Annotated in this window: 56 protein-coding genes, 1 tRNA gene and 1 pseudogene (1 of these 58 only partly in view); 21 read left to right on the top strand and 37 right to left on the bottom strand. The window is 71.1% G+C overall.

Translation table 11 applies throughout. From position 1 onward, the window contains the following. Positions 1–1906, bottom strand: partial view of a DNA polymerase domain-containing protein gene (locus SD626R_RS08555; protein WP_092565690.1) — the start only. 2126 nt of this gene lie to the left of the window's left edge; only the first 1906 of its 4032 coding nucleotides appear in the window; its start codon is at positions 1904–1906; its stop codon lies off the left edge, out of view. 102 nt (positions 1907–2008) lie between these two features. On the opposite strand from SD626R_RS08555, the gene SD626R_RS16815 reads away from it, so the two are divergent. The 3 genes from SD626R_RS16815 (at position 2009) to SD626R_RS08545 (ending at position 3232) form a co-directional block, all read left to right on the top strand. After that, the gene (locus tag SD626R_RS16815; RefSeq protein WP_176697300.1) at positions 2009–2182 is read left to right on the top strand and encodes a DUF7331 family protein; all 174 of its coding nucleotides are present in this window, start codon (positions 2009–2011) and stop codon (positions 2180–2182) included. Between the two features lie 118 nt (positions 2183–2300). After that, entirely contained in the window at positions 2301–2732 is a 432-nt protein-coding gene (locus SD626R_RS08550; protein ID WP_092565688.1) for a DUF7322 domain-containing protein, read from the top strand. Positions 2733–2758: 26 nt separating this feature from the next. Further along, the gene (locus tag SD626R_RS08545) at positions 2759–3232 is read left to right on the top strand and encodes a DUF7346 family protein (protein WP_092565686.1); all 474 of its coding nucleotides are present in this window, start codon (positions 2759–2761) and stop codon (positions 3230–3232) included. Positions 3233–3236: 4 nt separating this feature from the next. On the opposite strand, the gene rad50 is transcribed toward SD626R_RS08545, so the two are convergent. The 4 genes and pseudogenes from rad50 to SD626R_RS08525 form a co-directional block, all read right to left on the bottom strand. Further along, a complete protein-coding gene (rad50, locus tag SD626R_RS08540; RefSeq protein WP_092565684.1) occupies positions 3237–5924 on the bottom strand; it encodes a DNA double-strand break repair ATPase Rad50 in 2688 nt (895 codons plus the stop codon). Next, complete coding sequence (gene mre11, locus SD626R_RS08535; RefSeq protein WP_092565682.1) at positions 5921–7183, bottom strand: DNA double-strand break repair protein Mre11; 1263 nt, start codon at positions 7181–7183, stop codon at positions 5921–5923. Before mre11 ends, rad50 begins: the two co-directional genes overlap by 4 nt. Before the next feature lie 11 nt (positions 7184–7194). Beyond that, positions 7195–7533, bottom strand: a pseudogene (locus SD626R_RS08530) (hypothetical protein). Positions 7534–7618: 85 nt separating this feature from the next. Continuing rightward, the gene (locus tag SD626R_RS08525) at positions 7619–7882 is read right to left on the bottom strand and encodes a MarR family transcriptional regulator (protein ID WP_092565678.1); all 264 of its coding nucleotides are present in this window, start codon (positions 7880–7882) and stop codon (positions 7619–7621) included. 140 nt (positions 7883–8022) lie between these two features. Here SD626R_RS08525 and SD626R_RS08520 point away from each other — a divergent pair, with 140 nt between their 5' ends. Beyond that, positions 8023–9240, top strand: coding sequence for a proteasome-activating nucleotidase Pan1 (locus tag SD626R_RS08520; protein ID WP_092565676.1), 1218 nt, complete (start codon positions 8023–8025; stop codon positions 9238–9240). A gap of 31 nt (positions 9241–9271) precedes the next feature. On the opposite strand, the gene SD626R_RS17225 is transcribed toward SD626R_RS08520, so the two are convergent. The 12 genes from SD626R_RS17225 to SD626R_RS08465 all read right to left on the bottom strand — a co-directional run bounded on the left by SD626R_RS17225 (position 9272) and on the right by SD626R_RS08465 (position 22128). After that, positions 9272–9400, bottom strand: coding sequence for a hypothetical protein (locus SD626R_RS17225; RefSeq protein ID WP_255310120.1), 129 nt, complete (start codon positions 9398–9400; stop codon positions 9272–9274). Positions 9401–9490: 90 nt separating this feature from the next. After that, positions 9491–10666, bottom strand: a complete 1176-nt coding sequence (locus tag SD626R_RS08515; RefSeq protein ID WP_092565674.1) for a DHH family phosphoesterase — start codon at positions 10664–10666, stop codon at positions 9491–9493. An 81-nt stretch (positions 10667–10747) separates the two neighbouring features. Beyond that, positions 10748–11668, bottom strand: coding sequence for an NAD-dependent epimerase/dehydratase family protein (locus SD626R_RS08510; RefSeq protein ID WP_092565672.1), 921 nt, complete (start codon positions 11666–11668; stop codon positions 10748–10750). After that, entirely contained in the window at positions 11665–12132 is a 468-nt protein-coding gene (locus SD626R_RS08505; protein WP_092565670.1) for a DUF5791 family protein, read from the bottom strand. Before SD626R_RS08505 ends, SD626R_RS08510 begins: the two co-directional genes overlap by 4 nt. A gap of 42 nt (positions 12133–12174) precedes the next feature. After that, entirely contained in the window at positions 12175–15435 is a 3261-nt protein-coding gene (locus SD626R_RS08500) for a DUF7286 family protein (protein ID WP_394324700.1), read from the bottom strand. Then, positions 15429–16118, bottom strand: a complete 690-nt coding sequence (locus tag SD626R_RS08495; RefSeq protein ID WP_092565668.1) for a DUF7284 family protein — start codon at positions 16116–16118, stop codon at positions 15429–15431. Before SD626R_RS08495 ends, SD626R_RS08500 begins: the two co-directional genes overlap by 7 nt. Continuing rightward, positions 16115–16555, bottom strand: a complete 441-nt coding sequence (locus SD626R_RS08490; RefSeq protein ID WP_092565666.1) for a DUF7285 family protein — start codon at positions 16553–16555, stop codon at positions 16115–16117. The genes SD626R_RS08495 and SD626R_RS08490 overlap by 4 nt, the downstream gene beginning before the upstream one ends. Continuing rightward, on the bottom strand, positions 16536–17024 hold the full coding sequence (locus SD626R_RS08485) for a DUF7283 family protein (RefSeq protein WP_092565664.1): 489 nt from the start codon (positions 17022–17024) through the stop codon (positions 16536–16538). The genes SD626R_RS08490 and SD626R_RS08485 overlap by 20 nt, the downstream gene beginning before the upstream one ends. Before the next feature lie 95 nt (positions 17025–17119). Beyond that, entirely contained in the window at positions 17120–18937 is a 1818-nt protein-coding gene (locus SD626R_RS08480; RefSeq protein WP_092565662.1) for a type II secretion system protein, read from the bottom strand. Then, positions 18934–20859 carry an ATPase, T2SS/T4P/T4SS family gene (locus SD626R_RS08475; RefSeq protein ID WP_092565660.1) on the bottom strand — a complete coding sequence of 642 codons (1926 nt, stop codon included), beginning with the start codon at positions 20857–20859 and terminating at the stop codon, positions 18934–18936. The genes SD626R_RS08480 and SD626R_RS08475 overlap by 4 nt, the downstream gene beginning before the upstream one ends. Positions 20860–20892: 33 nt before the next feature. After that, positions 20893–21465 carry a DUF7311 family protein gene (locus SD626R_RS08470; protein WP_092565658.1) on the bottom strand — a complete coding sequence of 191 codons (573 nt, stop codon included), beginning with the start codon at positions 21463–21465 and terminating at the stop codon, positions 20893–20895. 69 nt (positions 21466–21534) lie between these two features. Next, positions 21535–22128 (bottom strand): DUF7310 family coiled-coil domain-containing protein, encoded by a 594-nt coding sequence (locus SD626R_RS08465; RefSeq protein ID WP_092565656.1) that lies wholly within the window; start codon positions 22126–22128, stop codon positions 21535–21537. A 74-nt stretch (positions 22129–22202) separates the two neighbouring features. On the opposite strand from SD626R_RS08465, the gene SD626R_RS08460 reads away from it, so the two are divergent. Then, positions 22203–23282 (top strand): tubulin/FtsZ family protein, encoded by a 1080-nt coding sequence (locus tag SD626R_RS08460; RefSeq protein WP_092565654.1) that lies wholly within the window; start codon positions 22203–22205, stop codon positions 23280–23282. A gap of 90 nt (positions 23283–23372) precedes the next feature. Then, the gene (locus SD626R_RS08455; RefSeq protein WP_092565652.1) at positions 23373–24071 is read left to right on the top strand and encodes a phosphoglycerol geranylgeranyltransferase; all 699 of its coding nucleotides are present in this window, start codon (positions 23373–23375) and stop codon (positions 24069–24071) included. A 129-nt stretch (positions 24072–24200) separates the two neighbouring features. On the opposite strand, the gene SD626R_RS08450 is transcribed toward SD626R_RS08455, so the two are convergent. Next, positions 24201–24626 (bottom strand): hypothetical protein, encoded by a 426-nt coding sequence (locus SD626R_RS08450; protein ID WP_092565651.1) that lies wholly within the window; start codon positions 24624–24626, stop codon positions 24201–24203. 132 nt (positions 24627–24758) lie between these two features. After that, positions 24759–25415, bottom strand: coding sequence for a riboflavin synthase (locus SD626R_RS08445; protein ID WP_092565649.1), 657 nt, complete (start codon positions 25413–25415; stop codon positions 24759–24761). Between the two features lie 115 nt (positions 25416–25530). Here SD626R_RS08445 and SD626R_RS08440 point away from each other — a divergent pair, with 115 nt between their 5' ends. Next, positions 25531–25806 carry a DUF7533 family protein gene (locus SD626R_RS08440; protein ID WP_092565648.1) on the top strand — a complete coding sequence of 92 codons (276 nt, stop codon included), beginning with the start codon at positions 25531–25533 and terminating at the stop codon, positions 25804–25806. A 19-nt stretch (positions 25807–25825) separates the two neighbouring features. On the opposite strand, the gene SD626R_RS08435 is transcribed toward SD626R_RS08440, so the two are convergent. The 5 genes from SD626R_RS08435 to SD626R_RS08420 all read right to left on the bottom strand — a co-directional run bounded on the left by SD626R_RS08435 (position 25826) and on the right by SD626R_RS08420 (position 30350). Further along, positions 25826–27259, bottom strand: coding sequence for a M24 family metallopeptidase (locus tag SD626R_RS08435; RefSeq protein WP_092565646.1), 1434 nt, complete (start codon positions 27257–27259; stop codon positions 25826–25828). Further along, complete coding sequence (locus SD626R_RS08430; RefSeq protein WP_092565641.1) at positions 27256–29100, bottom strand: UvrD-helicase domain-containing protein; 1845 nt, start codon at positions 29098–29100, stop codon at positions 27256–27258. The genes SD626R_RS08435 and SD626R_RS08430 overlap by 4 nt, the downstream gene beginning before the upstream one ends. Positions 29101–29185: 85 nt before the next feature. Next, entirely contained in the window at positions 29186–29344 is a 159-nt protein-coding gene (locus SD626R_RS16810; protein WP_008002314.1) for a DUF7563 family protein, read from the bottom strand. A gap of 88 nt (positions 29345–29432) precedes the next feature. Further along, the gene (locus tag SD626R_RS08425; RefSeq protein ID WP_092565639.1) at positions 29433–29615 is read right to left on the bottom strand and encodes an HVO_0416 family zinc finger protein; all 183 of its coding nucleotides are present in this window, start codon (positions 29613–29615) and stop codon (positions 29433–29435) included. Between the two features lie 192 nt (positions 29616–29807). Continuing rightward, complete coding sequence (locus tag SD626R_RS08420; RefSeq protein WP_092565637.1) at positions 29808–30350, bottom strand: CDP-2,3-bis-(O-geranylgeranyl)-sn-glycerol synthase; 543 nt, start codon at positions 30348–30350, stop codon at positions 29808–29810. 105 nt (positions 30351–30455) lie between these two features. Here SD626R_RS08420 and SD626R_RS08415 point away from each other — a divergent pair, with 105 nt between their 5' ends. Further along, positions 30456–31295 carry a proline dehydrogenase family protein gene (locus SD626R_RS08415; RefSeq protein WP_092565635.1) on the top strand — a complete coding sequence of 280 codons (840 nt, stop codon included), beginning with the start codon at positions 30456–30458 and terminating at the stop codon, positions 31293–31295. 114 nt (positions 31296–31409) lie between these two features. Beyond that, a complete protein-coding gene (locus SD626R_RS08410; protein ID WP_092565633.1) occupies positions 31410–32114 on the top strand; it encodes a DUF502 domain-containing protein in 705 nt (234 codons plus the stop codon). A 63-nt stretch (positions 32115–32177) separates the two neighbouring features. Here SD626R_RS08410 and SD626R_RS08405 read toward each other — a convergent pair whose 3' ends face one another. The 3 genes from SD626R_RS08405 to SD626R_RS08395 form a co-directional block, all read right to left on the bottom strand. After that, entirely contained in the window at positions 32178–33107 is a 930-nt protein-coding gene (locus SD626R_RS08405; RefSeq protein WP_092565631.1) for a branched-chain amino acid transaminase, read from the bottom strand. Positions 33108–33529: 422 nt separating this feature from the next. Beyond that, the gene (ribB, locus tag SD626R_RS08400) at positions 33530–34300 is read right to left on the bottom strand and encodes a 3,4-dihydroxy-2-butanone-4-phosphate synthase (protein WP_092565629.1); all 771 of its coding nucleotides are present in this window, start codon (positions 34298–34300) and stop codon (positions 33530–33532) included. After that, positions 34300–35067: a DUF120 domain-containing protein gene (locus SD626R_RS08395; protein WP_092565627.1), complete on the bottom strand. Its 768-nt coding sequence runs from the start codon at positions 35065–35067 to the stop codon at positions 34300–34302. The genes ribB and SD626R_RS08395 overlap by 1 nt, the downstream gene beginning before the upstream one ends. Before the next feature lie 257 nt (positions 35068–35324). Between SD626R_RS08395 and SD626R_RS08390 the strand changes: the two genes are divergently transcribed. After that, positions 35325–35396 (top strand) — tRNA-Ala (locus SD626R_RS08390). 342 nt (positions 35397–35738) lie between these two features. On the opposite strand, the gene SD626R_RS08385 is transcribed toward SD626R_RS08390, so the two are convergent. Next, entirely contained in the window at positions 35739–36155 is a 417-nt protein-coding gene (locus SD626R_RS08385; RefSeq protein ID WP_092565625.1) for a type IV pilin domain-containing protein, read from the bottom strand. A gap of 298 nt (positions 36156–36453) precedes the next feature. Here SD626R_RS08385 and SD626R_RS17220 point away from each other — a divergent pair, with 298 nt between their 5' ends. Further along, positions 36454–36588 (top strand): hypothetical protein, encoded by a 135-nt coding sequence (locus tag SD626R_RS17220; RefSeq protein WP_255310119.1) that lies wholly within the window; start codon positions 36454–36456, stop codon positions 36586–36588. Between the two features lie 66 nt (positions 36589–36654). Next, a complete protein-coding gene (locus tag SD626R_RS08380) occupies positions 36655–37977 on the top strand; it encodes an MFS transporter (RefSeq protein WP_092565623.1) in 1323 nt (440 codons plus the stop codon). 314 nt (positions 37978–38291) lie between these two features. On the opposite strand, the gene SD626R_RS08375 is transcribed toward SD626R_RS08380, so the two are convergent. The 4 genes from SD626R_RS08375 to SD626R_RS08360 all read right to left on the bottom strand — a co-directional run bounded on the left by SD626R_RS08375 (position 38292) and on the right by SD626R_RS08360 (position 41739). Next, positions 38292–39377 carry a sensor histidine kinase gene (locus tag SD626R_RS08375; RefSeq protein WP_092565621.1) on the bottom strand — a complete coding sequence of 362 codons (1086 nt, stop codon included), beginning with the start codon at positions 39375–39377 and terminating at the stop codon, positions 38292–38294. Between the two features lie 187 nt (positions 39378–39564). Continuing rightward, positions 39565–39981: a hypothetical protein gene (locus SD626R_RS08370; protein WP_092565619.1), complete on the bottom strand. Its 417-nt coding sequence runs from the start codon at positions 39979–39981 to the stop codon at positions 39565–39567. A 77-nt stretch (positions 39982–40058) separates the two neighbouring features. Continuing rightward, positions 40059–41360 carry a ribonuclease catalytic domain-containing protein gene (locus tag SD626R_RS08365; protein WP_092565617.1) on the bottom strand — a complete coding sequence of 434 codons (1302 nt, stop codon included), beginning with the start codon at positions 41358–41360 and terminating at the stop codon, positions 40059–40061. A gap of 70 nt (positions 41361–41430) precedes the next feature. Next, the gene (locus SD626R_RS08360) at positions 41431–41739 is read right to left on the bottom strand and encodes a DUF7562 family protein (RefSeq protein WP_092565615.1); all 309 of its coding nucleotides are present in this window, start codon (positions 41737–41739) and stop codon (positions 41431–41433) included. A gap of 119 nt (positions 41740–41858) precedes the next feature. Here SD626R_RS08360 and SD626R_RS08355 point away from each other — a divergent pair, with 119 nt between their 5' ends. Further along, positions 41859–42338 carry a cation:proton antiporter regulatory subunit gene (locus SD626R_RS08355; protein WP_092565613.1) on the top strand — a complete coding sequence of 160 codons (480 nt, stop codon included), beginning with the start codon at positions 41859–41861 and terminating at the stop codon, positions 42336–42338. A gap of 58 nt (positions 42339–42396) precedes the next feature. Then, positions 42397–43632, top strand: coding sequence for a cation:proton antiporter (locus tag SD626R_RS08350; RefSeq protein ID WP_092565611.1), 1236 nt, complete (start codon positions 42397–42399; stop codon positions 43630–43632). A 409-nt stretch (positions 43633–44041) separates the two neighbouring features. Here SD626R_RS08350 and SD626R_RS08345 read toward each other — a convergent pair whose 3' ends face one another. The 3 genes from SD626R_RS08345 to SD626R_RS08335 form a co-directional block, all read right to left on the bottom strand. Then, entirely contained in the window at positions 44042–44497 is a 456-nt protein-coding gene (locus tag SD626R_RS08345; protein WP_092565609.1) for a DUF302 domain-containing protein, read from the bottom strand. A gap of 89 nt (positions 44498–44586) precedes the next feature. Continuing rightward, positions 44587–44874 (bottom strand): DUF5789 family protein, encoded by a 288-nt coding sequence (locus SD626R_RS08340; RefSeq protein ID WP_092565607.1) that lies wholly within the window; start codon positions 44872–44874, stop codon positions 44587–44589. Between the two features lie 326 nt (positions 44875–45200). Beyond that, positions 45201–46325 carry an aminopeptidase P family protein gene (locus SD626R_RS08335; RefSeq protein WP_092565605.1) on the bottom strand — a complete coding sequence of 375 codons (1125 nt, stop codon included), beginning with the start codon at positions 46323–46325 and terminating at the stop codon, positions 45201–45203. A 95-nt stretch (positions 46326–46420) separates the two neighbouring features. Between SD626R_RS08335 and SD626R_RS16805 the strand changes: the two genes are divergently transcribed. Beyond that, on the top strand, positions 46421–46561 hold the full coding sequence (locus SD626R_RS16805) for a hypothetical protein (RefSeq protein ID WP_176697299.1): 141 nt from the start codon (positions 46421–46423) through the stop codon (positions 46559–46561). A gap of 47 nt (positions 46562–46608) precedes the next feature. Continuing rightward, positions 46609–46839 carry a DUF7543 family protein gene (locus SD626R_RS08330; protein WP_092565603.1) on the top strand — a complete coding sequence of 77 codons (231 nt, stop codon included), beginning with the start codon at positions 46609–46611 and terminating at the stop codon, positions 46837–46839. A gap of 6 nt (positions 46840–46845) precedes the next feature. On the opposite strand, the gene SD626R_RS08325 is transcribed toward SD626R_RS08330, so the two are convergent. Continuing rightward, entirely contained in the window at positions 46846–48285 is a 1440-nt protein-coding gene (locus tag SD626R_RS08325) for a tRNA(Ile)(2)-agmatinylcytidine synthase (RefSeq protein ID WP_092565601.1), read from the bottom strand. A gap of 198 nt (positions 48286–48483) precedes the next feature. On the opposite strand from SD626R_RS08325, the gene SD626R_RS08320 reads away from it, so the two are divergent. Continuing rightward, positions 48484–49455, top strand: a complete 972-nt coding sequence (locus tag SD626R_RS08320; RefSeq protein ID WP_092565599.1) for a transcriptional regulator — start codon at positions 48484–48486, stop codon at positions 49453–49455. Between the two features lie 36 nt (positions 49456–49491). Here SD626R_RS08320 and SD626R_RS08315 read toward each other — a convergent pair whose 3' ends face one another. After that, on the bottom strand, positions 49492–51024 hold the full coding sequence (locus SD626R_RS08315; RefSeq protein ID WP_092565597.1) for a nucleotide-binding protein: 1533 nt from the start codon (positions 51022–51024) through the stop codon (positions 49492–49494). A gap of 168 nt (positions 51025–51192) precedes the next feature. Between SD626R_RS08315 and ahaH the strand changes: the two genes are divergently transcribed. The 4 genes from ahaH to SD626R_RS08295 all read left to right on the top strand — a co-directional run bounded on the left by ahaH (position 51193) and on the right by SD626R_RS08295 (position 54843). After that, on the top strand, positions 51193–51549 hold the full coding sequence (gene ahaH / locus SD626R_RS08310; protein WP_092565595.1) for an ATP synthase archaeal subunit H: 357 nt from the start codon (positions 51193–51195) through the stop codon (positions 51547–51549). A 4-nt stretch (positions 51550–51553) separates the two neighbouring features. Continuing rightward, the gene (locus SD626R_RS08305) at positions 51554–53764 is read left to right on the top strand and encodes a V-type ATP synthase subunit I (RefSeq protein ID WP_092565593.1); all 2211 of its coding nucleotides are present in this window, start codon (positions 51554–51556) and stop codon (positions 53762–53764) included. A 225-nt stretch (positions 53765–53989) separates the two neighbouring features. Next, positions 53990–54244 carry a hypothetical protein gene (locus tag SD626R_RS08300; RefSeq protein ID WP_092565591.1) on the top strand — a complete coding sequence of 85 codons (255 nt, stop codon included), beginning with the start codon at positions 53990–53992 and terminating at the stop codon, positions 54242–54244. Between the two features lie 20 nt (positions 54245–54264). Further along, a complete protein-coding gene (locus tag SD626R_RS08295) occupies positions 54265–54843 on the top strand; it encodes a V-type ATP synthase subunit E (protein ID WP_092565589.1) in 579 nt (192 codons plus the stop codon). Positions 54844–54909 lie beyond the last annotated feature (66 nt).

Genomic DNA, 54909 nt, shown 5'->3' with positions numbered 1-54909 from the left:
AGTACACGGCGTCGCCGACCTCCAAGTCGGTGATCGACCGAACGCCGTCGGGAGTTACGACCTCGGTATCCGGCGTGAAGCAGTTCATAATAACTTTGACAGAAGCCTGCTGTCGGTCGTACTGCTCGTACGGTTCGGTCCCGGGGTCGTGGTCGTTCCGGAGCGCCTTCTTCTCCTCGCGCTCGGAGAGGAGCTCGTCGACCATCTCGCGCATGATCCCGTCAGGCTCCTTCCGGAAGTGGGTCCCGTTGGGCGCGACGTACGTCTCGTCGTCGTACTCGTCGGGATCGACCTTCGTCTCCGGGCCGGCGTTGATCGTCACCATACACATCGGGTAGAGGCTTTTCAAGTCTTGAACAGTTACCATCTCCTTGACGCCCGTGATCGGGTCGAAGACGGCGCCGCCCTCGAAATCCTCCGACTCCTGTTGGCCCTTCGTCGGGAGCGCGAACTTCCCGAACGCCTTGTGGAGGACGTACATGTCGACGGTGTCACCGGGGGTCGGCGCGTCCTCGATCTTACAGCCGACGAAGGTCCGCACCTCGTCCCAGAAGGCGATCACGTCCTGCTTCCGGTCGATCTCGACGCACAGCTCCACGTCGCGGATGCTGTACTCCAGGAGGCGCTCGGGGTCCTGCTCCCAGAGGTCGCCGATGTCGCCCGTGTAGCGCTCCTTGCCGACGCCGAGCTCGCGCTCGCCGACGGCGTCGAGCCGGTACGACTCCAGCTCGGTGAACATCGTCCGCTTGTACGCGTACAGCAGGTCGAAGACGACCCGACCCTTGATGTCTGGACCCCCCCAGCCCGAGCGCCACACCTCGCCGATCCGCGAGAGGCGGTCGACGGAGAGGTCGTACTGACTGCCGTCGTCGAGCACCTCCAACCGGTCGAGGACGTACGGCGCGTCGAAGTCCTCGAAGTTCCACCCCGTCAGCAGGTCGGGGTCCGTCTCGTCGATGTACTCGACGAACGCGTCGAGCATCGCGGCCTCCGCCTCGAACGTGCGGACCTCGAAGTCGAGCGCCTCGCCGTCGCCGACGATCCCCTCGTACTCGGGGAGGTCCTCGGGCGGGGGGATATCGGCCTCCGGGGCGTCGTACAGCCAGACGACGTACTCGTCGTCGTACGAGTCGTGGCTCGTGAGACAGATGATCGGCTCCTCGCCGTCCTCGGGGAACCCTCGGCGGTCGTCAACCTCGATGTCGAAGGTGTTCACGCGCAGGTCGGCGTCGACGTCGGCGGGCTCTAACTGCCCTTCGTGGACCTGTATCGTCCCCGAGCCGTCGTCGAGCCGGCGCTCCTCGACCCGGAGCCCGCCGTTGAGTCCGTTATCGATGAGGAACCGGTTCGGGAAGAGGATGTCAGCCTCGAAGCTAGTCTCGAAGTCGTCGCGGATGTTCCCGACGTCGCGCGGGGTCCGGGTGACGATCCGGGTGAGCGGCTCGCCGCGGATGCTCTCGTACGGCTCGCCGTCCGGGCCCTCCTCCCGGGTGCCGATCACCACGTCGTACGCCTCGACCGGGTCGCGGTCGAGGTCGGCGGTCGGGACGTAGAAGTACGGCTCGACGCCCAGCACGCGGACGTGCTCGCGGACGTCGTGCTCGACGTCGCCGTCGACGTCCTCGGCCGGCCGCCGACCGAAGACGTGGACGACGGGGTACTCGTCGCTCCCGTATCCCTCGACGGCGTAGTCGATCTGGGTGATCATCAGCTCGACGGTCCCGGTTGACGCCGGGAACTTCGCCTCGTCGACGTCGACCACGTCGCTGACGCGGCCGCGGCCGCCGCCGGCGACGACCGCCGCCTCCTGCGCGGCGAGGTCCTCCCGTTCGGTTTCCGTGCTGTCGCTCCCCTCGCCGTCCGCGTCCGCGCCCGACGAGAAGTCCGACAGCCCCGACTGAGTCATATCCGCTATTCGACGGCACCGGGCTAAAAAACTCGGCTTTCGGGTGCGGCGAGGAGTCCCGCCACGGAAAGGCATTTAATGTGTGATGACTTACCACGGTTCATGTCATCCGACCCACGTTCGGAACCCAGGGTGTCTCGCCCGGCCGGTCGCGACGCGGTCGACGCCGAGGTGGAGGCGTACGAGGACGACGGGAACGTGGTGTTGTTCGACGCCGCGAACCCCCTCGCGTGGGTCGAGGCGAGCCGAACGGTCCGGCTCGCCGACGCTGTCTGACGGGGCGGCCCAGCTTCGCGTCCGTCTCCGGTTCGGCGCCGCGACGCCGACTCTCCTCGCGACGCCTCGACGCCGACCGGACGGAACCCCTTTGACCCGCCCCCGCCTACGAGCGGTCGTGTTCAGTCTCGACGAGGACGACGAGGGCGAGGTCTCCTTCGGCGAGAGCTCCGACGCCGAGCGGGAGATGACCCCGGACATCCCGAAAGCGCCCTCCGTGAAGACGTTCGACGACGGCGGCGACTTCGAGGGCGCGAGCGACGTCGATCCCGACACCCTCCGCGCGTTCGTCGCCGCCGTCATCTACGCCAACGCCGCGGTGCTCCTCGTCTCGCTCGGCCCGATGCTGTGGTTCTTCCAGGGACGGGCGCGGATCGGCGCGGGCCTGTTCGCTATCGGGCTCCTCGCCGGCGTTCGGACGTACCAGACGTACCGCGCCTGGCGGCGCTCGCGGGACGAGTCGGCAGCGAACGACGACAACGATGGTTCGGTTCCCGCGGGCGACGATTCCGCTCCCGCGGGCGACGACCCCGCGCCCCCGAAAACGTGATACCCGGTGACCCCGCTCCTTCGACCATGCAGACGGTCCGCGACGCCGACGGTGACACGTACCTCCTCGTGAAGCGCTCCGCGGAGTCGAGCCGGGTCCGCGACCCGGCCACGGGCGCGGAGCGCCACGTCGCCAACGACGAGCTCAGTGTCGTCGACGGCGAGCCGCCGCTCGCGACCGCGGCCTCCGGGATCCCCGAGCCGGTCCGACGGACGATGCGCGCGGTCCACGACGACCGGTCGCTCGGCCTGCTCGCGGTGGTCGTCGACGAGGGGCCGCTCGCCGTGATCGACCTGCTCGACGCGGCCGACATGTGCGAGTCCGACCTCCACGGGACGGTCACCGAACTCCGCGCCGCCGGACTGATCGACGAGGTGGAAGTCGCCGGCCGGCGGGGGTACGCGGCCGCGGACGCGGCGAGCGAGGCGCTCGATCTCCTGCGGGACGGGTCCGTGGGCGTCGCCGGGGAAGGCGACGACGACGACCGCGACGAGGAGTAACGCGTCAGTCGTCCGCGAGCGACGCGACGTCGAGCTCGGCGGCGTCGGCGCGGCGGACCGTCGAGCGGTTCGACCGCGGCTCCTTCTCGACGGTGACCAGCTCGTCGGCCGCGCCCACCAGCTCGTCGTCGTGGCTGACGATGAGGATCTGCTCCACGCCGAAGCCCCGCATCTCCTCGACGAGCCGGACGAGCCGCGAGACGTGGCCCGAGTCGAGGAAGACGGTCGGCTCGTCGAGGATGAGCGGCGGGGTCGGCGCCGCGCCCTCGATCCCCTCGGAGAGCAGCCGGTAGATCGCACAGCGCAGCGAGAGGTTGAACAGGGCGCGTTCGCCCCCAGAGAGCTGCTCGGGGTCGAGCGCCTCGCCGTCCTTCTGGTAGACGGTGAGCGCGTACTCGCCGTCGAGCTCGATGTGCGAGTAGGCGTCGTTGCCGTACACCAGCTCGAACGTCTCGTTGAGGGTGCGTTCCAGCTCAGCGACGTTGCGCTGGCGGAGCTCCGCGCGGAGGTCGCCGTACATCGCCTCCAGCTCGCTCGTCTCCCCGTGGAGCCCCTCGATCGCCTCGACGGTGTCGGCCAGCTCCGCGCGCTCTCCACGGAGGGCCTCCAGCTCCCGGATCTCGCCGTTGACGCTGCCGATCGCGTTCTGGAGTTCCGTTCGTCGCTCGTCGAGTCGGTCGAGTTCGTCCTCGACCTCCTCGAGGTACTCCTCGGCCCGCTCCTTCTTCTCCCTCGCCGCCTCGACCGCGTCCTCGTCGACCGCGTCGGCGAGCTCGTCGCGGCGCTCGCGCTTGTCGGCGAGCCGGTCGCGCCGCTCGTCGTTCACCTCTCTCAGGCTCTCCCGCTTCTCGCGGCGGCGTTCGATCTCCGCCTCGGCGTCGGCGATGGCCTCCGTCCGCTCCTCGACCGCGTCGACCACCTCCCGCGCGTCGTCGACCTCGGCGAGCGCCTCTTCGAGCTCAGACACCCTGCCCCCGGTCGACTCGGCCTGTTCGCGCTTCTCGGCGGCGACCTCGCGGGTCTCTTCCGCCTCCGCGCGCTTCGCCTCGGCCTGCTCGCGCTTCTCGGTCGCGGCCTCTCGCTTCGCTTCGGCCGTCTCGCGCTTCTCTTCCACCCGCTCTTCGAGCGTCTCGACCCGCTCCTCGATCTCGTCGATCCGGTCCGCGGCCGCCGCGAGGCCGTCTAGGTCCTCGATCCGCTCGTCGAGTTCCGCCTCGCGTTCGCGGGCCGCCGCCAGCTCGCCTTCGAGCTCGTCGACGCGCTCGCGGTCGTCCTCGATCCCGGTCGCGTGCGGCGAGTCCTCGACCGGCTGGCCGCACTCGGGACATTTCCCCGCCGCGAGCAGCGCCTCCGCCTCCTCCACGCGCTCCCGGGCGTTCTTCAGCTCCGCCGACAGCTCCGCGACCCGCTCGCGGACCTCGCCCCGCCGTTCCCGGAGCGCCTCGCGCTCGTCGGCGACGCCGTCGCGGTCGACGTCGGCGGTCGCGAACCGCTCGCGGAGCCCCTCGGCCTCCTCGCGGAGCTCCCGGACCGAGGACTCACGCTCGTCGGCCGCCTCGGCGGCCGCCTCGGCCTCGTCGGCGAGGTCGTCGGCCGCCGACTCCAGCTCCGCGGCGCGGTCGGCGAGGTCGTCGGCCTTTCCGGCGAGGTTCGTCGCCTGGTTCCGGAACGCCTCGGCGCTCACCCGCTCGTCGTCGAGCTCCTCGCGGAGTTCCGCTTCGCGGTCGTCGAGCGCCTCACGGCGGGCCGCGATCGCGTCCCCCTCGGCCGCGTCGAGGCCCGCGTCGTCGAGCCGGTCGTCGATCGCGGCCTCGACCTCCGCGATCCGCTCGCGTGCCTCCCGAACCGCGTCGCGGTGCTCGTCGCGCTCGCGCTCGGCCTCGCGGATCGCCGCTTCGATCTCGCTGATCTCGGCTTTGACCGACTCCAGCTCCTCGCGCTTCTCGGCGTGAGTCTCGAGCGTCTCCGCCGCCGCCTCGCGCGTCTCCTTCGCCCGCTCGCGCTGGTCCTCGTAGCGGTCGATCTCGTCGGTGACCTCCGAGAGGTCGCTTTCGAGCCCGTTGAGCCGCTCGTGGAGGTCGCGATCCTCCTTCGCCTCGATCTGCTCGTCGAGCTGGTCGAGCCGGCCGCGGCGGTTCCCCAGCACGTCCTCGACGCCGAGCCGCGCGTCGCCGGCGCGCTCGCGGTACTCCTCCAGCTTCCCGAGCTGGAGCAGGTCGTCGATCGTGTCCTGCCGCTCCCGCGGCGTGGCGTCGATCAGCTCGTTCACTTCGCCCTGCCTGACGTACGCGCAGCCGACGAACGCCTCGGCGTCCATCCGGAGGAGCTCGGTGACGAACTCGCGCACGGCCCGCGCGCCGTCGCGACTCACGTCGCTCCCGTCGGTCGATTCGAGCGTGCACTGGTGGTCGACCCGGTCGTCGTACACCCGGAGCCGGCGCTCGATGCGGTACGACGCCCCGTCGTGGGTGAACCACAGTTCGACCTCCGTCTCCTCCTCGCCCTTCGTGACGACGTCGTCGAGGGTACCGTCGAGCGCCTTCGACCCGTACAGCGCGAAGAAGCAGGCCTCCAGCAGCGACGACTTGCCGCTGCCGTTGAGCCCGTGGATGACCGTGACGCCCTCCGTCAGCCGGAGGTCGGCGTCGCCGTACGGCTTGAAGTTCGAGAGGCGGATTCGGTCGAAGTTCACAGGTAGTCCTCCATGGAGACCTGACCGTCGGTTCCGGGCGTCTCCTCGGCCGTTTCCCCGCCGTGGTCGCCGACATCCGCCTCGTCGCTCTCGGCGGTGTCGGCGTCTCCCTCGTCGTCACTGTCCGGCTCGCCGCCGGCGAACGCGTCGAGGTCGTCGATCCGCTCCTCGACCCGCCCCTTCACCGTCTCCCTGACGTTGCTGTCGGGGAGCGTCTCGGCGCGGACCGCCTCGTCGACGTCGCGGGCGGCCTCGGAGAGCGCCATCTCGTCGACCCGCTCGCGGACGGCGTCCTCGGGGTCGGCGAAGCTCACGTCGACCTCGGCGTCGGTCTCGACCTCGCGGCGGTCGGTGACCCGGGCGATGAGCGCGCCCTCCTCCGTCGCGAACTCCTCGATCGCGGCCGGGGTAACGGGGTCGCCCTCGCCGGTCACGCTCACGAGCACGACGGCGTCGTCGAGGCCGTGCTGGCGGACCTTCTCGCGCACCCGCGGCGCGCCCTCGCCCTCCCGGAGCTCGACCTCGACGAAGACGAACGGGCGCGTGTCGAGCGCGCGCCGGCGGATCTCCACGCGGTCGTCGCCGCCGGCGGCGTCGGCGTCGAACGTGACGAGGTTGTAGCCGCGCCCTTCGCGTTCGCTCGCGCTCGCGCGCTCGGTCGACCCCGGATACGTGACCCACGTATCGGCGACCTCGGCGACGTCGGGCGTGTGGTTGTCGCCGAGGAGCATCGCGTCGAAGTCGACGGTGCTCTCCGCGAGGACCTCCTCGGTGTCCCAGTCGGCGTAGCCGAACGGCTCGAAGAGGCCGTGCGCGACGAGGGCGGCGTACTCCGCGTCGTGGGCCGCGAACGCGTAGTCGAGGTCGTCGCGGCGGGAGACGGGGACGTGGTCGAGCCCGTAGAAGGCGGTGTCGCCGACGACGGTCGGCTCGCTCCCGAGTCGGGTCGCGAGCCCCAGCCGCTCGAACAGGTCGAGCCACTGACCGCCCCGCGTCGACTCGTGGTTCCCGACGACCGCGAGGAAGGGGATCCCGGCGTCGTCGAGCCGGCGGAGGATCGATATCGTCCCCATCAGGTCCGCGAGCTCGGGCCGCCGGTCGTGGAAGAGGTCGCCCGCGTGGACGACGGCGTCGACGTCGCCGTCGATCGCGTCGTCGATCACGGCGTCGAAGGCGTCGAGGAAGTCCTGGCGTCGGACCGGCGAGTGGTACTGCGCGTACCCGATGTGGGTGTCGCCGGTGTGGATCACCCGCGTCATCTGCCCGGGTGTTAGCCGGTGTCGGGTTTAGGGGTTCCGGGGCCGGAGCGGAAGTGGTCGGCGGCCCGCTTCGTTCAGTCCCCGCCGGCCGCCGCCTCGCGGAACGCCCGGTAGGCGGCGAGGGCCGCGCGACCGCGTTCGGCCGCGGCCGCGTCGCCGTCGCGCTCGGCGGCCGCGACCGCCTCCTCAAGTCGACCGAGCCCGACCGAACCGACGAACGCGGCGGCCCGCCGCAGGTCGGTCCGCGCGGCCTCGGCCTCGTCGATCACGGCGGTGTACGGCCGGGTCGCGGTGTCGGTGCGCGTCGCCAGCGCGGCCAGCGCCCGCTTGACGGCGGTTGTCGAGACCACGGCGTCCCTGCGTCGGTATCGGGCATAAGATGTGGGCTCTCCGCCGTCGGTCGCGGCAGCGCGGGTCGCGTCCCCCCTCGTCGGTCTACACCGCGAGCGTGTACAGCCGCTTCCGGGCGTCGGTGAAGGAGAACCGCGAGTCGACCACGTCCTCCTCCTCCAGCCGCGAGAGCGCGTACCTGACGGTCCGAGGCGGCAGCAGCGTCTCCTCGGCGAGCTCGCTCTGCGTCAGCGTGTCGTTGTAGTCGAGGACCTTCGCCACGAGCTTCGCGCTCGGGGGCAGATCGCGGACGGCGGTCCAGCGGTCCGTGACGTCCTCGTCGGCGGTGACGGCGTCGGTGGTGCTCATGCGTACCTTCCCATATCTCATGCCGTTAGATAATATTTACTATCCTGTTTAATTACCATAGGGCATTTATTTTCGGATTCTTCCCGTCCGACTCTCCCCCACCCGAAACCTCTTACGCGCGAGACGCCTTATTACGGACAATGACTGACACCGTCGACGACGTCGAGATGCCCTACGACGAGGGGGCAGCGTCGAGACAGGAGAAGATCGAGTCCCTCCAAGAGGAGCTCGACGTGCTGGAGTCGCAGAACGAGGAGATGCGCGACAAGCTCCTCGACGCGAACGCGGAGAACAACAAGTACCAGCAGAAGCTCGAACGGCTCACCCACGAGAACAAGAAGCTGAAGCAGTCCCCGCTGTTCGTGGCGACGGTTCAAGAGATCACGCCCGACGGCGCCGTGATCAAGCAGCACGGCAACAACCAGGAGGCGCTGACGGAGATCACGGAGGAGATGCGCGAGAAGCTCGACCCGGACGACCGGGTCGCGGTCAACAACTCGCTGTCCGTCGTCAAGAAGCTGGAGAAGGAGACCGACGTGCGCGCTCGCGTGATGCAGGTTGAGCACTCACCCGACGTCACCTACGCCGACATCGGCGGGCTCGAAGACCAGATGCAGGAGGTGCGCGAGACCGTCGAGATGCCCCTCGAACACCCGGACATGTTCGAGGACGTGGGGATCCAGCCCCCGAGCGGCGTCCTGCTGTACGGCCCGCCGGGGACCGGGAAGACGATGCTCGCGAAGGCCGTCGCCAACGAGACGGACGCGACGTTCATCAAGATGGCCGGCTCCGAGCTCGTCCACAAGTTCATCGGCGAGGGCGCGAAGCTCGTCCGCGACCTCTTCGAGGTCGCCCGCGAGAACCAGCCCGCCGTCCTCTTCATCGACGAGATCGACGCGATCGCCTCGAAGCGGACGGACTCGAAGACGTCGGGCGACGCCGAGGTCCAGCGCACGATGATGCAGCTGCTCTCCGAGATGGACGGCTTCGACGAGCGCGGCGAGGTGCGGATCATCGCCGCGACGAACCGCTTCGACATGCTCGACCCCGCCATCCTCCGGCCGGGCCGGTTCGACCGCCTCATCGAGGTCCCCAAGCCGAACACCGACGGCCGCGAGATCATCTTCCAGATTCACACCCGGAAGATGAACCTCGCGAGCGACATCGACTTCGACGAGCTCGCCGAGATGACCCCGGACGCGTCCGGTGCCGACATCAAGGCCATCTGTACCGAGGCCGGGATGTTCGCGATCCGCGACGACCGCACCGAGGTCACGCTCGACGACTTCCTCGAGGCCCACGAGAAGCTCCAGCAGGACGACGACGGCGGCGCCGACGACTCGCTCGCGTTCGCCTGAACCGACGGCGCTCATCCTCGCTTTTCGGCCGTTACAACGCTCGCACGATCAGATACGGGACCACGAACAGCAGGAGGAATATCAGTCCGGTCGCGAGCGCGTACCCGGCGCCGACGCCGGCGAGCACGCGCCACCCGCCGTCGGCGATGTCCGCGTTCATACCGTACGCTCCGCGGCTCGGCGGGTAAAAGCTGGCGCCGGTCCCTGCGGCCGCCCGTCGATGTCGACCTCTGAGCCCGCAGACCGGCGGTCAGACGTCTCCGGCCATCGCTCGGAACAGCGCGTCCGCGAGATCGTCTCGGTCGACCGTCTCCGGGTCGTCGCCGCCGGTCGGGTCGATCCGCGGCGCGACCGTCCCGCCGCCCATCCGGGAGTGACCGCCACCGTCGCCGTTCTCGACGTCGTCGAGCACCGACTCGATCGCGTTGCCCATGTGGACCCGATCGTCGCGGGAGCGTCCGGAGAGGTGGATCGTCCCGTCTCGCTCGCCGATCACCACGACCGCGCTGACCCCTTCGAGCTGGATCAGCTCGTCCGCCGCCTGCGGGATCGCGTCCACGTTGTTCACCCCGCCGACGTCGGCCACCGCGAACGACCCCTCGATGCGGCGCCCGGCGATGGCCCGGGCCTTCACCTCCAGCACCTCCGCGTCGACCGCGGGGTTGGCGATCCGGTCGAGGCGGTCCTGATCGACACCGGGGTACACGTACGCGGCGGCCGCGAAGTCCGGCTCGCTCGCGCCCACCGTGAGGTGTTTCGTGTCGGCGAGGATACCGTACAGCAGCCCGGTCGCGGTGTCCGTCGGAAGCGTGAGGTCGCTGTCGGTCTCGCTCGCGTGCTTGTCCGGCGGGACCGGGATCGCGTCGTTCTCCTTGAAGTACTCGGCGACGACGGACGCGGTCGCGCCGTAGTCGGTGCGGACGTCGGTGAACAGCTCTCCGGCGCCGTCGCCGGGGTGGTGGTCGACGACCGCCGCCGGGAGCACGCCGTCGGCTCCGGCGAACCCACGCGGCTCGTTGTGATCGACTAACACGACTGACTCCGCGGCGAGGTCGCTTACGTGCTCGATCGGTTCCAGGTCCAGATCGAGCACCGTCCGGAACGCGCGGTTCTCCTGATGGCGGATCTGGCCGGGGTACTGCACCGTCGCGTCGACGCCGACCTGCGACGCGAGCGACGCGACGCCGAGGGCGGCCGACATCGCGTCCGGGTCGGGGTTCGGGTGCATCAGCACCGCGATCTCCTCCTGTTCGGCGAGCAGGCGCCGGAACCGCACTCCGGCCGTCCAGCGGTCGCGAAACAGGAGGTATCCGCCGGCGATCGCGACGAGCGCGACGGCGACGGCGACCGCCGTCAGCTCCGGGTTTTCCCGCACGAACGCCTCCGCCTGCGAGAGGCGCTCGTCGGCCGCGATCTGACTCCACATGTGTCTTCGGAACTCCCTCCCGGCACATGAAGGTTCGTTACTGTTCCGACCGACTGACGGGGACGGGACCGCGAGCCGAACTCACCCCCCGGCCGCCCGAAACGACCGTACTGCGTCGCGGTACCCCTCGCGGAAGGTCGGATAGGCGAACTCGTAGCCGAGCGCGCGAAGCCGGTCGTTCGAACAGCGCTTGCTCGTGCGGACCCGCCGCTCGGCGGCCGCGGACAGGTCGCCGGCCGCGATCCGTTCGGCCTTCGATCGCTTCTCCGGTCGCGACACGCCGCACTCGTCCGCGAGCCAGTCGGCGAACGCGTGTTTGTCGACCGGCTCGTCGTCGATGACCACGACGGGCTCGCCGCGCGCGCTGTCGGTCTCCAGCAGGTACCGGACCGCCCCCGCGGCGTCGTTCCGGTGCACCATATTGAGGTACCCCGCGGTGACAGGGCCCTCGACGTACCGTTCGAGTCGATACCGGTCCGGTCCGTACAGCCCCGCGAACCGGGCGACGGTCCCGTCGATCCCGGCGTCGCTGGCCGTCTCCAGCGCGATCCGCTCCGCCTCCGCGAGGACCCGCGTCTTCTCCGTGGTCGGATCGATCGGCGTCTCCTCGTCCACCCACCCCCCGTCGTGGTCGCCGTACACGCCCGTCGAGGAGGTGTAGACGAGCCGGTCCGGCGACGACGGCCGCTCGGCGTACGCCTCAATCACGTTCCGGAGGCCGTCGACGTACACCTCGCGGGCCGCGTCGGCCCCGCGGCCCCCCGAACTGGCCGCGAAGACGACGGCGTCAGCGTCGGGCAGCGCGTCGAGCGACGCGGGGTCGGTCGCGTCCGCGCGCACCGCGTCGACCGCGCCGCCGCCGTCAGTCTGTCTTCCGACCTCCTCGATGGCGTCGAGGCCGGCGTCCGACCGGCGCACGCCCGTCACCGCGTGACCGCGCTCCGCGAGCTGCGCCGCGAGTTCGAGGCCGACGTAGCCGCAGCCGACGACGACGACCCTCATCGCTTGCGGCGCTCGATGACCGCCATGACCTCCGCGAGCTGTCCCAGCGTCATCCCGGCGCGCCCTTCGAGGGCCTGCTGGACCTCCTGGCCGGTGAGGTCCGCGTCGATCCCCGCCGCGAGGGTGTCGACGTCGAGCACCGCCATCGCCATCCCCATCAGCAGGTGGTCGCGCAGTTCGGCGAGGATCGCGTCGGCGTCGCGGTCGGCGGTCACGGAGAGTATCGCCGCCCCGTCGACCAGGCTGAGCCCCGCGGCGTCGCCCTCGGCGGCCGCTTCGATCGCCGCCTCGTCGACGTCGGTCTCGTCGACGACGCGCTCGCGGCCGGCCTCGGCCACCGCCTCGCTCACCAGCGCCTCGAACGCCGCGAGCAGCGCGGTCGCGGTCACCTCGTCGGCGTCGGAGGTCCCGTCGGCGCCGGCGCTCCCGGTCGCCCCCCCGTCCTCGACGACTTCGTGAAACATGGTCGCCCTCGGTCGCCGTCTCCCAAAACGGCTGCGGTCGGCTCACGGCGGGTCGCAGTTCCCCTCCCCTCCCTCCGACGTCTCCGTCTCTCCCGGACACGGCCACCCGGCCGAGGTCTCGTCGCGGACGCCGTCGACGTCGCCGACGCCCGGCGGCCCGGCGGGCACCGCGAGCACGACGACGGTCCCCGTCTCAAACCGGATCGGCTCCGTCGACCCGAGCCGGACCGATCTCCCGTCGACGTCGAGCGTCACGTCGCCCTCCTGTCGAACGTATTCGAACGGCTCCCCCGGTGTGCCGACGTCGGCGCGCAGAGCGAACCGCGGGTACTCCCCGCGGACCTGCACGCGCCATGCGTTCACGGTCGTCACCCAGTAGCCGGGCACCGGGGCGACCGGCAGCCCCGCGCCAACGCTCCGGGCGGGCTTCAGCGACCACTTCTCGCCGAACTCCTCGGCCGCCCGCTCGCCGACCTCTCTGGTCGCGGCCTCGCCGGCGCTCGCGGCCTCCCGCTCGATCGCCTTCTCCATGCGGTCTCTGAGCAGCAGCCGTGCCCCCTCCGTCGGCGGTTCGACGACCCCCGTCGGGACGCGGGCGTCGTCTCCGCCGGCCGCCCGCCGGAGCGCGACGCGGAGGTGCGCGGCCAGCGACGCCTCGGCCGCGGTCGACAGTCCGCCGGCGGTCGCGGCCTCGGCGGCGATCCGCTCCGCGTACTCGCCGTCGCCCACCGCGGCCGCTCGGTAGCCCGCCGAATCGTACGACGCCGCGGCCTCGTCGATCGCCTCGCGCCGCGCTTCGCGCGAGAGCGACGTCCGGTCCCGTAGCACGCCGCTGAGATCCCGATCGACGGCCCGCAGCGACTCGTCCACCCGATCCGCGAGGGCGTTCCGGTCGTCGCGGAGGCCGGGGTCGTCGCTCGCGGCCAGCGCCTTGTCGGCGAGCAGGAGCGCCCGCCCGGCGGTGCCGATCCGGACCGTGTCGCCGGCCCCGAGGATCCGGTCCACGATCCCGATCGACAAGTCGCCGTACGGGACGGTGACGTAGTTGATATTGCGGACGGCGAGCGGCCGGGTCGACCCCTTCTCGACGCCCGCCAGCCGCTCGCCGTCGACCGCCGTCCGCGGCAGGTATCCCGGCGCCCCCCGCGGCGAGAACGTCACCGATCCGCCCGGACCGCCGTCGACCGTGTAGGTGCCCGGGTCCTTCGCGGCCTCGCGGGCGGCGATCACCTCGCCGACCGAGGGACCACCGAACGCGCCGTTCACCCGGTCCAAGAACCCGTCCGTCGCCGTCTCGCGATCGGCCGCGGCGGCCTCAAGCTCCGCGACGACGGCGTCGACGTACGCGGCGCGGGCGGCGGTCCGCGCCCGGTCGGTCGCCCCGTCGTACGTCGCCGGCGCGTCGACGAGGCCCGCGCGGCGGTCGCGGACCGCGTCGGCGAGGTCGGCGTACGGCTCCGCCTCGCCGACCGCCGCCGACTCCATCGACGCGTCGATCTCGAACTCCCGGACCGTCGCGGCGAGCGCGGCGACGTCGGCCGCTACGCGGTCCCGTTCGGCGGCCGACGGCGACCCGTGGACGACCGTCGCGTCGTCGACGTCGCCGCTCTCGACGGCGTCGCGAGCGAGCCGGTCGACGTCGGCCGCCGTATCGACGTCGAGCGCCGACCGAGCGGCGTCCGGCGTTCCCCGCAGATCCGTTGCCTCGTCAGTCCCCCCCGCTCCGAATGTCGCTGCGGGCCGATTCGGCGCGTCGTCGCGGGGCGCGTGCCGGCCCGTCACCGCGATCTCGACGCGGTAGCGGTCGGTCGCTGCGTCGCCGGTCGTCGTCCGGTGAACGGTCCGATCGACGACGCTCCCGTTCGGGCCCCGCTCCACGACCTCTCGCTCCCACGTCGCGGTCGCGGTGCGTTCGACCGTCACGTCGCGGCTCGCGTCGCCGAACGAGACCGGCTCGTCGGGGGCCACGACCCCCGCCGGAACCCCTCTCAGCACGTCGCTCCCCGAGACGCCGGTCAGGCGCTCCGACCGAGCCCAGTCGACGCGGTGCCAGTCGCCGCCCGGTGACGGAGGCGAGAGCCGTCCGCCGTCGGCGACCTGCGTCGTCGCGGTCTCCACTTCGGCCTCGACCCGATACGACCCGTCGATCACCTCGTCGAGGTCGCCGTGCACGCGAGTCGCCCCGACGTCGGCCGCGTGTCCGATCCGGACCGCCGTCTCCTCGTCGGTCCGATCCGTCTCCGTCTCGAACGCGGCGTCCTCGCTCGCGTCCCCGTTCGGATCCATTCCGGCGTCTGACCCCGCTGCGGCGCCGCCGGAACCGGTCGGCGTCGGGGCTCCGAGCACCGCGTCGGTCCACGACCCCTCTTTGAGTCCGGTGGGCGCGAGGAGGTCTGTCAGTCCGGTCTTCGCGGTCGCCCGCGCGACCCCGCCGCGGGCGTCCGGGTCGCTCGTTCCGAAGACGGCCCGCTGGGTCCGGACGACCCCCGCGTTCGTCGACAGCTCAACGTGCCGGTTCGCGAGGACGTTCTCGACCGGTGCCCCGGCGTACTGCGCGTACCCGCGGGCCCAGGTCATCGGATAGAGGCTCGCGGTGAGCTGTCGGCCGAGGCCCGGTCCCTCGACCGGCCCCCTGTCGAGCCGCTCCTCGAACCGCTCCGTCCGCCGGTGGGCGGCGAGGGTCGGTACCGCCACCACGACGGTCCTGTCCACGCTGCGATTCACGACCGTCCGTCCGTCCCGCGTCGCGGTCGTCTCCACCCCCTCGAAGGTCACGCGCGTCGCCGTCCCGTTCGCCGCCGGCTCGACGCGGACGCGGTCGCGGGCCGCCGCGAGGTCCCGATCGTCGACCGCGGGCAGCGACGCCGACGCCGTCACCGATCCGACCTCCGCGTCGACGGCGGACAGCGCGTCCGCGCCGGCGACCGCGAGCCGGATCCGAAACGCGTCCGCGAAGGCCGACTCCTCGCGCACCGCCTCGACCCAGGCACCGTCCGCCGGCGCGCGAGTCACCGGCTCTCGCGCCGCGTCGTGCGCCGCCTCGCGCGCCGCGGCCCGCAGCGCGGCCGTGGCGTCGGCGTCGACGCGCTCGACGGCCCGCTCGACGCTCCGGTCTTCGCCGACGAGGCCCTGGTCCGCGATCCCCGCGGCGTACGCCGTGCTCGTCACGAGGAGCAGCACGCCGATCAACGCGAAGGGGACGCGAGCCCGCTCGTCGACGGTGAACCGTCTCCCGGTTCGCTCGCCCGATCCGCCGGACCCGCGTCGCCGCGCCGACGCTCTGCGATCCGACACGTTCACCACCGCCTCACAACGATGCGGACCGGACCGTCCCCCTCGATTTCGCTCGGCATCGGCTGCGTGACGACCGCGGTCACGATGTCGGCGCTCCGCGGCGGCTCGGCGCCGACGGCGATCGATTCCGTCCGCTCGGCCGCCGATCGGCCGGCTCCCCCTCGATCCGGCTCGCGACCGGAACCGTCCCGCCGGGCGGTTTCCGACGCGTTCGGCGCGTTCAACACGATCCTCGGTTCGACTCCCTGCCGGACGTCACGGCGAGTCGGCGCGACGTGGTCGGCGGTCGCCCCTTCGGTTCCGCGCTCCCGGTTCGCGGGCGTCGAGACCGTCGCGTCGATCCGCGTCCGTTCGTCGAGCCCCGCCGCGACCGCCGCCGTCGCTCGCGAGCCGAACGCCTTCCCCGCCCCGTCGTCGCGGTCACCGGTGGCCCGACGTCCGCCCCTCGGGCTCTCGCGATCGGCGACGAGCAGCGCCAGCAGCTCCGCCCGCGTCGCCCGCACCGTCCGGCTGCCGTTCGCCGCCTCCGGCGCCCGGTACCGCACGGTCACCGTCTCGGTCACCAGTCTGTCGGCCGTCTCGCCGGCGCTCGGGCCTCGAACCCCGGCGTCGCTCCCGACGCCGGAGAGCGTGACGACGCCCGCGGACACGCAGAGGAGGAGGACCGTCACGTCGAGCACGGTGCTCGTCACCGGCGGACCACCACGCGAAGCGTCCCGCGGACGTTCCGGCCCGGTCCGACCCGCACGGTCACCGGTCGCTCGGCGACCGCGACCGCGTCCGCGGCTTCGACGGCCGCGCGACCGGGCGCGTTCTCGCCCGACTCGACCCGCCACGTCGTCCCGTCGGCCTCGACGGTCACCGTCGTCGGGTACCGAAACGGCGCCGCGTCGCGGAGTCGGTCCGGGTCCACGATGCCTCCGACCGTCGCCGTCCGCTCGACCCGGTCGAGCACCGTCTCGGCGCCCGGCCGCTCCCGGTCGGGCGTCGCGTCATCGAGCACGACCGTGTACAGTCCCAGCGCCGCACCGACGGCCAACACCGCGACGAGCGCGGCGAGCGGTTCGACCGCCGCGCGGTCCGCGCTCCCGGCCTCGGCGTCGGACGCCTCACCCGACGAGCGTGACATGCACCCCTCCGTAGTGGACGCGCCGCACGGTGAGCCGCTCCGGTGCCGATCGCCAGCCACGATCGGCGGCTCGCGCGCGCTCCGCCGCCGCCGACAGCGCGTCGGGACCGTCGAACGCCGCGCCCGGTGGAACGCCTTCCAGCACCCGTCGAAGCCGACCGTCGCCGCCTCCGCCTCGTCCGCCCGTCGGGACCGGCGTTATCCGCGGTCCGTGGAGCGGCGCCCGCGCGCTGCCGCCCTCCCCGCCCAGCGAGATCGACCGAGCCGTGAGCCGGATCCGGTCGGCAGCGATACCGTGTTCCGCCGTCGCGGGGTACTCCCCGTTGGCGACCGTTTCGACCGTGTTCGCAACGCCCGCCGCGTCCGGCGGTGGCGACGCGGGGAGCGTCGCGGCGACGCCGGCCGTCGCGACGCTCACTACGGCGAGGCCGAGCCACGCGTACGTCGCGTCGAGGTGAGTCTCGAACACGGGGCGGCTGGCCGCGGCTCGGTATTTAAATGACCGCCCGAAGTACGTGGCCGGCGGTCGGGGACCGATCGCTACGGAGCGGTCGAGAGCCGGTCCTACAGCAACGCCTCCGCGCCGACGAACGCGACGAGGTACGTCGCCGTCGCGGTCGGCAGCGCGATCCCCACGCGGTAGGCCACCAGCGTCCGATCGAAACCGCGTTCCAGCCCCGTCGCGAGCGCGGTGAGCAGCGTCGCGAGGATCAGGACGTAGGCGCCGACGACCCGACCGAGCAGGGGGACCGAGAGCGTTCCGGATCCGTCGGCGGAGTCCCCGGTCGCCTCGGCCGTGCCCGCGCCTCCGGCCCCGGAGGGATCCCCGCCCCCGACTCCGAGGACGTCCGCGCCGGCGGTCGCCCCGGCTCCCAACCCCCCGGCGTCGACCGTCTCGATCCCCGTCGCGAGCGCGACGGTCGCGCCCCCGACGAGGGGCGCGAACACCGCGGCGGTGTTCGTCAGCGTCCCCGTCACGGTCGCGAGCTGTCGCCGGGCGTCGGTTTCGAGCGCGCGGAGCTCCTCCAGCTGGTCGGCGAGTTCGAGGAGCACGTCCCCCGCCGGACTCCCCTCTCGCGCGGCGACGGCGAGCAGGGCGACCGCGCCGCGGACCCGCGGGGACGGGACCGGAACGGCGGGCCCGCCCCGGCCGAGGAACGCCTCCCGCACTCCCACTCGGAGCGTCTCGCTGCGACGACCGGCGCGCTCGAACAGCTCGCCGGTCGCCCCGTCGAGCCGCTCGCCGGCGTTCGCGATCGCCGTCTCGGCGGCGACGCCCTCGGCCACGTCGCCGCCGATGACGGTCATGGCGTCCGGGAGTCCGCGCTCGACGGCGCGGATCTCGGAGAGCACCGCCCGTCGGCGTCGGACGCCGACGAGGAGCGCCGTCCCCGTCCCGACGCCCGCTCCGGCCACGAGCGCGGTCCACCCGGCGACCAGCCGCGCGGCGGCCGCGGCCGCGACAATCCCGGAGAGCGCGCCGGCCGCGACGGCGTGTCGCCCGCGTTCCGGCACGTCCGGGTGGTCGCCGTCGATCGCCGGCGGCGCGAACGCGACCGGCCTCCGCAAGAGCAGCCACGCCGATGCGGCGAGCAGCCCGGCGGGGAGCACGCCGAGGTACAGCCCGGTGACGACGCCGGCCCCGATCGGAACGCCGGACGCCGCGGCCGCGGGAAGCAGGGCGATCAGCGCCAGCGGAAGGAGCACGCCGAAGGCGTACAGCGCCGAAACGGGGCCGCGGACCTCGCCGACGAACGCCGCGAGCCGATCGGTCGTCCCGGAGACGGTCGCGTCGAGCGCGCGGTCCAGACAGCGCCCCCGCCGCTCCGCCGGCGCCGACGCCGCCGTCCGGACCAGCGCCGCGGCGCGGTCGATCGCGGGGAACCACGGGCGCCACTCCCGGGCGAACGCCCGGAGCCCGCTCGTCGGTCCGTTCGCGCTCCCGCGCTCGTGACGCGCCAGTCCCTCGGCGAGCGGTCCGTCCCCGGTGCGCGCGGCGAACCGGACGGCGCGCTCCGCCGACGGGTCCAGCCGCATCCGCAACACGAGCCGGCCGACGAGGCCGGGCGCCGCCCCGAGCGCGCGCGTCCGCCGCACCTCGGCGAGCCACACCGGTGCTCGATGGACCGCGTGGGTCGCCGTCAGTCCCCCCGCGAGCCCGGCGAGCGCTCCCGGAACCGGTCCGACGGCGAGGGAGAGCGCGGCGACGCAGAGGAGACCGGCGCCGATCCCGACGTGATACCCGAGCTCGATGACGCGGTCGGCCGAGGTCTCCCAACCGAGGAACGCGACCGCGCGGCGGAGCTCGGACGATCCGGCCGCGTCGCCGTCTCCTCGACCGCGGACCGAGCCGTCGGGCGGACTGTCGACCGGCCCCGTCATCCCGCCTCACCGTCCGCGCCGACGAACTCGACGTAGCGCTCCGGATCGGTCCGCCCGGCGGCGACCGCCTCTCGGATCCGCTCTCCGCGTTCTCCGACCGCCGCTCTGGCCGCGGCGTACGACCCGTCGGTCCCCGCAAGCCGCTCGACGAGCCGGCTCTCGCCCCGATCGATCCGCCCGGTCGGCGTCAACCCGTCTCCCGTGCGCTCGAACAGCGGATCGAACGCGGCGCCGTCGTCGTGACCGGCGACCTCGGCGATCGCGTCGACGCGGTGGTCGTCGAGCAGGACGATCAGGTCGGTCGCGGCGAACGACGAGGGCGACACGCCGAGGTCGGAGACCACCCGCTCCCGGACCGCGGGCGGGTCCTCGCCGTGGATCGTCCCGAGCACCGTCTCGCCGGTCGCACCGACGCGCATCGCCTCGTAGAGGGCCCGCGCCTCCTCGCCCCGGACCTCGCCGACGACGATCGCCCCGCCGCCGAGGCGGAGCGCGGTCCGGACCGCGTCGCTCGGCGACGGCTCGGCCCCGTCGCCGACGCGGAGCCGCTGCGCGTCCCGTCCGGCGGCCGTCAGGGCGCTCGCCGGGAGCTCGGGGGTGTCCTCGATCAGAACCGACCGCGTCTCCGCGGGGAGCTCCCACAGGAGCGCGCCGAGCGCGGTCGTCTTCCCCGCGCCGCGTCCCCCGGCCACGAGACCGGTCACGCCGCGCTCGACGGCGACGGAGAGGAGGCCGGCGGCCGCCGGCGTGACCGTGCCGACGTCGACGAGTCGCGCGAGGGTCCACGCGTCGGGGTCGCCGCGGCGGAAGGCGAACGAGAGGCCGTCGCTGGCGGGCCCCGTCGTCGCGGCGACGCGGACGCGCCCCGCGTCCGTCTCCAAGGTCGCGTCGAGCGTGGGGCTCGCCCGCGAGAACCCCCGACCGCTGGTCCGGCGGATCCTGGACGCGAGCGTGGCGGCCCCCTCGGGCGGGAGCCTGACGTTCGTCCGACAGCGCTCGCCGTCGACGACGACGCGAAGCGGGTTCTCGGTCACCGGCGCCGACAGCGTCGCGTCGCTCACCCGGTCGTCGGCGAACACGTGTTCGAACGCGCCGTAGCCGCGCGTGTGTCGACGGAGTACCTCGGCGAGCGTCGAGACGGGATCGCCGTCTTCCGCGGCCGCTCGGGCGGCGCGTCCCGGCGCTCGGGCTCCCCCGGTCGGGTCGTCGAGCAGCCGTCGCTTCGCGTCGTCGAGCCGCTCGATCGCCCCGTCGTCGAGATCCCGGACCGGCGGCGTGAGGTGATACGTTCGGAGCGGTCCGGACCCCTCGTACAGCCGGACGGTCGCGTCGGTGTCGAGCGCCCAGCGGTCGACGAGCTCGGCTCCCGGCGGCGGCCCGGCCGCGATCCGTGCGGCCGCGATCTGCGGTCCGGCGTGCGCTCGCAACACGTCTCCCACCTCGTCGGCGCCCTCGACGACCGTCGACAGCCCCGTCTCCGTCGCGATCCGGGCCGGCGGCCCCTCGCGCCCGGCCGCCTCTCGAGCGGCGCCGACCGGATCGCGCGTCACGCGGTCGGCGAGCCGCGTCTCGTGGAACTCGATCCGCTCGCGGAACCGGCCCGCCGCGACGAGACACGCGGCCGCCCGCCCGGCGTAGGCCCGCTCGCGCCCCCGGTGGCGGGTCCTGATCACGTCGGCGTCGCGCTCGGTCAGCGCCTCGACGACGGTCGCCAGGCAGTCCGGGCTCTCGGCGAGGTCGCCGCGGCCGGGGCAGTCGGCGGCGTCGACCGCGAGCACGGCGCGGTCGCCGACGCCCGTTCCGATCGGTTCCCGGAACGACGGCTCGCACCGACAGTCCCGCTCGGCGTCCGTCCACGGCAGCGACCGCAGCGACGATTCGCCGCCGCCGATATTCGACAGCGAGGGGAGATCGAGGTTCACGGCGGGCGTGACCCCGGTATCGCATATAAGCGCTCACCCGATCCTGGCGATCCGGACGGTCGGCCCCCCGTCGTCGACGAGGCGGAGGACCAGCCGGCTCTCGCCCCCCGGTCGGAGCGCGATCGCTCCGCCGTCGAGCGCGACGAACGCGTCCGCGACTCCGGGGACGATCGGAACGGTCCGCTCGCGACCGCCGTCGATCCGGTATCGGAGCGCGACGCTCGCCTCCGAGTCGTCGACCGTTGCCGCCGTCCCGGTTTCTGTGGCGCCATCGGCTGCTGCCTCCGCGTCTGCGGCGTCCGTCGTCGCCCGCTCCGTCGCCGAGTCGGCTTCGCCGACGCCCCCGATCTCCACGAGCGCGACGCCGTCGACCGGCGCCGCCCCGAACCCGCTCGGAACCCGGACGGTCAGGGTCGTCCGCGCGGCGAGCGCGGGGTCCGCGACGCTCATGGAATCCGCGGTGAGATCGCCGACGGCCCGCTCGATCCGGTCCACCTCCGTGTCGAGCCGCTCGACGGTCGTGGCCGCTCTGGCGTCTTCGAGCGCCGGCGCCACCGCCGCGAGGAGGGCGACGGCGACGAGGACCGTGAGCACGACGCGGATCACGTGTCCCGTCCCGTCCCCGTCGGGGCCCCGCTCCGAAGCGCGCCCTTCGAACGCGTCGGACGACTCGCGTTACAGGGACTCACGGAGCCGGTCCAACGCCTCGTCACGCCACGATCCGTCCGCGTCCTCGTCGGCCTCCGCGGCGTCGCCGTCGGCTGCCCCTCCCCAGTCGCCCCGCTCGGCGGCGTCACCCGGAACGGCGGCGTCGAGCGCGGCGTCGTCCGGTACCGCGTCGCCGGGGGTGGCGTTGTTCGGGTCCGCGCCGACGGGGCCGGTCTCGCTCTGGGGTCCGCTCTCCGAGGCGTCTCCGCCGCGGCTCGCCCTCGCCAGCGCGAGGTCGGCCCGCCGTTCGACCTCGCGGTTGACGGCCCGGATCGACCCCGCGTACCCCCTGATCGCCTGCGTCGCGGCCTCCAGCTCCTCGACGCGCGATTCGAGATCGGCCACGCGCGACTCCAGCGCCTCGCGCTCCGCCGCGGCCGCCGCGCCGTCGTCGAGGTCCGCGACGGCCGCGTCGGATCCCGTCACGGCGCGCTCGACCGCGCTGAGGCGCTCGTCGAACCGGTCCTCGCTCCCCTCGTGCTTCGCTCCGTCGGTCCCGGCGGTGTGCGGTTGTCTTCCCCGGTCCGAGCGCCGATTCCCCTCGCCGGTGGCGTTCGACATGCTCCGCGTTGGCCTCGATTTCGCACTTAAATCCGGGGGAAAGCGTAATACGCCGGATCGGTTACTCAACGATCATGAAGACAGTCCTCCTCGGCGTCGGACAGGCGGGCGGGAAGCTCGCGACCGCCCTCGCCCGGTTCGATGCCGACGCCGGCTACGGCGCGGTGCTGGACGCGCTCGCGGTCAACACGGCCGCGGCGGACCTCGACCCGCTCCCGCTCGACACGGTCCTCGTCGGGCAGTCGCGGGTCAGCGGTCACGGCGTCGGCGGCGACAACGAGCTCGGCGCCGAGGTGATGGACGAGGACGCGACCGAGGTGTTGGACGCGCTCTCGTCGAAGGTGACCGCGGAGGCCGAGGCGCTGTTCGTGGTCGCCGGGCTCGGGGGCGGCACCGGCTCCGGCGGCGCGCCGGTGCTCGTCCGCGATCTGAGCCGGGTGTACGACGTGCCGGTGTACGCGATCGGAATCCTTCCCGGCCGCGACGAGGGGACGATGTACCAGGTGAACGCGGGCCGGTCGCTGAAGACGCTGGTGCGCGAGGCGGACGCGACGCTCCTGCTCGACAACGACGCGTGGCGCTCCGCGGGCGAGTCGGTCGAGAGCGGCTACGCCGCGGTCAACGAGTCGATGGCGCGGCGCGTCGGCCTCCTCCTGGCCGCCGGCGAGTCGGTGGAGGGCGTCGCCGAGTCGGTCGTCGACACGAGCGAGGTGATCAACACGCTGCGGGCCGGCGGAATGGCCGCGGTCGGCTTCGCCTCGGCGCCGGCCGCCGAGGACGCCGAGGAGAACGTCACGACCGTGACGAGCGCGGTCCGGAGCGCGGTGATGACCGGGATGTCGCTCCCGAACGCGACCGACGCCGACGCCGCCCTCGTCGCCGTCGCCGGCGACCCGGACCGGATCTCTCGGAAGGGCGCGGAGAAGGCGCGCAAGTGGCTCCAAGAGGAGACCGGATCGATGCAGGTGCGCGGCGGCGACTTCCCGCTCGACTCCGACCGTATCGCGGCGCTCGTGCTCCTCGGCGGCGTCGAGCGCTCCCGCCGCGTCGAGGCGTTCCTCGAACGCGCCCGGCAGGCGGTCCGCGACGAGGCGGAGGAACGAGTCGACCCCGCCTCAGCGTTCGACAACGACGACCTCGACGACCTGCTGTGAGCGGGACACCGTCCGAACGGTGAGGAGTCGAACGCGGACAACGAGGCAGGTTCCGCACCTTTTTGGTGCCGCCCGGTGGAGTCGTTGCCGATGAGTAACCCGTGGGACGACTGGGACCACGTGCTGAAGGTCGATCCCGACAAGGAACTGCGGGACGGCGAGACCTTCGAGGACGTCTGCCGCACCGGCACCGACGCGATCGAGATCGGCGGGACCCTCGACATCACCGCTGAGAAGATGACGCGCGTCGTCGACGCCGCGGCCGAGTACGACGTCCCGCTGTACCAGGAGCCGTCGAACCCCGGCGTCGTCATCGACTCGCCCGCGCTCGACGGCTACCTGATCCCGACGGTGTTCAACGCCGGCGGCCCGTTCTGGATCACCGGCGCCCACAAGGAGTGGGTCCGCATCGACGACCTCGACTGGGACCGGACCCACACCGAGGCGTACATCGTCCTCAACCCCGACGCCGCGGTCGCGGAGGTGACCGACGCGAACTGCGACCTCGCGGCCGACGACGTGGGCGCGTACGCGAAGGTCGCGGAACGGATGTTCGGCCAGGAGATCGTCTACGTCGAGTACTCGGGCACGTTCGGCGACCCGGAGAAGGTCGCGGCGGCCCACGACGCCTTAGACGACGCCACGCTCTTTTACGGGGGCGGGATCGGCGACTACGAGTCGGCCAACGAGATGGCCGCCCACAGCGACGTGATCGTCGTCGGCGACCTGCTCCACGACCAGGGCGTCGACGCGGTGCGCGAGACGGTGAAGGGCGCGAAGGACGCCTGAAACGGTCGCGGAGCGTCGCGCGACACCGTCCGTAGCTCTCATACTTAAATTTGTCAGCGCGAGGGGCATGCGTCCCGCGCCGAGAGCCGACGCGGAGGCGCGGACCCGCGGGGCGGATACGCGCTCCGGTCACGATGACGACGCGGACGCGGAAACGCGCGAGAGCGCCGTTCCGAGCAGGACGCTCCCGATGAGAGCGGCGGCGCAGACCGAACGACCGATCATAATCGCGCGGAACACCGCCTCGTACTGTGGCCGCGGCACGAGTCCGGCGACCACGTCGTCGAGGGGGAGGACGAGGAGCAGGAACCCGGCTCCGGCGACGGCGGCGAACTGTACGAGTCGGTCCGACCGTCCGAACGGTTCGGAACCTTTGGAGACGGTCAAGAGGACGGCGATCGCGAGGATCCCGACGAGTAGGTCTCCGCCGAGACCTCCGACGATCACCGCGAAGATGAATCCGATCCCATAGGGGATCTCGCCGACGACCGCCTCGACGTATCGGAACGACGCCGCCGGCCGGGCGATCCACAACGCACCGGCGAGTATCGACACCGGAACTGCCCCTCGCGGGAATCCGTCCGACATGCGCCGAAGGCGTGTCGGGGTGATACAGTGCTTTCCCGTATCCGGGAAGCGGACGGTCGTCTTACTCCCGGCTCGCCCGAACGTGACGGCGGTGCCGACTTACCGGCTCGTCGACCCCGCGTACCCCTCGACCATGTTCTCGACGTACTTCGCGATCACGTCGACCTCCAGGTGGACCGGGTCGCCGACCGACTTCTCGGAAAGGGTCGTCAGCTCGTAGGTCGTCGGGATGATCGCGACGTCGAACTCCCCGTCGCGCTTCTCGGCGACCGTCAGCGAGATCCCGTCGAGCGTCACCGACCCCTTGTCCACGAGGTAGTCCGCGTGGCCATCGGGGATCGCGAACGCGAACCGCCAGTCCTCGCCGACGCGCTCGATCCCCGTCACCTCGGCGACGGTGTCGACGTGGCCCTGCACGACGTGGCCGTCGAACCGCCCGTCGGCGGGCATCGCGCGCTCGACGTTGACCGGGTCGCCCTCGGCCACGTCGCCGAGATACGTCTTCGCGACCGTCTCGCTCGCGAGGAACACCTCGAACCAGCCGTCGGTGTCTCCCTCGTCGGCGCCGTCCGCGTCGGCGCCGTCGGCGGCGCCGATGCTGTACTCCTCGACGGTGAGACAGACGCCGCTCACGCTGATCGACTGCCCGTGGTGGAGGTCGTCGAACCCGTCGACTCCGATCCGCAGCCGCAGTCCGTCGTCCGTCTCGGTCCGCGTACGGACCGTCCCGGTGCCCTCGACGATGCCGGTGAACATACCGGAACTGAGCGCGCGCGACACATATCGGTTCGGTGTTCGGCCTATCCCTCGGCGCCCGTCCTCCTTCCCGCCGTCGCGCCTCTTTTGACCCCCCGGGGCCAACCCGACTCCAATGCGCCTCGGGCTGATGGACATGATCGGGTTGGCGGCGTCGCTGGTGTTCGCGCTGCCGCTCGCGAACTACGCCGTTATCCGGCTGTTCGCCGGCGAGGTCGCGCTCGGCGTCGGGCTGCTCGTCGTCGCCGTCGCGATGGTCGTCCTCCCGCAGTACTTCCTCGACCCGGGTCGGATCCTCCGCGGGCTGATCTCGGGGCTGCTCCCCAGTCAGCTCCGCGGCGGAGACGAGACCGTCGCCGCGGAGTCCGACGGGGAATCCGCAGAGAAGTGACCGACCGCCGACCCCGATTTCACTCGGTTTCTCGGCGCCGTTCCGGGACGATCCCGAACGGGTACTCCGCGAGGAGCTCGTACCCGTCGTCGGTGACGACGACGAGGTCCTCCAGTCGGACGCCGCCGATGCTCGGGTCGTAGACGCCGGGCTCGATCGTCACGACGTGGCCCGGCCGCAGTTCGCCGGCGCCCGACAGCGACGGCGACTCGTGGAGGCTCACGCCCACGCCGTGACCGGTGCCGTGAGTGAATCCCGTCTCCCCCTCGCACGCGTCCGGATCGAAGCCGTAGGCGGCCAGCTCGGCGGCCGCCTCGCCGTGGACGGTCTTCGCCGGAACCCCCGGCTCGACCTCCGCGAGCGCGGCCTCGCGGGCGGCCTCGACCGCGACGTACGCGCGGCGCTCCCAGCCGCCGTCGCCGTCGACGACGAACGTCCGGGTCATGTCCCCGTAGTAGCCGTCGGGACCGCGCGGCGAGATGTCGAGCAGCACGGTCTCGCCCGGCCGGATCGGCTCGTCGCCGACGTAGTGGAGGTCCGCGGCCGACGGGCCGGCGCCGATCACGGTGTTGCCGGCGTCGCGGACGCCGCGGGCGGCGAGGACCGCGTTCGCCTCGCGCCGGAGCCGCTCGGTCGTCAGGGGAGCGCCCTCCCACCGGAGGGTCGGTTCCCCGGCCTCGTCCTCGCCGGCCTCACTGCCCGCCAGCACGGTCTCCGCGCGCGCCATCCCCGCGGCCGCCGCGCGCTGGACGCGGCGGAGACGGTCGAGCTCCGCGTCAGTCTTCCGGGCCCGCGCCGTCGTCACCGCGTCCGTCGACGCGAGCGCGTTGCCGGCGCGTTCGAGGTAAACGGCGGCGTCGTGGGGGATCGAGGGCGGGACGAGGAGGGTCGCGTCGGGGGCGCCGTCGGCGTTCGACCCGCCGTCCTCTGTCGCGTCGCCGCCGCCGAGCAGCGCCGCGACTGCCGCGGCCGCGCGCTCCCCGGCGTGGTCGCCGACGTTCTCGGTCCGGACCTCGCGGGCGACGCCGTCGTGGAAGCCGCTGGTGATGTCGTCGTCGTCGTACCCCTCACCGCCTCGGGCGCGGGCGCCCGAGACGAACCCCCGCTCGGCCTGCTCGGTGAAGAGGCTCGGCGGGCAGCAGACGGCGCGGGCGGTCGCGGCGTCGCGGTCGTCGTCGCCCGCGCTGTCATCATCGCCCGCGCCATCACCGCCCGGAACCACCACCAGCGCGTACGATCGGTCCGGACCCGAAAAGCGCGTGAGGTATCGCAGGTCGTCGTCGAAGCGGTCGCCGACCGCGACGAACGCGTCGGCGTCGGCGGCCGCGATGGCCTCGACGATCGGGGTGAGGTCGGTCCGGAGGGGTCGGCGCCGGGCGTCGTCTCCGGCGGATGCGGCGTCGTTTCCGGCAGGCCCGGTGTCACCGCCGGCCCCCTCGCCCCCGTCGCTCACGGCTCCGGTTCGGGGACCGCCAGCTCGGCCTGGACCTCCTCGACGAGTTCCTCGGGGGTCTCGTCGCGGAGCTCGTTGAACAGCAGGACGCTGATCGGGAGCGTCGGCGCCCCGCCGATGAGGCTCTCCATGATCACGAGCCGCTCGCGGGCGCGGGACATCCCGACGTAGAACACCCGGCGCTCGTTGTCCGTGAGGACTGGGACGGGGCTCGTCGCCTTCGTGAACTCGTCGACGCCGTCGACGTCGGTCGGGTCGTCGATTGAGGCCGCCATCTGCTCGACGACCTTCTCGGTGAGGTCGGTCGCGACGAACACGTGGTCGGCCTCGCGGCCCTTCGCCGAGTGGATCGTGCCGACGCGGACGCGGGTCGGGTCGGTCTCCCCGTAGTCGCCGTCGAAGTACGCGCCCATCGACTTCCGCTGGAAGCTCGTCACCTTCCGGACCATGTCGTCGGCGCTCGCGGTGTCCGGCATGAAGGGGATGTAGTCGTCGAGCTCGTCGGGCGTCACCTCGATCAGGGAGACGTCGTCGGCGTCGGCGGCCTCCTCGCGGTCGTCGAGGAAGTCGTAGAACTCGTCGCGGTCGTGGGTGCCGAACGCGGAGTCCTGGAGCATGTCAGCGAGGCGCCGGGCCTCCAGCCCGTTGACGGGGTCGCCCGCCTCCGCCTTCTCGACGGCGCTGACGTAGTCCTGTACGCGATCGGTCCACATCCGCCCGTCGGTGAGCATCGAGAAGGGGATCCCGTGGTCGATGAACTCGTCGATGAAGTCGAACATCTGGTACCGCGCGCGGAACAGACACATGATGTCGCCCTCGTCGTCCTCGACCGTGTACCGGACGTTCCGGACGAGTTCGATCATCGACGGCGCCTGGATCGCCTCGACGGTGCCGCCCTCCTTGCGCGGGTGGAGGTCCTTCTCCTGTCGCTTGTCGATGTGGCGGATCTCGGCGTTGACGACGTTGAGGATCTCCGAGGGGAGCCGGTAGGAGTTCGGGAGGACCACGTCCTCGTCGACGTCGGTGTCCAGCAGGAGGTCGGGGTCGGCGCCCTGCCACGCGTAGACGACCTGGTCGTCGTCGCCGGCGATGAGCACCTTCTCCATGTGCGGGCGCCACTCCTCGAAGACGTTGTACTGCAGCGTCGTGATGTCCTGGAACTCGTCGATGATCAGGTAGTCGACGCTCGGCACGAGCGAGCGCTGCGCGACCCGTTCGAGCATGTCCGCGAAGCCGACGAGGTCGTTGTCGCCCTTGTAGCCGCGCCACGCCCGGATCGTCTCGGGGATGTCGATCCGGTCGTCGTCGGAGGGCCACGTCGGGGTGTACTTGTTCCCCTGCTGGGCGTTGGGGTCCTCCTCGGGGGGGAGGCGGACCTCCTCGACGTTCCACTGGAAGGGCACGTCGTACCAGTCGGCCACGTCGCGCTCGGTGCGCTGGAGCCACTGGGAGGTGGCGATGATCTTGTTGCCGATGGTCGTCGACCGCGCGGTCCGGCGCCCGGCGCCGCCGTGCTGGTCCTCGAACTCGATGCCGTACTCCTCGCAGAACGCCTCCTTGTCGTCCTCGCCGACCACGTCGCCGCGGGAGAGGTCGAGCAGCTCGTACGCCTTCGCGTGCATGGTGCTGACGTTCCCCTGGAGGCTGCGCGGGGAGACGTCGAGCCGCTCCGCGAGGCGCTCGCGGATCTCGGCGGCGGCCGCGCGCGTGTACGAGACGACGAGGATGTCACGGATATCGGCGTCGTCGTCTTCGAGAATCCCTTCGACGCGGTCCAAAAGCGCCGTGGTCTTCCCGCTTCCCGGACCGCCGAACAGTCGCGTCACCGTGGGATCGGTCATTGTCTACCCGTGATCCCGGTTCTCCTTAAACGCCGTGGCTCGGGGCCGCTCCGGTCGGAACGCAGCGATCGCCGCCGCTGACAGGTCAGTTGCTTCGCGTCGCGCGGGCTTCCCGAACGTCGGCGCCGTCGCGGACGAGGTCCTCGCAGGCGGGGCAGACGCGAGGGCGGTCGACCTCGTTCGGGGTGAACACCCGAACGTAATCGGTCGTGACGAACGAACCGCAGTTCTGGCAGGTCGGCATGGTCGACAGTATCGATTGATCCCACATAATGCTGCCGCCGAGTCCAGACGAAAGAAAACCGCTAATCCCACCTGCGCCGTCGTCGGCGTCAGGTCGGGCGCCAGTCGCAGACGTCACACCGCGCCGTTCCCTCGGGGTGGAGTGCACCACACTCCGGACACTGGAGCTTGTTATAGGACCGCTCCCAGCGTACGATCTCCGTCTCGTGGCCGCGGTCGGAGAGGAACTCGTCGAGCACGTCGTCGTCCGAGCTGGGTGCACTACTAGACATGCATGCCAGTCAATGACACGCGAGTATATATATCTTCTCACGATTCCCGTCGAACCGATATCTCTCCTACGAACGATCGGAGATACTCCACGAAACTGTTCGGGACGGACGTTCCTCTACGCGATGGAGAGATAGTTGCAAACTGTCCTCACGCGACAACCTCCGCGGGCGACGGGACCGTTCCCCGTCGGCTCACCACGGCTCGTCCTTCAGGCCGAGGAGGTAGGCGCCGACGTTCGTGACCACGTGAAGGACGGGCGTCATCACGAGGACGGCGGCGAGCACGGCGGGCGTGAACGTCGCCAGCGCCCAGTCGGTGTCGACGACGGCGACGGCCGCGAGCGCCCCGACGACGAAGTCGAGCTGGTCCAGCCCGGGGAACGCGGCGCCGCGCTCGCGACCGGAGCGCCGCTTGAGGAAGGAGGCGCCGATGTCGCCGCACATCGCGCCGAACGCGAGCGCGACCGCCGCGGGGAGCGCGAACGTCGGGAGGTCGACCCCGAGCGCGGCGCTCGCGGGGTCGTTGAGGCGGTTGAGCGCGAGCGCGAGAGCGACGCCGACGAGCGTCCCGACCGCCGTACCGCGCCACGTCTTCCCGTCGCCGAGCAGGCGCGCCCCGCGCCACTCGCGGCCGCCGTCGATGGGGCGGCCGCCGCCGGCGAGCACCGCGGCGTTGTTGGGCACGTACGCGGGGACCATCGCCCAGAACGCCGTCGCGACGAGCGAGCCGATCATACGCGGTGCACAGGCGTCGTCGATTTATAAACCACGGATCCGCGCCGGACGAGGTCGGGCCCTCGGTTCGGCAACAGTGAAGTCGCCGCCGCCCCCATATCGGGTATGCTCCCCCCGATCGCCCGGCGGTTCGTCGCCGGCGAGAGCGTCCCGGAGGCCCTCGACCACGTCCGCGCGTGCAACGAGGACGGGATCGCCGTCGTCGTCAACCTGCTCGGCGAGCACTACGACGACCCGGCGGCCGCCCGCGCCGACGTCGACGCGTACCTCGCCCTGCTCGACGACATCGCCGATAGCGGCCTCGACGCCCGGATCTCGGTGAAGCCCTCGCAGATCGGGCTCGACGTCTCCGCCGAGCTCTTCGAGGAGCACTACCGGGAGATCGTCGCTCGCGCCGACGAGATCGGCGCCTTCGTCTGGTGCGACATGGAGGACGCCGACACCACCGACGACACCCTCGACGCCTTCGAGTCGGTCGCGGCCGAGCACCCGTGGCGCGTCGGGCAGTGCGTCCAGTCGAACCTCAGGCGCACCCGCGACGACCTCGACCGCCTCGTCGACGTCCCCGGGTCGATCCGGCTCGTGAAGGGCGCGTACGACGAGCCGGCGTCGGTCGCGTACACGGGCGGGGACCGCGTCGACGAGGCGTACCGCGAGGACCTGCGCTTCCTCTTCGAGCACCGGGACCGCGGGGTCGCCGTCGGCAGCCACGACCCGGCGATGATCTCGCTGGCGAACCGCCTGGCCGCCGAACACGGCACCGACTACGAGGTCCAGATGCTGATGGGCGTCCGCGAGGACGCGCAGCGCGACCTCGCCGCGCAGGGCGTCGACGTGGTCCAGTACGCGCCGTTCGGCGACAAGTGGCTCTCGTACTTCTACCGGCGCGTCCGCGAGCGCAAGGAGAACCTGACGTTCGCGCTGCGGGCGGTCGCCGGCCGGTGACGGCGGCGCGCACTTCGGGTCGACGAACGCCCGCGGACCGATTCGCGCTCCGGGTCGCCGTCACCGGCGCGTGGAAGCCCTCTTAAGCGTCGCCGCCACATACCGATCCGATAGATGTCCACGTGGAAACGCGACTTCGCCAGCGGGCTCATCGTGTTGGCGCCCCTCCTCGTCCTCCTCTTGGTCCTCCAGTGGATCTACCGGTACATCGCCTCGATCCCCCTCATCGAGGGGCTTCAGCCGGCGATTATCCCCGCCCCGCTGGAGCCGATCTCCCGCGTGATCATCGCGCTGGCGGTGTTCGCCACCGTCGTCCTCGCGGTCGGCTACTTCATGCGGACGACGTTCGGCCGGTTGGCGGAGTCGGCCGTCGACGGCGCGATCAACCGGATCCCCGCGCTGCGCGTGGTGTACAACGCCTCCAAGCTCGCCATCGAGACGGCCGTCTCCGGGACCGACGAGCTCCAGAGCCCGGTGTACATCGAGACGTGGCCGGGGATCCGCATGACGGCGTTCCGCACCGGGAAGAAGACCCGCGACGGGAAGATCGTCCTGTTCATGCCGACGGCGCCGAACATCACCACCGGCTTCGTCATCGAGGTCGAGCCGGAGCGCATCGAGGAGACCGGCGAGACCGTCGAGGAGGGGATGACGCGCGTCCTCTCGGCCGGCTTCGCCGAGTCCGCCCACCAGGTCCCCGTTCAGGAGGAACGCCCGCCCGAGGGCGACGCCGACCGCTCGGGCGGCGTCGGCGGCGTCCGCACTGACGGCACGCCCGGACAGACGGAACGGCCCCCGACCGACGGCGAGAACGACTAAGCGCGCCGAACCGCGATTCACGGTGACCGCGATGCGTCGCGAATCGCGACGCGTTCGAGCCGCCTACAGGTAGGCGAACCAGTCGTCGTGGTCGTCCGTCCGCCGCTCGACGAGGTCGAAGAAGGCCTGCTGGAGCTCCTCGGTCACCGGGCCTCGGGTGCCCGCGCCGATCTCGGTGTCGTCGACGGAGCGGATCGGCGTGACCTCCGCGGCGGAGCCGGTGAAGAACAGCTCGTCGGCGGTGTACAGCTGGCCGCGGGAGATGACGGCCTCGTCGTGGACCTCGTAGCCGCGCTCCTCCGCGAGCGTGATCACGGTGTCGCGGGTGATCCCTTCGAGGATGGACTGCGCGGGACCGGTGGTGTAGATCTCCCCGTCGTTGACCATGAAGATGTTCTCGCCCGGCCCCTCGGCGACGTTCCCCTCCTTGTTGAGGACGATCGCCTCGACGTAGCCGTTCCGGCGGGCCTCCTCGCCCGCGAGCATGGAGTTGACGTAGAGGCCGGTGGTCTTCACGTTCGTCGGCACCTGCGAGGAGGCGTGTTTCCGCCACGAGGAGACCATCACGTCGACGCCCTCTTCGAGGGCCTCCTCGCCGAGGTACGCGCCCCACGGCCACGCCGCGAGCACGAGGTCGGTCGGGCAGTCATTCGGCGAGACGCCGAGCGAGTCGTACCCGTAGTAGGCGATCGGCCGGATGTACGCGGAGTCGAGGTCCTGCCGGTCGAGGAGTTCGAGGGTGGCCTCGGTGAGCTCCTCGCGGGAGTGCTCGATGTCCATGTCGTACATCTTCGCGGAGTCGAACAGCCGGTCGAGGTGTTCGTCCCAGCGGAACACCGCCGGCCCCTGCTCGGTGTCGTAACAGCGGACGCCCTCGAACACGCCGCTCCCGTAGTGGAGCGCGTGGGTCAGAACGTGGGTGGTCGCGTCCTCCCAGTCGAGGAACTCCCCGTTCTTCCAGATCGTGTCGACATCCATCTCGTCGAATCCCATACTACGTGGTTGCGGTCGGCGGGCTTAAAACTGTAACAAGCGGTCGAGACCGTCGCGACGGATCGAACTTCGATCCGCGCGTCTGGCCGCGCGTCGAACTCTGCTCTGCGCGGGTGACCGCCTCCGAAGCCCCAGCCGCTCGGCGATACGTGGCCGCTCTCGCTCCCGAGTACTGCCCCGAAGCCCCAGCCGCGAGGCCGCCGTACGCTCGCTGCGCTCCTCGGTCGCTCGTTTCACTCGCTCCCTGTGGTGCTTGGCGTCGCCTACGGCGGCCTCGCGGCTGCCCCTTCGAGCCCCGCCCCACACAGCGACCGCGCCTCACGCCTCCCCAGCCTCGTCGCTCGCTTCGCTCGCGACTCCCTCGCGCGTGCGATTCGCGCCTTTCAGGCGCTCATCGGCACGCGCCACCGCACGGTGATCGATTACTTCAGCGCCTCGACGAGCGCCGCGCCCTCGACGTACGGGATGCCGCGGCGGGCCGCGTAGGCGGCGGCGTCCGCGGGCGCGAGCGCGTCGCCGGTCTCGTCGTCGAGCATCTCGCAGACGACGGCGGCGGGGGCGGCGCCCACGGCCTCGGCCATCGCGAGCCCGAGTTCCGTGTGGCCGGTCCGGCCGCCGAGCCCGTCGCGGTCGCCGCGCAGCACGTGGACGTGGCCGGGCGCGCGGAACTCCGCGGCGAAGTCCTCGGGCGCGTAGCCGGTCGGGTCGTCGCGCACCCGGCCGGCCGCGCTCGCGAGTTCGGACACGGTCCGGGCGCGGTCCGCGTCCGTGATCCCGGTGAACGTCTCGCGGTGGTTCACGGGCAGCGAGAAGGAGGAGCGGTCGTCGTAGTCGGGGTCGTCGTCGACCGCGGGGTGGTCGATGGCGTCGGCGAGGAACGGCAGGTCGAACGCGTCGCCCACGGCGTCGCTCACGGCCACGCAGATCAGTCCGCCCGCGTCGTTGCGCATGTGCGCGACCGCGGCCTCGTCGACCGCGCCTGCGGGGTAGACGATGTCCGTCTCCCCCTCGCGGTCCGCGAAGTCGTGGACGCAGACCGGGTCGCCGGCGCGGAAGGCGGCGAGCGCGCGCTCGACCGACTCGGCCGCGTCGGCCGCCTCGCTCTCGGCCGTCGCCCCACCGTCCGCGGTCGCCCCGGCGTCGCCCCCCGGAGCCACCTCGGCGTCGCCGTCGGCGTCGATGTCGGCCCGCATCAAGCCACCTCCGTCTCGCGGTCCTCGCGGTCGGGGGCCTCGCTCTCGGCGGGGTCGTCGGCCCGGCTCGTCGCGGTCACCCGGACCTCGACCTCGTCGCCGTCGTCGAGATCGAGCTCGTCGCGGAGCCGGTCGGGGGCGATCAGCTCCAGCTGGTCGTCGTCGTGGTGAGTCCGGTCGGGAACGATCGCGTGGACCTCGTTGTAGCGTTCGTCGCCCGCGACGAGGGTGACGCCGTAACACGAGGCCGCGCCGTAGGTCCGGTCCTCGTCTTCCCACGCGTCGATGGGGACCGCCTCGATCCCGGCCATCTCGCCGCGACGGCGGACGCTCTCCTCGCTCAGGTCGACGTTGAGCGTGCCCGGGAACGGCTCGTAGCCGAGCCGCGACCGGAACTGCTCGGCGTAGCCGGGCAGGGTGATGTAGTGGCGTCCCTCGCCCATCCCGCCGGTGACGACGCCGCGGAGGACGAGCTCCACTTCGCTCTCGAACAGCTGGCGGTAGTCGGCGTACTCCGCGCGGAGCGCCGCCTTGCCCGCGTCGGTGACGCGCACCCACTGCCCGTCGCCGACCACGTCGCGCTCGATGTAGCCCGCCGATTCGAGGGTCTGCAGCCGCCGGGACGCCGTCTGCGTCGAGGCGTCGAGGCGGTCGCCCAGTGCCGCGCACGACACCTTCGTCTCGGTCAGGCCGCCGACGAGCCCGACGTGTTTCAGGGCCGCGATCGCGGCCGGGTCGGGGTCCGCCGTCGCCGTCGCTTCTGCCATACCCGGATCTGGGTCGCCCGCACGCAAAAGGGTAACGAATGTGGGATACGTCCCAAAAACGTTAATCTGGTTTAGGCTCGGTTCGGGAGCCGATGGAGGGACTGTTTCAACTGTACGTCGGGCGGGCGGCTATCTAATTCCGTCGGTATCGGCGGCCTTCGTCGCGAGCCGCGACGACCGCCGTCGCCTGCGAACCATCCGCGTGCGGGTCGTCGAAAGGTAAGGTACAAATACGAACGGCGATTGATTTCGGGTGCGGGCTCGTAGATCAGCGGCAGATCGCTTCCTTCGCAAGGAAGAGGCCCGGGGTTCAAATCCCCGCGAGTCCACTACCTTCTCGCTCGTACCAGAATGCTTCGGTGGCGTTCCAATCGGGCGTATGTGATGCTCATCGAGCGATACAGTTTGATACAGGCCGACATGCTTGAACACCGGATTTCGATTCCAGCTAGCTCAGATTTACGAGCAGACACATCTGCTCATGCGCGCGAGCGGTCCCGATGACCATCGCAATTGACCCTGCGATCATCAACCTGATTCAGTCTAAAAAATATTTATAAATTATTACGAATTAGATCCTGTTGCCGCATAGTAGCTCAACACCGGCGTAATCAGGCTTCAGTACAGAATGAGAATAGAAAACCGATGGAGAACGTGGGTAAACTATTCGACTAGCTGAAGTCGTAATTCTGTTCCAAGATTACGTTTCCGCTCGGATCATGGATTATCCTGACTACCACTTCTCCACTGGGAGAAGTGATACTACTGTAGTCCAGTGATTTTTGCTCTCCAGTCTCCCAATTTCCATCATCAATACTACTACTTGCGACCTGACCATCCACAGAGAGCGTGAGATCAGCCGTATCAACTGTCTGTCCGCCGGTCTTTGTTACGTTAATGACCGACGAATCGTTGCCATCGATGGTGAAGCTCGCCTGCGGTGCGGTGTCGCTTACTTGATCGCCAAGACCGAGCACGAATGTCCCGATGACGGCGGCCAGGATCACAGTGATCGCGACCATGAGGATGACTCCGGTAACAGGGCTCACCGCGCGGTCGTCCGATTTGAATAGGTTGCTTGGTTTCATTGTTTGAACCCAGCGATCCACCGACGAAACGGTCGCTCCGTTTCGATCGATTAGCTGGTTACTGTACAGTACGTCGGAACCACTTATGTAGTTACTGGCATAAATATCACCGACGAAAATCAGCTGCGTGGGGGACGAATTCGTCGATACGTCCGTGGTGTGGTGCGGTTCTCGTTCCCAGTCGCGGACGACATCTACGGCACGTGACTCCTCGCGTACGTCGAGTGGTAGCCCCCCGCGAACCGCCCGTCTCGTTCCGTTGAAAGCGATTAAATACTCTCGGCGAATCGGTCGGGACATGGGCGTCTCAGAGATACTCGAGGGAACGAACCTCTCGCATCGCCAGATGGGCGCGATCATGATCGGCTGGCTGGTGCTCGTCACCGTGGTCGCCGTCGGGCTGCTGGTGTACACGTCGCTGAACTTCGCGTAGCCGCCCTCGCGGCAACCCCGTCGGCAACCCCCGAAGCTATGACCGGGCGCGGAGAACGACCACGGGATGGATCCCGCCGAGCGACGGATCGTGGCGTTCACCGCCGGATCGCACGGGCTCGTTCACACCTACGAGCTCTCGATCCCGATCCTGCTGACGGTGTGGATCGCCGAGTTCTCGACGACCGCGGCCGCCCTCGGGCTCGTCTCGACGATCGGCTACGGGCTGTTCGGCGTCGGCGCGCTCCCGGGCGGCATCGTCGTCGACCGGTTCGGCTCCAAGCCGGTCATCCTCGCGTGTCTCGCCGGGATGGCGGGATCGTTCCTCCTTGTGAGCGTCGCACCGAACCTCCTCGCCCTCGCGCTCGCCGTCGGCGTCTGGGGCGTCACCGCGAGCGTCTACCACCCCGCCGGGCTGTCGCTGCTCTCGAAGTCGGTGGACCAGCGCGGGACCGCGCTCGGCTACCACGGGATCGGGGGTAACCTCGGGATCGCGCTCGGCCCGCTGGCGACCGCGCTGCTCCTGTTAGCGTTCGACTGGCGGATCGTCGCGGCCGCGCTCACGCTCCCGGCGGTCGTCGTCGCCGCATACGGGGTCACCGTCGACGTTGACGCGGCGTTACCGGACCCCGCGGCCGCCGACGGCGGGGGTCGAGACGGGGGCGGAAGTCGAGACGAGAGCGGGAGTCGGGACGTGGACGGGGAGAGGGGCACCGCCGGGAGCGGCGGCGCGAAGGGAGCGGTCTCGCTGTCGACGATCGCCGACGACACGCGCGTGCTGCTCGCCGGCGGATTCCTGATCGTGTTCGCGTTCGTCACGTTCAGCGGGCTCTACTACCGGACGTTCCTCACGTTCCTGCCGGACCTCCTCGGCGACGTCCTCGGCGGATTGATCGATGTCCAACTGATCGACCCGGAGAGCCCGTACGCCGAGGAGTTCGACGTCGCGCGGTACCTCTACGTCGCGATCCTCACGGTCGGCGTCTTCGGCCAGTACCTCGGCGGCCGGATCGCCGACCGGATGCCCCCGGAGCGCGGCCTGATAGTTCTGATGTCGATACTGGCGGCCCTCGCGCTGCTGTTCGTTCCCGCCAGCGGCGGTACCGCGACGTTCCTCGCGGTCTCGCTCGCGCTCGGCGTCGCGCTGTTCACGGTCCAGCCGCTCTCGCAGGCGACGGTCGCGGCCTACTCCCCGAGCGAGGCGCGCGGGATCTCGTTCGGCTACACCTACCTCGGCATCTTTGGCGTCGGGTCGCTCGGCGCCGCGCTCGCCGGGACGGTCCTCACCCGGGCCGGCCCGCGCGAGCTGTTCCTCGTCCTCGCCGGAATCGCGGCGCTGGGCGCGCTCTCGGCGGCCGCGGTCGCTCGGTTCGCGACCCGACGAGACTGAGTGACTGCCTCCGGCTCCCGCGACCGGGCGCCTGTCTCCGCATTCCGAGACGAGAGTTCCCTCCGACGTAGCCTCTCGCCAACCGGCACGACCGACCGTGCGACCCGTACCCCACCCCGTTGCCGATCGACGGCCCGATCGATCCCGCGAAGCTGCGGCTCGACCTGTTGGAATCTCCACTCGTCGAACCGGGTGAAACTGGTTACCACGCTGATGGGTGGGCGGGTAGTCGTGCGACGTTTCGCGTGCCGGCGGGGTTGTATCCGGGCGAGGGATCCCGGTACTCCGAACACGGAACGTTCGATCGGCCGGACTCACTCCTCAGCGAAACGAACGGCTGTGATCTCAAACCGCGCGCCCCCGTCGCTACCGTCGGTCACTCGGATCCGCCATCCGTGAGCCTCGGCGACCTGCTTAACGATGTTCAAACCGAGGCCCGTCCCGTCGTTCGAAGTCGAGTATCCCGTGTCGAATACTCTCTCTCGGTCCTCGGCTGGAACGCCGGGACCGTCGTCCTCGACATAGAATCCGTCGCTCAGGCGACCGACGGTTATCTTCACGTCCTCGCCCCCGTGTTCGACGCTGTTTCGGATAAGGTTCTCGAACAACTGCCTGAGGCGGCTCCGATCGGCCCGAATCGTTTGGGTGATCTCGATCGCGATCGTCGCGTCCGCGGTCGCGACGTTACCCCAGCACGTCTTGAGGACATCGGGCAGCCGGACCCATTCCAGCTCGTCGATGTCTCTTCCGCTCCTCGCGAGCGCGAGCAACCCGTCGATCAGCGTTTCCATTCGGTCGTGTGCGTCTGCCACCGAATCCAGATGGCCGCTTTCGTGGTCCTCCCGCACCAGTTCGAGGTGTCCGGAGGCGACGTTCAGCGGATTCCGGAGATCGTGACTGACGGTGTCCGCGAACTCGTTGAGACGGTCGTTGCGTTTTTCAACCCGCTTCCGTTTCATCTCCTGTCGCTCAGCGGCGATCGCTCGCTCGATCGCCCGCGCCTCGAACAGGCCGATCGTGATGCCGGCCGCGCCGCCGACGGCCGCGGCGAACAGCCCCCACATGATATTGTTGTACACGGCATCCGCGGGCCACACGACGATCATGAGCGCATTTATGCCCAGAAATCCGATGAGTCCACTGATAAACCACTTTCCGATACGCGGATATCGCTCCGTCGGCAGCCGACTCTCGCCGAGCCAGTGGCCGGCGTACCCGATCGCGAACATGAACGGGAGCGTGGTAACGGTACCGAAGACGAAGTTATCGGAATACAGAACTCCAATTTCCACGTCGTGAAACGAAAAGAAAATAGTGATAAAAATGACAAAAAATGCGAGGCCGACCCCTTGGACCAATAGAGGCAGGTAACCCCACCGTAACCGCCCTTTGGATCCCATACGTATCTATCCTGTCACATCACACATATACGTTCCCAAAATTATCAGTTCGCATCGTCCGTACAAATCGACACGCTCGAATCCGTTCGGTTCCCACGCCTCCGACAGCCGCCACTACGGTGACCGTCGGCTCACCGCGGAAGCCACTCCCGGCGGTGAGCGTCCGCGACGTGTCCGCGGTGTCGAGTCACTCGTGAGAGGGCCCGTCGGCGTCGTGGCTCTCGCCCGCTCCCTCCTCGCTTTCGACAGCGCTCTCCTCGCCGACCTCGATCCGGACTGGGCCGTCGCTCTCGACGACGCTTTGCGGGTCGTCTCGCGGGCCGTCCCCCCCTTCGTGGCCGGCCCCGAAGTCGTCGAGCGTAGTCTCTCGGGGCTCGCCGCGGTCCCCATCCAGTTCGCTCAGAGCGTACCCCACGGCGTAGCCGGTCGATCCCCCGAGGAAGGCGCCGATCCCGGCGCCGACCGGGCCGCCTCTGGCGCCGAGCACGGCGCCCGTGAACCCCCCGAGCGTGGCGGCCCGCTCCGCCTCCCGTTCGGACCGGGTGCGGTCTCGGTCGGCGATCCGATCGGCGGCGCGGCCCTCGTCGTGGTCGTGAGCGGTCATACCAGCGGGTAAGGGCTCCGGCGGTCTATACGCTTCGGCGGGCGGGGCGGGGAATCGGCTCGGTCGATCCCGGCCGCTCAGACGGTGTGTTTCGCCTCTTCCTCGTCGTCGACGACCTCGACTCCGCGGTTGTTCACCGCGTGGGGGTCGAGCCCCTGCTCCTGGAGGAACTGTTTGTACAGCCGCTCGACCGTCTCGCCGTCCTTCTGGCGGTCGCTGGCGTGGTCGCACAGCTCCACGAGGTTCTCCGGCACGTCGTTCTCGTGGACGATCCAGTGGTTGATCGTGTCCGAGAGCCGGCGGATGGGCGAGGTGAAGTGGCCGTAGATGTCGAAGTTGAGCGCGTGGTGGCCCCCGAACGGGTCGTTCATGTACTTCGCGCGCGGCATCACCTTCAGCACGGCGCGCTGGATCTTGTTGAGCTGGCGGCCGGGCGACTCTTCGAGGGCGGCGTTGACCGCCTTCCGCGGGTCGTCGCCCCACGCGTCGCCGGGGATGGAGACGGAGTCGAGCTCCTGGATCTCTTTCAACGCCTCGTTCCACTGGTCCGGCGTCGGCTGCGGGTGGACGCGGTACATCGCCTCGACGCCGCGGTCCCACATCAGGGTGTGCGTCACCGCCTTGTTCGCCTTCAGCATCGACTCCTCGATGATGGTGTGCGCGCGGTCGCGGCGGGGATTGAGGACGAGCGAGCCGTCCTCCTTGCGCTGCTCGTGCATCCGGTCGGCGAGCTCGAAGGCGAGCTCGTTCTCCTCGCCGAGGGGGAGTGAGGGGTCTTCGAGGCGGTTCTCGCACTGCTTGTAGGTGAGCCGCTCGTCGGAGTTGATGACGGACTTGTAGATGTCGATGTCCTCGAACGAGAGGGTCTCGTCGTCGATCTCCATCTCGACGGTGTGCGCGAGCCGGTCCTCGTCGGGGACGAGCGAGCAGACCGTCTCCGCGAGTACCGGCGGGAGCATGTGGATCGTGTAGTCGGGCAGGTAGACGGTGTTGGCCCGCTTCACCGCCTCCTCCCACATCGCCGTGTCGGGCGTGACGTAGTGGGTGACGTCGGCGATGTGGACCCAGAGCCGGTAGGCGCCCTCCTCTCGCTTGATGGAAATCGCGTCGTCGAAGTCTTGCGCGTCGATCGGGTCGGTCGTCCACGTCGTGAGGTCGCGGAGGTCCTCGCGCTCGTCGATCTCGGCCTCGATCTCGTCGTAGACGCCCTCGGTCCGCGTCTCGGCCTCGCGGAGGACCTCGTTCGGGAACTCGTCGGGGATCTCGAACTCCTCGAACAGCTCCGCCCGCTTCTCGGCGAGGCGGTCCGCGAGCTCCGCCGTGATCGTCACGGGGCCTTGGTCCTCGGCGGACCCGGGTTTCGGCTCGTCGTCTGACATACCGGGACCAACGCGGGTCCGTTAGAAAGGCCTGTCGGGGGCGGGAGGAGCGGCGGGGAGCGACCCCGCGCTACCGGTCCCGGTCCGACTTCGCGTCGGCCCCGCCGTCGGCCGCGACCGCGTCGGTGTACCGGCCGAGGAACTCCTCGCGCGAGAGCCCGTCGGCCTCGATCGAACAGACCAGCGACTCCAGCCCGTCGCGGGGCTGGTGGCAGAGCTCGTCGTCGCAGTCGGTACAGAGGTACTCGAACTCCTTGTCTCGCCGGTTCCAGCGGTTCCCCTCCTTGTCGTACTCGCGCGCGTCCTCGCGGAGCAGCGAGTCGCCGCACGCGATGCAGGTCACCGACCGCCGGTCCCGGTTCTTCCGGGAGCGCCACATATCCGCACCCTCGGACCCACCCCACTTAGCGTTTGGTGCGAGGGGCGACGCGTCGCGCCCGCGGCGGCCGGGCGTCGCGGGACGTGTACAGCTATACGTCAGGCGTCGCTTTCCCCGGTATGACGATCCGCGAATCCGACCTCCCTGGCGTCGGGAAGAAGTTCGAGATCGAGCTCGACGACGGCGAGATGGTCGTCGTCATCCACAACACGGGGAAACGCGAGGTGTTCCGCCGTCCCGACCCGGACGCCGACTCGGAGAAAGTGTTCGAGTTCTCTGACGACCTCGCTCGGACGATCGGGTCGATCATCGAGGGCGCGTACTTCCAGCCGGTCGAGCCCGACACGCAGGAGACGACGCTGCCCGGCGGCATCCTCCTGGAGTGGTACGAACTCCAGCCGGGCTCCCCACTCATCGGCGAGACGCTGGAGAGCGCGGACATCGGCAACCGCACCGGCCTCGCCGTCGTCGCGATCCAGCGCGGCGACGAGGTGATCGACAGCCCGGCCGCCGACACCACGCTCCGCGAGGGCGACACCGTGATCGGGGTCGGGACGTCCGAGGACTGCGCGGCGTTCGAGGAGCTCCTCACCGGATGAGCGGCCGCAACTCCCCCGGACCAACTCCGCCGGTCGGCCGTTCCGGGGGCGAGCGGTAGTGGCGCTGCTCGACGTCGGCGTCATGTTCGCCGCGGTCGCGGTCGCCGGCGCGCTCGCGAACCGCCTCGGTCAGTCCGTGATCCCGTTCTACATCGTCGCCGGGATGCTGCTCGGGGAGTTCGTCCTCGGTCGGTTCTCGCTGCCGACGGTCGGGACCGTCTACGTCCCGGAGACGGAGTTCATCGCGCTCGGCGCGGAGCTCGGGATCGTCTTCCTCCTCTTTTTCCTCGGACTGGAGTTCAACCTCGACCGGCTGTTCGCCCGGCGGTCGCAGATCGGGACCGCGGGGACGATCGACCTCGCGAACTTCGGCGTCGGGCTCGTCCTCGGCTGGCTCGTCTTCGGCGCGCCCCTCCCGGTCTTCCTCGTCGCCGGGATCGTCTACATCTCCTCGTCGGCGGTGATCACGAAGTCGCTCATCGACCTCGGCTGGATCGCCAACGACGAGGCCGAGCCGCTGCTCGGCACCCTGGTGTACGAGGACCTGTTCATCGCCGTCTACCTCGCCGTCGCGTCCGCGCTCGTGCTCGGCGGCGGCGACGTGGGCGCGGCCGCCGTCGACGTGGGGATCGCGATCGGGTTCATCCTCGCGCTGCTCGGGGTCGTTCGGTTCGGGGCGCCGGCGTTCGACCGGCTGGTGGCGACGGACAACAAGGAGTTCGTCGCGCTCCGGTCGATCGCGACCGTGGTGCTGGTCGCCGGCGCGGCGCTCGCGCTCGGCGTCAGCGAGGCGGTCGCCGCCTTCTTCGTCGGGATGGCGTTCGCCTCGACCGACCACGCCCACGAGATCGAGACGCTGCTCGAACCCGTCCGCGACACGTTCGCGGCGGTGTTCTTCTTCTGGATCGGGCTCGTCACCGACCCGCTGCTGTTCGGCGGCGTGGCGGCGCTGGTCGCGCTCGCGGTCCTCGTGACGACCCCGACGAAGCTCGTCACCGGCTTTCTCGCCGGGCGCGCGTTCGACCTGAACACCAAGCGCTCGACCCGCGTCGCGCTCGGGATGACGACCCGCGGGGAGTTCTCGCTGATCATCGCGACGGTCGCCGTCAGCGGGGCGAACGCCGGGACGTTCGACCCGGAGCTGGCCGCGACGATCAACGCGTTCGCGGTCGGCTACGTGCTCGTGATGGCGGTCCTGGGAACGACGCTGATGCAGTACTCCGGGCCGTTCGAGTCGGTCGCGGTCTCGTGGCTGGATCGAAGTCCCGGTGACGCGGGCGGTGAGAGTTTATAGGGAGTTCACCGCGCGTTGACGGAGGACATCCCCAGAGCTCCAGTCGCTCGATCATACGCGACCGACGATTCCGCGGGGAACAGCGTCAAAGCCCCAGTCGCGAGGACTCGCGCACCTCGCTGCGGTCCTCAGTCGCTCACGGTGCTCGCTCCCTGCGGTCCTTACGTCGGTGTGCTTCGCCCTCGCGACTGCCCCTTTGAGTCCCGCCCCGCACCGCGACCGCAGCCTCACACCTCCCCAGCCTCGTCGCCGGCGCTGTGCGCCGGCTGCCAGAGGCGCTTCGCGCCTCGCTGCCGCGGCCGCCGGTGGCGGCCGCGGGCTCCCTCGTGCGGGCTGCTCGCGGCCTGTCGGCCGCTCGCAGGCGCACGCCACCGCATTCGGTTTATAAATAGTCGCCGTCGTCCGCTCGCTATTCGGCGCCGTCCGCTAACTCCGCGAACACCGCGTCGACCATCTCGCCGGTGTCGGCGATGATCGCGTCCATCTCCTCGTCGTCGACCGGAAGTCCGAGCAGGCGCGCGATCTTCATTATCGAGACGTGGTAGACGACCTGCTCGCCGAGCGACGCCTCCCAGACGATCATGTTGCAGGGGAACAGCCCCCCGATGCGCTTGTCGGTCGCGTCGAGCGCGCGGTCCGCCATCCTCGGGTTACAGGCGCCGAGGACGTAGTACGGGTCCCGGTCCGCGTCGATCTTTTCATTTAGCATCTCCGAGGGGGAGAACTCCACCGGGATCCCGAAGCCGGCGTCGAGACACACCTCGCGGACGCGCTCGATCGCGGATTCGTGGTCGGTCGAGAGGGTCGTCCGCGTCTCGCCGTACTCCTCGGGGTCTAGCTCGTGCGGATCGAAGGGGATCGCCATACCGCGACTCCGCCTCGCCGGGACAAAAAGGTCGCGGCGGCGGGGAGAGCGGGCGCGGGATGGAGCGGTGCGGGACTGAGCGGCGGCGCCTACTCCGTCGCGACCGGGCCGCGCCCGACGAGCTCCTCGACCTCGGCGACGAACTCGCTCCGGCTCTCGAACAGCGGCACCTCGGACTCCGCGAGGACCTCGTCGAGGTCGCGGGGGCCGTCCGGGCTCCGGATCGCGGCGTCGCCCTCCTGCGTAACCACGTCGCTGCGCTTCGCGGGCCACGTGAGCCGGGACGCGACGCGGGCGATCGGCTCGCCCGCCACGTCCGGCCCCTCGCCGAGCTCGACGACCGGTTCGCTCTCTTCGCCCTCGTCGTTGTCGCTCATGCCCCGCGGTTCCGCTCCGGCGACACTAATGGTTTCGATGCGGACCGCCCGGAGTCCCCCCTGATCGCACCGGGGGACCCCGGAATAATTCGGTGTCACAACTAAATCATTCAGCAGTAAACTCCGGTTGCGGAGTAGGCACACGACTCCCGAATCTCGCGTCGGACGCCCGAAACGGCGGTCCCTCGGTCGTTCTACCCCTCGCCGTTTCGGGGTCCATTCTCTCGGCGCCTCGCGCGCACCGCTCGCGTCGCTCGGTCGCCGACCGCCTCCGTCCCGCGGCCACCGCCATCCGCGGTCATCGTCACCGCTACCCGCGGTTGCCGTCACCGCCACCCGCGGTCGGTGTCGTTCAGCCGCTCGCGGCCGCTCGCCGTGACGACGACGAGGTCCTCGATCCGGCAGCCGAACCGGCCGTCGAGGTAGACGCCCGGCTCGACGGAGAACACCATCCCCGGCTCCAGCGCGCGGTCGTTGCCGGCGACGATATACGGCTCCTCGTGGATGTCGAGCCCCACCCCGTGACCGGTCCGGTGGACAAACGCGTCGCCGTACCCCGCCGCCTCGATCACCTCCCGCGCGGCCCGGTCGACCGCCCCGGCGGCGACGCCCGGCCCGACGGCGTCGACCGCGGCCGCCTGCGCCTCGCGGACCGCCTCGTGGACGCGCTCGTACTCCGCCGGGGGATCGCCGTCGAACACCAGTGTGCGCGTCTGGTCGGAGGGGTAGCCGTCGACGCGCGTCCCGAAGTCGAGCACCACGGGCTCGCCCGCGCGGATCTCGCGGTCGCCGTGGCCGTGATGGGGCTTCGCGCCGTTCGGCCCCGCGCCGACGATCGTCTCGAAGGCGACGCCGGTCCCGCCGTGGGCCGCCAGCCGGTCGCCGATCCGGTCGGCGAGCTCGCGCTCCGTCATGCCCACCGCGTCGGCGCCCAGCTCGCGGAGGTCGCGCACGGTCGCGTCCGCGGCGGCGGCCGCCTCGCGCAGCGCCGCCAGCTCGGCGTCGTCCTTGCGCGCCCGGAGGTCGCCGATGGCCTCGCTCGCGAGCCCCCAAGTCGCGTCCGGCGCCGCCGCGCGGAGGTCCTGCGCGAACGTCGCCCACATCGCGTCGTCGACGAGGAGGCGCCCCGCACGCAGGCCGCGGTCGGCGAGGAGGTCGCGGGCGGCCGCGACCGGGTCGTCGCCGTCGGCCCACGTCCGCACGTCGGCGACCGTCGTCTCCTCACGCACCTGTGCCTCGTACAGGTCCGGGACGAGGAGGGCGGGCGCGCCGTTTTCATCCTCCCTCCCCGCCGGCATCGCGAACAGAAAGTGACGCTCGCTCGGTTCCGCGTCGAATCCGGTGAGGTACCGGAGGTTCCGACTCGGGAAGCAGACGAGCCCGTCGGCGCCGACCTCCCGGAGCCGCGCCGCCGCCCGGCCACGGCGGTCCGCGTGGATGTCGTCGGTCATGTGCGCCCTCGGCGCGGCGCTCGCTTATAAGTAAGGACTCCTTGACGCGCGGTAAGCGGCGCATAACCATACGCGTCGCCGTGCTACAGGGAGTCATGAGCACCGAGAACGCGTCGACGTTCGACTGCCCGGAGTGCGCCGTCACCGCCCCGTCCGCGTCCGTCCCGTACGACCCCCTCGGCTACGCGGTCTGTCCGGTCTGCTCGTACGCGACGGGACCGGTCGACGAGGCGTAGCCCGTCCGAACCGGGCCGTTTTAGCCGCCTCGCCCGCCTCCTGTGGTATGAGCTGGACTCTGTGCCGCGACGACGACGCGATCACCGAGTGGGAGCGCGCCGACGGCTACGCGACGGTCCGGGTCCGCGAGCGCGCCGACGGCGGGTTCGTCGTCCGGCTCGACGTGATGGAGCAGGCCGCCGACGCGTCGACGTACGAGCGCGAGCGCTTCGGGGACCGCGAGGCCGCGCTCGACCGCGCCGCCGAGTGGCGCGAAGAGCGGGCGCTCGACGGCTGAATCCGGTCACCGCTCCGGATGAATCGGCGCGTCGAACCCACCCCTGACGAGCGGCTTCGCGACGTGGCGCCGGGCGCTCGGCGGCACCTCGTACCAGCCGGGCTCCAGCTCGCGGTCGACCTCGCGGTCGACCTTCCCCGGCGCGGCGGTCCCGCAGTCGCGGCAGCGGTACCCCTGCCCTCGCCCCGCCGACGACATCGACCGCCCGCAGTCCGGGCAGGTCGGCACGGCCGGCTCGGTCCGCACGAGGTCGCGTACCGCGAACTTCTCAAGCTTGAGCGTCGCGGTCGGCGCCCCGGCGCTCCCTCCCGCCGCGCTCTCGCTCCCGGCGTCGCGACGCTCGTGTTCGCCGCACAGCGTCACCCGGTCGCCGGGGCGGAGGGCGCGCACGCGGTCGCGGAAGCGCCCGGTCGGCGCGAAGGCGACGCATCTGAGGCGGGCCGCGTCGTCGTCGTCGGTCGCCGCCCCGGGCGGCGCGATGTCGACGTGGACGTGACCCCCCCGTTTCGTCTCCGGCTCGCTCGCGACCGCGCCGGCGATCCGGTATCCCGCGCCGTCGCGGAGGGCGCCGATCCGGCCGGGCGCGAGGTGGGCGTCGGTGCCCTGATTCGTGAGGAAGGTCGCGGCGCGCTCCACCGGCTCGCTCTCGATCGCTTCGGCGACCTCGCGGCACGCCCCCGGGTCGTCGCCGCGGATCCCGTGGAGGATCGGGCCGGGGGCGTTGGGGACGCAGACCGCCTCGCCGGTCCCGCGGTCGACGGTGTCCCAGACGGTCGGATACCCCGCGTCGGCCGCGGCGAAGACGCTCTCGACGTTGACCCGGCGGGGCGTCCCGCAGCGGTCCAGCTCGCGGTAGGAGATGCGTTCCGCCGTCCAGTCGTCGAACGCGACCGGGGCGCCGACCGCCGCGAGCGCGCCGATCCGGCCGCGGCCGGCGACGGCCGACTCCGCCGTCTCCCCGCCGGTCCCGAACGCGGCGTGCCGGTAGCCGTGGGCCTCGGCGAGCGACAGCGCCTCGTCGAGGGGGAGCCGGCGGCGGAGCGCGCGGCGGGCGAAGTCGGCGACGTCGTCGGGGATCCGTGACGCCGACGCGGCGCCGCCGTCCGAGGAGTCGACGGGAGCGCCCGGCAGGAACGGGTCCCCGGCGACGTCGACGTCGGCGACGACGAGACCAGGGGAGGTCCGCGGGTCGTCGGCGGCGGCGAACTCCCGGACGGCCTCGGCGGCGAGGTCGAACGCAGCCGCCGGGTCGACGCCGGAGACGTGGACCGCGACGGCGGCGTTCCCCCGCGTCTTGTGTCTCACCGCGGGGTTCAACCGGACGAGGAGCCGGCGTCGGACTCTCCCGCCGGCGGCCTCGAGCCGCTCCGCGAGCCGCGCGCCGACGTACGTCGTGCACATCCCCCGCTCGCGGGAGTCGGTGTCGTCGACGGCGACGATGGGCATGCGCGCCCTTGCCCGCTCCCGGACAAACCGGTTTCGGCCGGCCGTTCGGAGCCGTCCCGAGCGATTCGCCGTCGCTCGGCGCCGACGCGGTACTTAACCGCTCCGGCCGGGAGGACGGGGAAAACGCAAGCGGGCGACGGTTTCGAGCGGCCGCAAGTGACACAACGCATATATACGGCGAGCCGCCTATTTTCGGGTATGTCCCGGACTGCGCTGATCGAGAACGTCACCGCGATGCTCGAGGACGCGGGGTTCCTCGTCAGCGACCGGTGTGCGGTCCGGCCCAAGAGCTTCGACGTGGCGGCCCGGCGCGGCGAGGACCTGCTCCTCCTGAAGATCCTCGGCAACGTCGACGCGCTCGACGCGGAGACGGGCGCGGAGATGCGCCGGCTCGGGGAGTACCTGCGGGCGACGCCGATGGTGATCGGGGTCCGGACCCGCGACGAGGAGCTGAAGCCCGGCGTCGTCTACTTCCGGCACGGCGTCCCGGTGATCAACCCCGACACGGGGTACGACCTGTTCGTCGAGGGGATGCCGCCGCTCATCTACGCCGCGCCCGGCGGGCTCTACGTGAGCCTCGACGGCGACCTCCTCGCCGACGAGCGCGAGGAGCGCGGCTGGTCGCTCGGCCGGCTCGCGACCGAGCTCGGCGTCTCCCGGCGCACCGTCTCGAAGTACGAGGACGGGATGAACGCCTCCATCGAGGTCGCGATCCAGCTGGAGGAGCTGTTCGACGAGCCGTTCTCCAGCCCCGTCGACGTGCTGGAGGGCGCGGACGAGGTCCGCGACGCGGAGCCGACCCCCTCGGCGCCCGACACCGACCCCGACGACGAGCACGTCCTCGGCGTGCTCACCAACGCCGGCTTCACCGTCCACCCGACCGCGCGCGCGCCGTTCAAGGCCGTCTCGGAGGACGACCAGCGCGCCGAGACGCGGGTGCTCACCGGCCACTCGGCGTTCACCCCCGCGGCGGAGAAACGCGCACGGATCATGTCCTCGATCGGCGAGGTCGCCCGCACGCGGTCCGTCTACTTCACAGAGGAGGAGGAGCAGCGCGAGTCGGTCGACGGCACCGCCCTCGTCTCCTGCGAGGAGCTCGCGGGCATCACCGACCCGGAGGAGATCCGCGAGCTCATCCGCGACCGCGCCGCGGCGCCGTCCGAGGCCTGAGGGTCGGGGCCCGGAACGAGCGGTCAGAAGGTCCCGCTATCTGCCGAACAGCCGACTGAAGAAGCCGCCGCTCTCCGCCTCCTCGTTCCCCGCTTCTTCACTCTCCGACTCGTCGCCGTCCGCCGCCCCTTCGCCGCTCGTCGTCCTCTCGCCGCCTGTCGTCTCTTCGCCGCCGTTCGCGCCCCCGTCACCGCCGCCCTCCGAGAGGACGGTGTTCATCGTCCCGGTGTCGTCGTCGCGGAACGGGACGCTCCCCGCCAGCTCGTCGTCGTCCGGCGGCGCGGCTTCCCCCGTCTCTCCGGGATCCGGTCCGTCGCCGGCGGCGTCCGCGTCGATCGATTCCGCGCCGTCGGTCTCGTCGCCCTCGGACTCCGCGGCGTCGAACGCCGCCGCCTCGTCCTCCTCGATCATCGCTTCGAGGTCGTCGCCGCCGACGCGCCCCTCGCCGACGGTCTCCGTCTCGCCGGCCGTCGCTGCGTCCCCCTCGGAGACGGGGGCCTCGTCGGCGACGATGATCTCCTCCTCGTCGCCCGGATCGCTCAGTCCGCCCGACTCGGCGTCGGCGACGATGATGTCCTCGTCGCTCTCGGCCTCCCGGTCCCGCCGCGCCCGCTCCTCGTCGTCGCCGTCGTCCGGCCCGGCGTCCTCGCTCGTCTCACCGTCGTCCGTCTCACCGTCGCCGGTCTCGTCCTCGTCTGCCTCGGCGTTGCGGTCGTCGGTTCCGTCGTCGGTGTCGGTCGCCGCGTCCGCCCCATCGACGCGTTCCGCCTCGTCGACCTCCGTCGACTCCGCGCCGCCGGCATCGCCGAGCTCGTCCCCACCGGGGTCACCGACCCCGTCGCCCTCGATCGCCGCGCCGGTCAGCGCCCGGGCGAGGTCCCGGTAGGCCCGGGTCGCGGGCGCGTCCGGCGCGAACGTCGGGAGCGGGCGGTTCGCGGCCGCCGCCCGCACCACCGCGTCGTCCTCGGGGATCCGGCCGAGGACCGCCGCGTCGAGCACGTCGGCGACGTCGTCGGGTCCCCCGGCGCTCGTCCCGTCGGGGTCGGCGTCCGGGTCGACGCGGGTGATCGCGGCGCCGGCGACCGTGCCGCCGAGCCGCTCGGCGAGCTGTCGGGTCTTCTCGGTGTCGCCGAGGGCGCTCCGCTCGGCCGTCGAGACGAGGAGCGTCTCGTCGGCGACCGCGAGCGGGAGGCTGGAGTCGTGCGACAGCCCCGCGCCGGCGTCGACGAACACGTAGTCGGCGTCCTCGAAGGCCGCGACGACGTCCGCGAGCCCGGCGGGGTCCGCCGACGCGTAGGCGTCGAGGTCGGCCGCGCCGGGGACGGCGCGGAGCCCCTCGGGCCCCTCGTGGACCGCGTCGAGCGGCTCGGCCCGCCCCGCGAGCACGTCGTGGAGCGTCGTCTCGCCGGTCGTCACGCCCAGGGCGCCCGCGAGGTTCGCCATGCCGATGTCGGCGTCGATCGCGACGACGTCGGCGCCGGAACCCGCCAGAATCGTCGCCGTCGCCGCGGTCGTGGTGGTCTTCCCGACCCCACCTTTCGCCGACGCGACCGCATACACCGTTGCCATACGGTGACGGTCCGGCGACTGGTACTTAAATGTAGGCGGCGGCCGCCGGACCGGGGAGCGCTCGGTGCCGCGGATCCCCCTCCGATCCCCGCCGATACCGCGGGCGACGCCCGCGAACTTTCGCAAACACCTTATACGTCGCTTGTAGAGTTTCAGGCGATTAGTAGCATGGCCAGACCAGAGGTGCTCGATCGGATCAAGGAGGCTGAACGGGAGGCGGACGAGATCATCGCTGAGGCGGAATCGGACGCCGACGAGCGCCTCGCCGAGGCTCGAGAGCGCGCGGAGGCGATCCGCGAGGAGGCCGAGGAGGAGGCGGAGTCCGAGGCCGAGGAACGGCTCGAAGCGGCCCGCGAGGAGATCGAGGAACGCCGCCAGGAGATCCTCGACGCGGGCCGGTCCGACCGCGACGAGCTCGAACGCGAGGCCCGCGAGCGCGTGGACGCGGCCGTCGACTACGGGGTCGAACGGTTCGAGGAAGCGGTGAGACAACAGGCCGAGGAGGCGGTGGATGCTCAGGCCTGAGCGGATGAGCAAGGTGTCGGTGACGGGCTCGAAGCGCGTCATCGACGACGTCGTCGAGGCGGCGTACGAGCACCACTCCCTGCACGTCACGGAGTACGACGAGCGCTACGAGGGGTTCGCGCCCGGCGAGTCGCTCGACGGCGCCGAGACGGTGAACGAGCGGCTCGTCACCGTTCGCTCGCTGGAGAGCGTCCTCGACGTCGAGGGCGACGAGGTCGACGCGGCCCGCGCGATCGACGACGAGGAGCTCGAACGCGAGCTCGCCGACGTCCGCGAGCGCGTCAACGCGCTCAACGACCGACAGGACGAGCTTCGGGCCGAGATCCGCGACCGGGAAGAGGAGATCGACCGCATGGAGCCGTTCGCCGACCTCGACATCGATCTCGACCTCCTGCGCGGCTACGACTCGCTGGAGGTCGTCGTCGGCGAGGCCAAGCCCGACGCCGTCGAGGCGGCGCTCGCCGACGCCGAGGGCATCGACGCCGCCGAGGTGTTCGCCGGGAGGGGCGTCGTGGCGGTCTTTGCGAAGCCCGCAGACGGTGCTGAGGCCGGGGTCCTGCAGGACTCGCTCGTCGGCGTCGACATCGCGCTCCTGGAGGTCCCCGAGGCCGGGGCCAGCCCGAGCGAGTACGTCGCCGAGCTGGAGCGCGAGCGCGAGGAGCTCCGCGCCGACCTCGACGAGGTCGAGGCGGAGCTCGCGGACGTGAGAGAGGAGGCGGCCGGCTTCCTGCTCCGCGCCGAGGAGCAGCTCACCATCGAGGCCGAGAAGAAGGAGGCGCCGCTCTCGTTCGCGACCACCGAGAACGCCTTCGTCGCCGAGGGGTGGATCCCCACGGCGGCCTACGCCGACTTCGAGGCGGCCATCGCCGACGCCGTCGGCGACCACGCCGAGGTTGAGGAGCTCGAACGCGCCTCGTTCACGCCCGACGGCGACCACCACACCGAGGCGGTCGGCGACGCCGGAAACGAGGGCGGCTCCGCGACCGCCGGCGCCGACGCCGCGGACGCGAGCGCCGAGCGCGAGCCCGCCACCGACGGCGGCCACGCGGCGCACGGCGACGACGACCCGCCGGTAGTCCAGGACAACGGGGGCGCGGCGGGTCCCTTCGAACTGCTCGTGCAGGGGTTCGGCCGGCCGAAGTACTCGGAGTTCGACCCGACGCTCCTCGTCTTCCTCACGTTCCCGCTGATGTTCGGGTTCATGATCGGCGACGTCGGCTACGGCGTCCTGTACGCCGGGATCGGCGCCTTCCTCTACAACAGGTACGAGGGGGCGTTCCGCGAGCTCGGCGCCGTCGCGATGTGGGCCGGCGGGTTCACGATCCTGTTCGGGATCTACTTCGGGATCGACGTGTTCGGCTACCACGCGTACCAGCTGCTCGGCCTCCACTGGCCCGTCGACGGGAAGGGCCTCTCGCCGGCGGACATCGACTGGGCGCTGTCGTTCCTCGTCGTCAGCGTGCTGTTCGGGCTCGCCCACCTGAACGTGGGCCACGCCCTCTCGTTCGTGAGCAACTACCAGCAGCACGACCTCAGGCACGCGATGTACGAGGGCGGCTCGTGGCTGCTGATCCTCAACGGCGCCTGGGTCTGGATATTCAGCCAGCACGTCTCCGGCCCGAAGCCCGACTTCCTCTTCGAGTCGTTCTCGATCCTCACCTTCGGGGCGGTGTCGTTCGGCGGCTTCCCGGTCGCGGTCGGCTACGCCGCCATCGCGGCCGTCCTCGCGGGGGTCGTCCTGCTCGCGATCGGTGAGCCCCCGGAGCTCGCGGAGGTGCTCTCGCCCATCGTCAACGTCATCTCGTACGCCCGGATCATGGCGGTGCTGCTCGCGAAGGGCGGGATGGCGCTCGCGGTGAACCTGCTCGCGTTCGGCGCGTACATCGACGACGGCGGCGACGGGAGCTTCCACTTCATCTTCAGCGCCGACTACCTCGCCGAGGTGCAGAACACGGCCGACTACGAGCTCGTCTTCGCGGGGATGACGACCGCCTTCGACCCCGCGTCGGTCGGGCTCGTCGGCGTCGTCGCGCTCGTCGCCGGCGTCGTCGTGGCCGTCGTCGGCCACGTCGTCGTCCTCCTGCTCGGCGTCACGTCCGCCGGCATTCAGGCGGTGCGTCTCGAATACGTGGAGTTCTTCGGGAACTTCTACGAGGGCGGCGGCGACAGCTACCTGCCGTTCGGCTACGACCGGGAGTACACCACCGAGGAGTAGGCGGTCCGGCGGCGACGCCCCGCCGGCCGTCCCGATCGCTTCGGACTCGCGCTCTGCGCCCTCGGCCCGCCGCTCACCCCGGCCGCCGTCCGCGGGTACGCGCCCGCTTTAGCCGCGTTTCCGTCCCCGACTGCGGCCGCTCTATTCGGTCGTTTTGGGAAGCTTTATGACTACTGTGGCGGCAACTACCTACCGTTCGGAGACGAGCAACCGCAACTACTACCAATGCTTGAAGCTACCAACGCACTCGGGAACGCCGTACTGTCCACCGCCGGTGGAACGCTGACCAACCCTAGCGCCGCAGCCGCCCTCGCGGTCGGGCTCGCGGCCCTCGGCGCGGGATACGCGGAGCGCGGTATCGGTTCGGCCGCCGTCGGCGCGATGGCCGAAGACGACGATCTGTTCGTCAACGGGCTCATCCTGACGGTGCTTCCCGAGACGATCGTCATCCTCGCACTCGTCGTCGTCTTCATCGTCTGAGCGGCACCTCTTTCCACACAATGAGTTTGGACACTGTCGTTGAGGACGTTCGAGACGAAGCCCGCGCGCGTGCAGAGGAGATCCGCGAAGCGGCGGAGTCCGAGGCGGACGAGATCGTCGCCGAGGCGGAGACCGACGCCGAGCGCATCCGCGAGGAGCGGCTCGCAGAGGTCGATCGACAGATCGACCAGGAGCGCGAGCAGGCGCTCTCGTCGGCCAAACTCGAGGCCAAGCAGGAGCGGCTCGGGGCCCGGCGCGACGTCTTGGAGGACGTCCGCGACGACGTCGAGGCGGCGATCGCCGACCTCGACGACGACCGCCGGCGCGAGCTGACCGAGACGCTGCTCGACGCGACCCTCGCGGAGTTCGACGACGACGAGGACGTCGCCGTCTACACCCGCGCCGAGGACGTCGAGCTCCTCGAGGAGCTCGTCGCCGACCGCAACGCCGCGGTCGACGGCGAGACCGACTGTCTCGGCGGCGTCGTCGCCGAGAGCGACACCTCTCGCGTTCGCGTGAACAACACGTTCGACTCGGTCCTGGAGTCGGTCTGGGACGACGAGTTGAAGAGCATCTCGGAGCGACTGTTCGACCAATGAGCGCCGCCGGGAGCTCGAACCCAGAGTACGTCGTCGCGCGGGTTCGTGCCCGCCGCGGCAGCCTCT

Source organism: Halorubrum sp. SD626R, from assembly GCF_001261915.1.
In the GTDB taxonomy this organism is placed as follows: Archaea; Halobacteriota; Halobacteria; order Halobacteriales; family Haloferacaceae; genus Halorubrum.
The sequence above is the reverse complement of the archived record's forward strand: the minus strand, read 5'-3'. Positions and strand labels throughout refer to the sequence as shown.

Coding starts and splice junctions, on each gene's coding strand:
- SD626R_RS16815 (WP_176697300.1), top strand. CDS start 2,009: ATGTCATCCGACCCACGTTCGGAACCCAGGGTGTCTCGCCCGGCCGGT.
- SD626R_RS08545 (WP_092565686.1), top strand. CDS start 2,759: ATGCAGACGGTCCGCGACGCCGACGGTGACACGTACCTCCTCGTGAAG.
- mre11 (WP_092565682.1), bottom strand. CDS start 7,183: ATGACGCGGGTGATCCACACCGGCGACACCCACATCGGGTACGCGCAG.
- SD626R_RS08525 (WP_092565678.1), bottom strand. CDS start 7,882: ATGAGCACCACCGACGCCGTCACCGCCGACGAGGACGTCACGGACCGC.
- SD626R_RS08520 (WP_092565676.1), top strand. CDS start 8,023: ATGACTGACACCGTCGACGACGTCGAGATGCCCTACGACGAGGGGGCA.
- SD626R_RS17225 (WP_255310120.1), bottom strand. CDS start 9,400: ATGAACGCGGACATCGCCGACGGCGGGTGGCGCGTGCTCGCCGGCGTC.
- SD626R_RS08515 (WP_092565674.1), bottom strand. CDS start 10,666: ATGTGGAGTCAGATCGCGGCCGACGAGCGCCTCTCGCAGGCGGAGGCG.
- SD626R_RS08510 (WP_092565672.1), bottom strand. CDS start 11,668: ATGAGGGTCGTCGTCGTCGGCTGCGGCTACGTCGGCCTCGAACTCGCG.
- SD626R_RS08505 (WP_092565670.1), bottom strand. CDS start 12,132: ATGTTTCACGAAGTCGTCGAGGACGGGGGGGCGACCGGGAGCGCCGGC.
- SD626R_RS08490 (WP_092565666.1), bottom strand. CDS start 16,555: ATGTCACGCTCGTCGGGTGAGGCGTCCGACGCCGAGGCCGGGAGCGCG.
- SD626R_RS08480 (WP_092565662.1), bottom strand. CDS start 18,937: ATGACGGGGCCGGTCGACAGTCCGCCCGACGGCTCGGTCCGCGGTCGA.
- SD626R_RS08465 (WP_092565656.1), bottom strand. CDS start 22,128: ATGTCGAACGCCACCGGCGAGGGGAATCGGCGCTCGGACCGGGGAAGA.
- SD626R_RS08460 (WP_092565654.1), top strand. CDS start 22,203: ATGAAGACAGTCCTCCTCGGCGTCGGACAGGCGGGCGGGAAGCTCGCG.
- SD626R_RS08455 (WP_092565652.1), top strand. CDS start 23,373: ATGAGTAACCCGTGGGACGACTGGGACCACGTGCTGAAGGTCGATCCC.
- SD626R_RS08445 (WP_092565649.1), bottom strand. CDS start 25,415: ATGTTCACCGGCATCGTCGAGGGCACCGGGACGGTCCGTACGCGGACC.
- SD626R_RS08440 (WP_092565648.1), top strand. CDS start 25,531: ATGCGCCTCGGGCTGATGGACATGATCGGGTTGGCGGCGTCGCTGGTG.
- SD626R_RS08430 (WP_092565641.1), bottom strand. CDS start 29,100: ATGACCGATCCCACGGTGACGCGACTGTTCGGCGGTCCGGGAAGCGGG.
- SD626R_RS16810 (WP_008002314.1), bottom strand. CDS start 29,344: ATGCCGACCTGCCAGAACTGCGGTTCGTTCGTCACGACCGATTACGTT.
- SD626R_RS08425 (WP_092565639.1), bottom strand. CDS start 29,615: ATGTCTAGTAGTGCACCCAGCTCGGACGACGACGTGCTCGACGAGTTC.
- SD626R_RS08420 (WP_092565637.1), bottom strand. CDS start 30,350: ATGATCGGCTCGCTCGTCGCGACGGCGTTCTGGGCGATGGTCCCCGCG.
- SD626R_RS08415 (WP_092565635.1), top strand. CDS start 30,456: ATGCTCCCCCCGATCGCCCGGCGGTTCGTCGCCGGCGAGAGCGTCCCG.
- SD626R_RS08410 (WP_092565633.1), top strand. CDS start 31,410: ATGTCCACGTGGAAACGCGACTTCGCCAGCGGGCTCATCGTGTTGGCG.
- SD626R_RS08405 (WP_092565631.1), bottom strand. CDS start 33,107: ATGGGATTCGACGAGATGGATGTCGACACGATCTGGAAGAACGGGGAG.
- ribB (WP_092565629.1), bottom strand. CDS start 34,300: ATGCGGGCCGACATCGACGCCGACGGCGACGCCGAGGTGGCTCCGGGG.
- SD626R_RS08395 (WP_092565627.1), bottom strand. CDS start 35,067: ATGGCAGAAGCGACGGCGACGGCGGACCCCGACCCGGCCGCGATCGCG.
- SD626R_RS08385 (WP_092565625.1), bottom strand. CDS start 36,155: ATGAAACCAAGCAACCTATTCAAATCGGACGACCGCGCGGTGAGCCCT.
- SD626R_RS17220 (WP_255310119.1), top strand. CDS start 36,454: ATGGGCGTCTCAGAGATACTCGAGGGAACGAACCTCTCGCATCGCCAG.
- SD626R_RS08380 (WP_092565623.1), top strand. CDS start 36,655: ATGGATCCCGCCGAGCGACGGATCGTGGCGTTCACCGCCGGATCGCAC.
- SD626R_RS08375 (WP_092565621.1), bottom strand. CDS start 39,377: ATGGGATCCAAAGGGCGGTTACGGTGGGGTTACCTGCCTCTATTGGTC.
- SD626R_RS08370 (WP_092565619.1), bottom strand. CDS start 39,981: ATGACCGCTCACGACCACGACGAGGGCCGCGCCGCCGATCGGATCGCC.
- SD626R_RS08365 (WP_092565617.1), bottom strand. CDS start 41,360: ATGTCAGACGACGAGCCGAAACCCGGGTCCGCCGAGGACCAAGGCCCC.
- SD626R_RS08360 (WP_092565615.1), bottom strand. CDS start 41,739: ATGTGGCGCTCCCGGAAGAACCGGGACCGGCGGTCGGTGACCTGCATC.
- SD626R_RS08355 (WP_092565613.1), top strand. CDS start 41,859: ATGACGATCCGCGAATCCGACCTCCCTGGCGTCGGGAAGAAGTTCGAG.
- SD626R_RS08345 (WP_092565609.1), bottom strand. CDS start 44,497: ATGGCGATCCCCTTCGATCCGCACGAGCTAGACCCCGAGGAGTACGGC.
- SD626R_RS08340 (WP_092565607.1), bottom strand. CDS start 44,874: ATGAGCGACAACGACGAGGGCGAAGAGAGCGAACCGGTCGTCGAGCTC.
- SD626R_RS08335 (WP_092565605.1), bottom strand. CDS start 46,325: ATGACCGACGACATCCACGCGGACCGCCGTGGCCGGGCGGCGGCGCGG.
- SD626R_RS16805 (WP_176697299.1), top strand. CDS start 46,421: ATGAGCACCGAGAACGCGTCGACGTTCGACTGCCCGGAGTGCGCCGTC.
- SD626R_RS08330 (WP_092565603.1), top strand. CDS start 46,609: ATGAGCTGGACTCTGTGCCGCGACGACGACGCGATCACCGAGTGGGAG.
- SD626R_RS08325 (WP_092565601.1), bottom strand. CDS start 48,285: ATGCCCATCGTCGCCGTCGACGACACCGACTCCCGCGAGCGGGGGATG.
- SD626R_RS08320 (WP_092565599.1), top strand. CDS start 48,484: ATGTCCCGGACTGCGCTGATCGAGAACGTCACCGCGATGCTCGAGGAC.
- SD626R_RS08315 (WP_092565597.1), bottom strand. CDS start 51,024: ATGGCAACGGTGTATGCGGTCGCGTCGGCGAAAGGTGGGGTCGGGAAG.
- ahaH (WP_092565595.1), top strand. CDS start 51,193: ATGGCCAGACCAGAGGTGCTCGATCGGATCAAGGAGGCTGAACGGGAG.
- SD626R_RS08305 (WP_092565593.1), top strand. CDS start 51,554: ATGAGCAAGGTGTCGGTGACGGGCTCGAAGCGCGTCATCGACGACGTC.
- SD626R_RS08300 (WP_092565591.1), top strand. CDS start 53,990: ATGCTTGAAGCTACCAACGCACTCGGGAACGCCGTACTGTCCACCGCC.
- SD626R_RS08295 (WP_092565589.1), top strand. CDS start 54,265: ATGAGTTTGGACACTGTCGTTGAGGACGTTCGAGACGAAGCCCGCGCG.